The 57,172-nt window shown below is 46.2% G+C and carries 63 protein-coding genes, 1 tRNA gene, 2 pseudogenes and 2 riboswitches (2 of these 68 running past the window's edge); of the genes and pseudogenes, 32 read left to right on the plus strand and 34 right to left on the minus strand.

Annotated elements, in window-relative coordinates:
* On the plus strand, positions 1-363 hold the 3' portion of the coding sequence (locus tag KNO95_RS04155; RefSeq protein WP_214698660.1) for a hypothetical protein. 42 nt of this gene lie to the left of the window's left edge; only the last 363 of its 405 coding nucleotides appear in the window; its start codon lies off the left edge, out of view; the stop codon is at positions 361-363.
* Positions 364-406: 43 nt separating this feature from the next.
* On the opposite strand, the gene KNO95_RS04160 is transcribed toward KNO95_RS04155, so the two are convergent.
* A complete protein-coding gene (locus KNO95_RS04160) occupies positions 407-1,855 on the minus strand; it encodes a S8 family peptidase (protein ID WP_214701979.1) in 1,449 nt (482 codons plus the stop codon).
* 94 nt (positions 1,856-1,949) lie between these two features.
* A complete protein-coding gene (locus KNO95_RS04165; RefSeq protein ID WP_214701977.1) occupies positions 1,950-2,357 on the minus strand; it encodes a type III PLP-dependent enzyme domain-containing protein in 408 nt (135 codons plus the stop codon).
* Positions 2,358-2,527: 170 nt separating this feature from the next.
* On the opposite strand from KNO95_RS04165, the gene KNO95_RS04170 reads away from it, so the two are divergent.
* The 5 genes from KNO95_RS04170 (at position 2,528) to KNO95_RS04190 (ending at position 7,258) form a co-directional block, all read left to right on the plus strand.
* On the plus strand, positions 2,528-3,421 hold the full coding sequence (locus KNO95_RS04170) for a hypothetical protein (RefSeq protein ID WP_026825922.1): 894 nt from the start codon (positions 2,528-2,530) through the stop codon (positions 3,419-3,421).
* A 69-nt stretch (positions 3,422-3,490) separates the two neighbouring features.
* Positions 3,491-4,156: a response regulator transcription factor gene (locus KNO95_RS04175; RefSeq protein ID WP_026825921.1), complete on the plus strand. Its 666-nt coding sequence runs from the start codon at positions 3,491-3,493 to the stop codon at positions 4,154-4,156.
* On the plus strand, positions 4,153-5,499 hold the full coding sequence (locus KNO95_RS04180; RefSeq protein WP_214878354.1) for a sensor histidine kinase: 1,347 nt from the start codon (positions 4,153-4,155) through the stop codon (positions 5,497-5,499). The genes KNO95_RS04175 and KNO95_RS04180 overlap by 4 nt, the downstream gene beginning before the upstream one ends.
* A 68-nt stretch (positions 5,500-5,567) precedes the next feature.
* On the plus strand, positions 5,568-6,581 hold the full coding sequence (locus KNO95_RS04185; protein ID WP_214701975.1) for an ABC transporter permease: 1,014 nt from the start codon (positions 5,568-5,570) through the stop codon (positions 6,579-6,581).
* Positions 6,578-7,258, plus strand: a complete 681-nt coding sequence (locus KNO95_RS04190; protein WP_214701974.1) for an ABC transporter ATP-binding protein — start codon at positions 6,578-6,580, stop codon at positions 7,256-7,258. Before KNO95_RS04185 ends, KNO95_RS04190 begins: the two co-directional genes overlap by 4 nt.
* Here the strand turns inward: KNO95_RS04190 and KNO95_RS04195 are convergent.
* Complete coding sequence (locus KNO95_RS04195; protein WP_214698669.1) at positions 7,206-7,616, minus strand: hypothetical protein; 411 nt, start codon at positions 7,614-7,616, stop codon at positions 7,206-7,208. The genes KNO95_RS04190 and KNO95_RS04195 overlap by 53 nt on opposite strands.
* A gap of 181 nt (positions 7,617-7,797) precedes the next feature.
* On the opposite strand from KNO95_RS04195, the gene KNO95_RS04200 reads away from it, so the two are divergent.
* Positions 7,798-8,721: an alpha/beta hydrolase gene (locus KNO95_RS04200; protein WP_214701973.1), complete on the plus strand. Its 924-nt coding sequence runs from the start codon at positions 7,798-7,800 to the stop codon at positions 8,719-8,721.
* On the opposite strand, the gene KNO95_RS04205 is transcribed toward KNO95_RS04200, so the two are convergent.
* A complete protein-coding gene (locus KNO95_RS04205; protein ID WP_026825915.1) occupies positions 8,654-9,349 on the minus strand; it encodes a CPBP family intramembrane glutamic endopeptidase in 696 nt (231 codons plus the stop codon). The two genes, KNO95_RS04200 and KNO95_RS04205, sit on opposite strands and share 68 nt — an antisense overlap.
* 86 nt (positions 9,350-9,435) lie before the next feature.
* Between KNO95_RS04205 and KNO95_RS04210 the strand changes: the two genes are divergently transcribed.
* Together KNO95_RS04210 and KNO95_RS04215 are read left to right on the plus strand one after the other, a co-directional pair.
* On the plus strand, positions 9,436-10,119 hold the full coding sequence (locus KNO95_RS04210) for a lytic transglycosylase domain-containing protein (RefSeq protein ID WP_034771456.1): 684 nt from the start codon (positions 9,436-9,438) through the stop codon (positions 10,117-10,119).
* Positions 10,120-10,147: 28 nt separating this feature from the next.
* Positions 10,148-10,735: a DUF1643 domain-containing protein gene (locus KNO95_RS04215; RefSeq protein WP_026825913.1), complete on the plus strand. Its 588-nt coding sequence runs from the start codon at positions 10,148-10,150 to the stop codon at positions 10,733-10,735.
* Between the two features lie 9 nt (positions 10,736-10,744).
* Here the strand turns inward: KNO95_RS04215 and KNO95_RS04220 are convergent, their stop codons facing one another.
* From KNO95_RS04220 to KNO95_RS04250, 7 genes are all read right to left on the minus strand, one after another.
* Positions 10,745-11,479, minus strand: a complete 735-nt coding sequence (locus tag KNO95_RS04220; protein WP_214701972.1) for an energy-coupling factor transporter transmembrane component T family protein — start codon at positions 11,477-11,479, stop codon at positions 10,745-10,747.
* Entirely contained in the window at positions 11,461-12,804 is a 1,344-nt protein-coding gene (locus KNO95_RS04225) for an ABC transporter ATP-binding protein (protein ID WP_214701970.1), read from the minus strand. Before KNO95_RS04225 ends, KNO95_RS04220 begins: the two co-directional genes overlap by 19 nt.
* On the minus strand, positions 12,797-13,372 hold the full coding sequence (locus KNO95_RS04230; RefSeq protein ID WP_012726387.1) for an ECF transporter S component: 576 nt from the start codon (positions 13,370-13,372) through the stop codon (positions 12,797-12,799). Before KNO95_RS04230 ends, KNO95_RS04225 begins: the two co-directional genes overlap by 8 nt.
* The gene (locus tag KNO95_RS04235; RefSeq protein ID WP_214878356.1) at positions 13,365-13,955 is read right to left on the minus strand and encodes a Ykof family thiamine-binding protein; all 591 of its coding nucleotides are present in this window, start codon (positions 13,953-13,955) and stop codon (positions 13,365-13,367) included. Before KNO95_RS04235 ends, KNO95_RS04230 begins: the two co-directional genes overlap by 8 nt.
* Before the next feature lie 82 nt (positions 13,956-14,037).
* Positions 14,038-14,138, minus strand: a riboswitch (TPP riboswitch).
* Between the two features lie 59 nt (positions 14,139-14,197).
* Complete coding sequence (locus tag KNO95_RS04240) at positions 14,198-15,397, minus strand: GTP-binding protein (RefSeq protein WP_026825911.1); 1,200 nt, start codon at positions 15,395-15,397, stop codon at positions 14,198-14,200.
* 108 nt (positions 15,398-15,505) lie between these two features.
* Complete coding sequence (locus KNO95_RS04245) at positions 15,506-15,772, minus strand: hypothetical protein (RefSeq protein ID WP_026825910.1); 267 nt, start codon at positions 15,770-15,772, stop codon at positions 15,506-15,508.
* A 12-nt stretch (positions 15,773-15,784) separates the two neighbouring features.
* Complete coding sequence (locus tag KNO95_RS04250; RefSeq protein ID WP_214878359.1) at positions 15,785-16,666, minus strand: SMP-30/gluconolactonase/LRE family protein; 882 nt, start codon at positions 16,664-16,666, stop codon at positions 15,785-15,787.
* A gap of 137 nt (positions 16,667-16,803) precedes the next feature.
* On the opposite strand from KNO95_RS04250, the gene KNO95_RS04255 reads away from it, so the two are divergent.
* Complete coding sequence (locus KNO95_RS04255) at positions 16,804-17,412, plus strand: class I SAM-dependent methyltransferase (protein ID WP_353048115.1); 609 nt, start codon at positions 16,804-16,806, stop codon at positions 17,410-17,412.
* 36 nt (positions 17,413-17,448) lie between these two features.
* Here KNO95_RS04255 and rlmN read toward each other — a convergent pair whose 3' ends face one another.
* On the minus strand, positions 17,449-18,510 hold the full coding sequence (gene rlmN, locus KNO95_RS04260) for a dual-specificity RNA methyltransferase RlmN (RefSeq protein ID WP_214701965.1): 1,062 nt from the start codon (positions 18,508-18,510) through the stop codon (positions 17,449-17,451).
* Positions 18,511-18,575: 65 nt separating this feature from the next.
* A complete protein-coding gene (locus tag KNO95_RS04265; RefSeq protein WP_251125020.1) occupies positions 18,576-19,982 on the minus strand; it encodes an amidase family protein in 1,407 nt (468 codons plus the stop codon).
* A gap of 113 nt (positions 19,983-20,095) precedes the next feature.
* Here KNO95_RS04265 and KNO95_RS04270 point away from each other — a divergent pair, with 113 nt between their 5' ends.
* From KNO95_RS04270 to KNO95_RS04285, 4 genes are all read left to right on the plus strand, one after another.
* Entirely contained in the window at positions 20,096-20,257 is a 162-nt protein-coding gene (locus tag KNO95_RS04270; RefSeq protein WP_214701963.1) for a hypothetical protein, read from the plus strand.
* A 44-nt stretch (positions 20,258-20,301) separates the two neighbouring features.
* Positions 20,302-20,401: riboswitch (SAM riboswitch) on the plus strand.
* A gap of 67 nt (positions 20,402-20,468) precedes the next feature.
* The gene (gene msrA / locus KNO95_RS04275; RefSeq protein WP_214878363.1) at positions 20,469-20,993 is read left to right on the plus strand and encodes a peptide-methionine (S)-S-oxide reductase MsrA; all 525 of its coding nucleotides are present in this window, start codon (positions 20,469-20,471) and stop codon (positions 20,991-20,993) included.
* A 100-nt stretch (positions 20,994-21,093) separates the two neighbouring features.
* Positions 21,094-21,615, plus strand: a complete 522-nt coding sequence (locus KNO95_RS04280) for a DM13 domain-containing protein (protein WP_214701961.1) — start codon at positions 21,094-21,096, stop codon at positions 21,613-21,615.
* Between the two features lie 143 nt (positions 21,616-21,758).
* Positions 21,759-22,004, plus strand: a complete 246-nt coding sequence (locus KNO95_RS04285) for a hypothetical protein (protein WP_214701960.1) — start codon at positions 21,759-21,761, stop codon at positions 22,002-22,004.
* 223 nt (positions 22,005-22,227) lie between these two features.
* On the opposite strand, the gene KNO95_RS04290 is transcribed toward KNO95_RS04285, so the two are convergent.
* The 4 genes from KNO95_RS04290 to KNO95_RS04305 form a co-directional block, all read right to left on the minus strand.
* Positions 22,228-23,784 (minus strand): class I adenylate-forming enzyme family protein, encoded by a 1,557-nt coding sequence (locus KNO95_RS04290; RefSeq protein WP_353048116.1) that lies wholly within the window; start codon positions 23,782-23,784, stop codon positions 22,228-22,230.
* Positions 23,765-24,562 (minus strand): SDR family NAD(P)-dependent oxidoreductase, encoded by a 798-nt coding sequence (locus KNO95_RS04295; RefSeq protein WP_251129243.1) that lies wholly within the window; start codon positions 24,560-24,562, stop codon positions 23,765-23,767. Before KNO95_RS04295 ends, KNO95_RS04290 begins: the two co-directional genes overlap by 20 nt.
* Positions 24,563-24,747: 185 nt before the next feature.
* Positions 24,748-25,170, minus strand: coding sequence for an SRPBCC family protein (locus KNO95_RS04300; RefSeq protein WP_214701958.1), 423 nt, complete (start codon positions 25,168-25,170; stop codon positions 24,748-24,750).
* A 210-nt stretch (positions 25,171-25,380) separates the two neighbouring features.
* The gene (locus tag KNO95_RS04305) at positions 25,381-26,244 is read right to left on the minus strand and encodes a GRP family sugar transporter (protein ID WP_214878367.1); all 864 of its coding nucleotides are present in this window, start codon (positions 26,242-26,244) and stop codon (positions 25,381-25,383) included.
* Positions 26,245-26,367: 123 nt separating this feature from the next.
* Here KNO95_RS04305 and KNO95_RS04310 point away from each other — a divergent pair.
* The 3 genes from KNO95_RS04310 (at position 26,368) to KNO95_RS04315 (ending at position 27,511) form a co-directional block, all read left to right on the plus strand.
* Positions 26,368-26,440 (plus strand) — tRNA-Ala (locus tag KNO95_RS04310).
* Positions 26,441-26,551: 111 nt separating this feature from the next.
* A complete protein-coding gene (locus KNO95_RS14395) occupies positions 26,552-26,884 on the plus strand; it encodes a four-helix bundle copper-binding protein (protein ID WP_251129244.1) in 333 nt (110 codons plus the stop codon).
* 60 nt (positions 26,885-26,944) lie between these two features.
* Complete coding sequence (locus tag KNO95_RS04315; RefSeq protein ID WP_026825897.1) at positions 26,945-27,511, plus strand: 3'-5' exonuclease; 567 nt, start codon at positions 26,945-26,947, stop codon at positions 27,509-27,511.
* Positions 27,512-27,534: 23 nt separating this feature from the next.
* Here the strand turns inward: KNO95_RS04315 and KNO95_RS04320 are convergent, their stop codons facing one another.
* The 5 genes from KNO95_RS04320 to KNO95_RS04340 all read right to left on the minus strand — a co-directional run bounded on the left by KNO95_RS04320 (position 27,535) and on the right by KNO95_RS04340 (position 32,103).
* Positions 27,535-28,596 (minus strand): bifunctional glycosyltransferase family 2/GtrA family protein, encoded by a 1,062-nt coding sequence (locus tag KNO95_RS04320; RefSeq protein ID WP_051545972.1) that lies wholly within the window; start codon positions 28,594-28,596, stop codon positions 27,535-27,537.
* 90 nt (positions 28,597-28,686) lie between these two features.
* Positions 28,687-29,676, minus strand: coding sequence for a sodium:calcium antiporter (locus tag KNO95_RS04325; RefSeq protein WP_214701956.1), 990 nt, complete (start codon positions 29,674-29,676; stop codon positions 28,687-28,689).
* Between the two features lie 187 nt (positions 29,677-29,863).
* Entirely contained in the window at positions 29,864-30,712 is an 849-nt protein-coding gene (locus KNO95_RS04330; RefSeq protein ID WP_214878370.1) for an HD domain-containing protein, read from the minus strand.
* Between the two features lie 101 nt (positions 30,713-30,813).
* A complete protein-coding gene (locus KNO95_RS04335) occupies positions 30,814-31,518 on the minus strand; it encodes an SDR family NAD(P)-dependent oxidoreductase (RefSeq protein WP_034771036.1) in 705 nt (234 codons plus the stop codon).
* Between the two features lie 39 nt (positions 31,519-31,557).
* Positions 31,558-32,103 (minus strand): glycerol-3-phosphate responsive antiterminator, encoded by a 546-nt coding sequence (locus KNO95_RS04340; protein ID WP_026825892.1) that lies wholly within the window; start codon positions 32,101-32,103, stop codon positions 31,558-31,560.
* 116 nt (positions 32,104-32,219) lie between these two features.
* Between KNO95_RS04340 and KNO95_RS04345 the strand changes: the two genes are divergently transcribed.
* The gene (locus tag KNO95_RS04345) at positions 32,220-32,645 is read left to right on the plus strand and encodes a GNAT family N-acetyltransferase (RefSeq protein WP_026825891.1); all 426 of its coding nucleotides are present in this window, start codon (positions 32,220-32,222) and stop codon (positions 32,643-32,645) included.
* A gap of 25 nt (positions 32,646-32,670) precedes the next feature.
* Positions 32,671-33,837 (plus strand): cation:proton antiporter, encoded by a 1,167-nt coding sequence (locus tag KNO95_RS04350; protein WP_214701954.1) that lies wholly within the window; start codon positions 32,671-32,673, stop codon positions 33,835-33,837.
* Positions 33,838-33,885: 48 nt separating this feature from the next.
* On the opposite strand, the gene KNO95_RS04355 is transcribed toward KNO95_RS04350, so the two are convergent.
* Entirely contained in the window at positions 33,886-34,506 is a 621-nt protein-coding gene (locus KNO95_RS04355) for a DedA family protein (RefSeq protein ID WP_026825889.1), read from the minus strand.
* A gap of 88 nt (positions 34,507-34,594) precedes the next feature.
* On the opposite strand from KNO95_RS04355, the gene KNO95_RS04360 reads away from it, so the two are divergent.
* From KNO95_RS04360 to argH, 6 genes and pseudogenes are all read left to right on the plus strand, one after another.
* Positions 34,595-35,158 (plus strand): DNA-3-methyladenine glycosylase I, encoded by a 564-nt coding sequence (locus tag KNO95_RS04360; RefSeq protein ID WP_200868279.1) that lies wholly within the window; start codon positions 34,595-34,597, stop codon positions 35,156-35,158.
* A 120-nt stretch (positions 35,159-35,278) separates the two neighbouring features.
* Positions 35,279-35,725 (plus strand): annotated as a pseudogene (locus KNO95_RS04365) (sodium:solute symporter family transporter); the annotation flags it as partial.
* Positions 35,726-35,778: 53 nt separating this feature from the next.
* Positions 35,779-35,907, plus strand: a complete 129-nt coding sequence (locus KNO95_RS14455; protein ID WP_285800470.1) for a hypothetical protein — start codon at positions 35,779-35,781, stop codon at positions 35,905-35,907.
* A 113-nt stretch (positions 35,908-36,020) separates the two neighbouring features.
* The gene (locus KNO95_RS04370) at positions 36,021-37,163 is read left to right on the plus strand and encodes a CapA family protein (protein ID WP_214878375.1); all 1,143 of its coding nucleotides are present in this window, start codon (positions 36,021-36,023) and stop codon (positions 37,161-37,163) included.
* Positions 37,164-37,288: 125 nt separating this feature from the next.
* Entirely contained in the window at positions 37,289-38,503 is a 1,215-nt protein-coding gene (locus KNO95_RS04375; RefSeq protein WP_214702841.1) for an argininosuccinate synthase, read from the plus strand.
* On the plus strand, positions 38,496-39,884 hold the full coding sequence (gene argH / locus KNO95_RS04380) for an argininosuccinate lyase (protein WP_214701951.1): 1,389 nt from the start codon (positions 38,496-38,498) through the stop codon (positions 39,882-39,884). Before KNO95_RS04375 ends, argH begins: the two co-directional genes overlap by 8 nt.
* Before the next feature lie 37 nt (positions 39,885-39,921).
* Here argH and KNO95_RS04385 read toward each other — a convergent pair whose 3' ends face one another.
* Complete coding sequence (locus tag KNO95_RS04385) at positions 39,922-40,518, minus strand: TetR/AcrR family transcriptional regulator (protein WP_026825883.1); 597 nt, start codon at positions 40,516-40,518, stop codon at positions 39,922-39,924.
* Between the two features lie 164 nt (positions 40,519-40,682).
* Between KNO95_RS04385 and KNO95_RS04390 the strand changes: the two genes are divergently transcribed.
* The 4 genes from KNO95_RS04390 to KNO95_RS04405 all read left to right on the plus strand — a co-directional run bounded on the left by KNO95_RS04390 (position 40,683) and on the right by KNO95_RS04405 (position 43,440).
* On the plus strand, positions 40,683-41,501 hold the full coding sequence (locus KNO95_RS04390) for a hypothetical protein (RefSeq protein WP_026825882.1): 819 nt from the start codon (positions 40,683-40,685) through the stop codon (positions 41,499-41,501).
* Between the two features lie 76 nt (positions 41,502-41,577).
* Positions 41,578-42,516: a DUF5692 family protein gene (locus KNO95_RS04395; protein ID WP_026825881.1), complete on the plus strand. Its 939-nt coding sequence runs from the start codon at positions 41,578-41,580 to the stop codon at positions 42,514-42,516.
* 132 nt (positions 42,517-42,648) lie between these two features.
* Positions 42,649-43,179: a biotin transporter BioY gene (locus KNO95_RS04400; protein ID WP_026825880.1), complete on the plus strand. Its 531-nt coding sequence runs from the start codon at positions 42,649-42,651 to the stop codon at positions 43,177-43,179.
* 63 nt (positions 43,180-43,242) lie between these two features.
* Entirely contained in the window at positions 43,243-43,440 is a 198-nt protein-coding gene (locus tag KNO95_RS04405) for a hypothetical protein (RefSeq protein WP_026825879.1), read from the plus strand.
* 412 nt (positions 43,441-43,852) lie between these two features.
* Here KNO95_RS04405 and KNO95_RS04410 read toward each other — a convergent pair whose 3' ends face one another.
* The 5 genes from KNO95_RS04410 to KNO95_RS04430 all read right to left on the minus strand — a co-directional run bounded on the left by KNO95_RS04410 (position 43,853) and on the right by KNO95_RS04430 (position 50,587).
* Positions 43,853-44,701, minus strand: a complete 849-nt coding sequence (locus KNO95_RS04410) for a sulfite exporter TauE/SafE family protein (protein ID WP_026825878.1) — start codon at positions 44,699-44,701, stop codon at positions 43,853-43,855.
* A gap of 69 nt (positions 44,702-44,770) precedes the next feature.
* Positions 44,771-45,658, minus strand: a complete 888-nt coding sequence (locus KNO95_RS04415) for an alpha/beta hydrolase (protein WP_214698797.1) — start codon at positions 45,656-45,658, stop codon at positions 44,771-44,773.
* A 29-nt stretch (positions 45,659-45,687) separates the two neighbouring features.
* On the minus strand, positions 45,688-46,461 hold the full coding sequence (locus KNO95_RS04420) for an AAC(3) family N-acetyltransferase (RefSeq protein ID WP_214702834.1): 774 nt from the start codon (positions 46,459-46,461) through the stop codon (positions 45,688-45,690).
* A 14-nt stretch (positions 46,462-46,475) separates the two neighbouring features.
* Positions 46,476-49,484 carry an AAA family ATPase gene (locus KNO95_RS04425; RefSeq protein ID WP_214701948.1) on the minus strand — a complete coding sequence of 1,003 codons (3,009 nt, stop codon included), beginning with the start codon at positions 49,482-49,484 and terminating at the stop codon, positions 46,476-46,478.
* On the minus strand, positions 49,481-50,587 hold the full coding sequence (locus tag KNO95_RS04430) for an exonuclease SbcCD subunit D (protein WP_214878377.1): 1,107 nt from the start codon (positions 50,585-50,587) through the stop codon (positions 49,481-49,483). Before KNO95_RS04430 ends, KNO95_RS04425 begins: the two co-directional genes overlap by 4 nt.
* 109 nt (positions 50,588-50,696) lie before the next feature.
* Between KNO95_RS04430 and KNO95_RS04435 the strand changes: the two genes are divergently transcribed.
* From KNO95_RS04435 to KNO95_RS04445, 3 genes and pseudogenes are all read left to right on the plus strand, one after another.
* Positions 50,697-52,427: an ABC transporter ATP-binding protein gene (locus KNO95_RS04435; RefSeq protein WP_026825874.1), complete on the plus strand. Its 1,731-nt coding sequence runs from the start codon at positions 50,697-50,699 to the stop codon at positions 52,425-52,427.
* On the plus strand, positions 52,424-53,296 hold the full coding sequence (locus KNO95_RS04440; RefSeq protein WP_214701945.1) for an NAD(P)-dependent oxidoreductase: 873 nt from the start codon (positions 52,424-52,426) through the stop codon (positions 53,294-53,296). The genes KNO95_RS04435 and KNO95_RS04440 overlap by 4 nt, the downstream gene beginning before the upstream one ends.
* Positions 53,297-53,341: 45 nt before the next feature.
* Positions 53,342-53,518: pseudogene (locus KNO95_RS04445) on the plus strand (DUF2188 domain-containing protein); the annotation flags it as partial.
* Positions 53,519-53,588: 70 nt separating this feature from the next.
* Here the strand turns inward: KNO95_RS04445 and KNO95_RS04450 are convergent.
* The 5 genes from KNO95_RS04450 to KNO95_RS04470 all read right to left on the minus strand — a co-directional run.
* A complete protein-coding gene (locus KNO95_RS04450) occupies positions 53,589-54,233 on the minus strand; it encodes a DUF975 family protein (protein ID WP_214701944.1) in 645 nt (214 codons plus the stop codon).
* A 73-nt stretch (positions 54,234-54,306) separates the two neighbouring features.
* Complete coding sequence (locus KNO95_RS04455) at positions 54,307-54,960, minus strand: copper homeostasis protein CutC (protein WP_214878379.1); 654 nt, start codon at positions 54,958-54,960, stop codon at positions 54,307-54,309.
* A 13-nt stretch (positions 54,961-54,973) separates the two neighbouring features.
* The gene (locus KNO95_RS04460) at positions 54,974-55,744 is read right to left on the minus strand and encodes a DeoR/GlpR family DNA-binding transcription regulator (protein ID WP_214698809.1); all 771 of its coding nucleotides are present in this window, start codon (positions 55,742-55,744) and stop codon (positions 54,974-54,976) included.
* Positions 55,745-55,918: 174 nt separating this feature from the next.
* Positions 55,919-56,527, minus strand: a complete 609-nt coding sequence (gene plsY / locus KNO95_RS04465) for a glycerol-3-phosphate 1-O-acyltransferase PlsY (RefSeq protein ID WP_214699930.1) — start codon at positions 56,525-56,527, stop codon at positions 55,919-55,921.
* Between the two features lie 23 nt (positions 56,528-56,550).
* A protein-coding gene (locus KNO95_RS04470; RefSeq protein ID WP_214878381.1) for a M15 family metallopeptidase crosses the window boundary here: on the minus strand, positions 56,551-57,172 show its 3' portion. Its footprint extends 251 nt past the window's final position; only the last 622 of its 873 coding nucleotides appear in the window; its start codon lies off the right edge, out of view; the stop codon is at positions 56,551-56,553.

Here is a 57,172-nt window from a genome sequence, read left to right on the forward strand (position 1 = left end):
TATGTAATAGAAATCGATGACATTAAAGTGCTCCACCCGAACAACGGCGTGTTCGCCTTCTACCGGAATAATCGTCTCGTTCGAGGGTTTGAACCGTTCGACATTAAAGCACCGAACGAACTCTCGAAACGATCATATCATTTTGACCATCACAATTTAACACACTTGGAAGAGCGTTTCCCGGACGCGATCCCAGTGTTCGATGAAACGCATGAAACGCGTCGCACATGGAGTGACCGTGTTCGAGTCGGTTTATGTGAGATCATCCGAGATGGTAAACTTAGTTTTGAGCATATCGACGACCAGGGAAATGTCTTAGAAGCGAGTATCCGTTGGTGTGGAGAAGCCATCACCATTGACTAAATAAGATTAGCCGCCTCTCTTCAGGAGTAGGCGGCTTTTAATTTTACAGTGTTTCGACGACGGGCTGCTCCTCCTCAATCTCAGGAGCGTCGTAAGTGGTTGTCACGACTTTTTCTCGTACATCGGTCGGTTTCAGGATGACAGTCAAGCCTCGTGTCGTATCCCCTCGTACTGGGAACGTTCCGGCAATATGAAGGGCTTCATATAGTACATTTCCATCTACATCAAGAACCGTGACCATCCCTTTTCGTGACGTCCGTAACGTAAAGGTCTTTTCATCTGTCGCTTCGACCGAAACAGATGTTTTTAACGTGTTGACATAGTCAATTGTTCGACTCGTGTAGCGCTTATATTTCCCATCTGTCACTTGTCCGACAATCCGATATTGTCCACTCGGTAACCAGTCTCCGCTCGAATACATTGTGAACGTACGATTCGGTGAGAACGTTTTAATTTTTTTACTTCCTTGATAGAGTGTGAACGATGATTTGAGATTCGAGTGATTCATGACACTCAATTTCACGTCTTTGACGTATCGACTTTTCCAAACAGAAGGTGTAGAAATATGAATCGGACGGCTTGTCGCTTCAAGCAATTTCATCGTATTTAGTTCGGTATGTGTTGTTCCGGACACTCGAGGCATTTTTGCAATCAAAGCTTCGATCTCTCCCGGAGTTAAATAAGGATTGATTGATTTGACAAGAGCTAGGCTAGCAGTGACCATCGGTGCTGCCATGGACGTTCCATCCATATAGACAAAACGATTGTTGACCCCTAAAGACAAGACGTTGACGCCTGGCGCAACGATTTTGACGTTTGCATCCATATTACTAAAGTCGGCGATACGATGCCGGGAATCGATCGCACCGACCGCAATTACTTCTTTCATATTTGCTGGAAAGGTCGTTTTGCGTTGCCCATCATTTCCAGAAGATGCGACAATGATCACACCCTTCGCCCTTGCCCGCTTGATTGATGTGGCCAATCGGCTGTCATAATCATCCCCCCCAAGAGACAGGTTGATTAGATTTGCACCTTTCGCGACTGCCGTATCCACAGCTTTCGCGACAGTCCATGAATCAGTGTACTTTGAATTCTTTCCGTAGAACACATTGTAAAAGTGATATCGTACGTTCGGTGCGAGTCCGGCAATACCGAACTGATTATGTTTACCGGCCAAAATGCCTGCAGTATGCGTCCCGTGAATGTCAGCGCTGTAGGGTCCTTTCATTGAGTTGACGACACGAGGAACATTTTTCAAATCCATATGATTCCGGTCGGCAGATGAGTCGATCAGTGCCACGACGATGTCGGAGGCTCCTCTCGTTTTACTCCAGGCCAAATCGGTTCCGATTTGTTGAACATAATACTGACTCGATATACGAGGTTCTGAGACGACATAACCATGCTTCTCAAGGATGACAGGTTTGGCTGCACCTACCGTCGTAGGCAGTAAAAGCGCAACTGCTGTCAAAAGGGCAATCTTCTTCATTCCTTCCGCTCCATTCCAAACTGATAAAGTGATTTCATTATCTCAAACTTTGGATTAGATTTCCCTTTTTTTGAATAAAAAGTTGCCGAAAAACTTACCAATAATTCGATTCATCCGGATGTAGCATGTCGAATTCAATAATTCGTCCAATCGTCAAGTACGTATAATATCGCGCCAATTCAACCCGACTCGGGTCAGGACGAAATCCTTCTAAGTCCTCTCCAAGTGGAGAACCATCAATGGTTTCAAACTGCTGACAAAAAAAAGACTCTGTTTCAGCATCCCAGATGATGTGGTCCCCAATGTATCCGCTACCAAATCGAATATAATCGATGATGGATGGGACGATGACCTCAGCTGGTAAACGTTCACTCATCCGACTAACCAGTTCATATCTAATGCGATCCGCCTGATCGACTTCCTCAAAGGAGGAACACTTCAATACTTCTTTATTGACTTCAATCAACACAACGTAATCCCCTGGCTCGATAGAGAGCTTCATCGTCTCACCTCACTCTTTCAATCCTTCGTCTGATTCTCTACAAGTCACTATTCGAGATAAGTAAGTGGAATCCTTTCCATTCCTCATTTTTTTCCAAATCATAGTTGAATTCGCAACGGCTAATGTGTTTTTGTTATACTAATCATATGAATCTAGAGAGGAAGTGCACCATGGCCAAACGACCGTTGACCCCTCGTGAAAGTGAGTTGGTCGCGACCGCGTTATTCGTTGTTGGAACCGTCCCATATGCCGGACATATCGATCGTCTCGAATCACTCACCTTACGTGACATCGCTGATGACTATTTGACTGGAAAGCTCACTTCTGCAGATGCGATTGAAGCGCTCGACCAGTACATTTATGTACGACGACATCGGTTTAAAAATGTGACCCCTCACAACCTGTGGACGTTGGATGACCGGACTGAGCAAGAAGCGCTACGGCATATCTCAAAACGACCAGAATTGAAAAAGGGACAAACATTGAATAAACGAAATCAACCGTTTCAAGTGGGACAAGATATTGAATTCAAGGTAGACAAGCATATTGATCGGGGGCAATTCCGAATCTACATCGGGAAACAGCAGGGCTATACGTGTAAAGCACAGTCAAAAGAGCGAGAGAAGCTGAAATCTATATCCGGTTGGGTCACACATGTCGATCTTAAAGACCGATTGGTGTTCGTCAACGTGACAGACTTCGGTCGTTTAGCAATCGAACCGTCTATGAAACAGGAATTCGAATCCATGAGCGCCTCGATGCTCGGTTGGTTCGCTACAGCAACAATTCCTTCTGAAGAAGATACGCTCCTCGCAAAACGGATGATTGCCACACTTCAAAGACGTGATCAGCCGTACTGGTTCACACTTACGACCGCATTGAATCATCCCCGCCCAGAACATGTGAAACGTTGGGGAACTGTCGTCAATCTACTCGTCAAGGCGAGCAATGGTGACCAAAAAGCAATCCAAACATTAGAGACACAAGAAGACAAATACTTCAAAGATGCATTCATCCGGGCGCTTCGTTCCTTGCATCAAGAAATGACGAAACAGTTGAGCTGATCCGACTCGAGGTGACCCCAAAAAGGTCACCTCGTTTCCTGCAGTAACTTTTTGAAAGGAACGATTGACATGCGTATACTCATCGTCGAAGACGATCCCGCTATTTTACGACTTGTGAAGGAGACGTTTGAAAATGCAGGGCACGAGGTTTTAATCGCAACAAATGGCACAATAGGTGAGCATCTATTCACGACCCGTCCGATTGATGCAGCAATTCTAGACGTCATGCTTCCTGGATTGGACGGTCGAGAGCTTTGTCAGCGCTTAAAGGGGACACTCGATATTCCAGTTATCCTATTGACGGCTCTCGATGAATGGGAAGATAAACGCCAAGGTTTCGAGCATGGGGCAGATGATTATGTGACAAAACCGTTCATCCCCGAGGAATTACTATTCCGCTTACAGGCCGTTTCGCGGAGATATCAACGTTCGTCCGCGTCAAAGATTCAAACAGGACCACTGCATTTGGATATAAGAGAATATGAGGTGAAACTTGACGACCAATTGTTCTACCTTCCTAAAAAAGAATTCGAACTTTTATTTCAACTAGCCTCCTTCCCTGGGAGGGTATATCGTCGCGAGGAGTTGATTGAACTTGTTTGGGGATTCGATTTCGAGGGGGATGAGAGGACCGTTGATGTTCATATTAAACGACTTCGTCACCGGTTCAACCATCCTGAACTGTTTATTCGTACGATTCGAGGCGTTGGATATTCACTCGAGGTGAACGCATGAAGACACTCTATACACGAATCATCGTCACCATGTTTTTGATTTTACTCCTATCAGGAGCCGTTTCACTATTATTTAGTAACGTAGCCTATTACAGATGGTGGCAACCCTCCTATAGCGAGAAGACTGAAGCGGTTGCTAATGGAGCGTCAATCTATTTTGAACAACACACCGATGAGGATGCTGATGCATTTTATATGTTTTTAGCAGCGGCAGGTTATCAATTGGTCGTCATTGATACGACAGATGGACTCCGGCGCTATGGTGGTGCGTTTCGTGACGAAACTATTTCTGACAATGTAATCGAAGCAGTACGAGAAGGTACTCCTTATCAAGGAATGCGAGACTTTCCGTTTCACCTCTTCTTGTTAGGTTTATTTGATAACGAATTGACTAACACGTATGGATTTGCACTCGATAACGGAGACATTATCTTTATCCGCCCGGACTTAAGTGCCCAAATCCGGGAGTTACATCTTTTCGTCGGAATGTTCTTCGCCCTCGTCACGCTCCTAGCGTTCGGCTTGATTGCTATTTCGACACGCTCACTCGTTCGTCCGTTAAAGACACTCACAAAAGCGACCACTTCTGTCGCTATGCGTAAAGAGCCTGAAGATCTACCTATAGAACGACAAGATGAGATTGGGACGCTAGCACGACAGTTTCAAGACATGTCCAACACAATCAATCAGACCGAAGCGAGACAACGGCGTTTTGTATCGAACGTCTCTCATGAGTTCCAGTCCCCACTGACATCCCTTGTCGGCTATGCTGAAAAATTAGTTGACGGAACGGACGGTGTATCAAACGAATATGCGCGTGTCATCGAACAGGAGACGAGACGTCTATCCCAATTGACGAAACAGCTCCTTCTTTTGTCACGTCTGGATGAAAATCCACCAATCCTTGAGACAAAAGTGAATGTGCTCCAATCGGTATCTGAAGTCATTCAAATAAACGCCTTCTTGCTCGATCAAAAAGGGATTGCTGTCATCATAGATATTCCGAATAATGTCGAATTGACGAGCGACCCGGTCCTTCTCGCTCAAGTATGGAATAACGTATTGGTGAACGCCATACATGCTTCTCACGAAGGGGGTACGATTCAAATCATATGTACTTTAGAACCACATGTCACTATATCCTTCACTGATGAAGGGATTGGCATGAACGAGGAAACGAAACAACATCTCTTCGACCGTTTTTATCGTGGCGACACGGCTCGGACAAGCAGAGGAACCGGTCTCGGTCTCGCCATCACCTCAGATATCCTTGACTTACATGGCGGTCAGATCACACTTGAATCGAGTGAAGGAATTGGCACCACGATTCATCTACATTTTTGATTCTGTTCATATTCTGTTCATATTACTGAAGTACACTTCCTTCATCAGCACTTGAAGGAGGTTTTTTTATGCAGTTAGGTTGGAAAGAGATGTGGAGACAAAAAAGAAAATTCTCGATGCTATTTGTGATCACATTATTGATTGTCATGTTGACGACACTCATTACAGGGCTAGCAGACGGTCTGGCATATGATAACGGTTCTGCCTTGCACGAATTGAATGCTTCAACGTACCAGCTTGATCCGGACTCAGAAGGTCAATTGACACGATCGTTTATAGACGTCACAGCGGATACTTCAAATGAAACGATGAGTGTTCGACCGCTCACGGTCACATTTAATGGAAAAAAAGAAGAAGTGACACTATTCGCTCTTCCAAAAGATAGCAATATCGGTCCTGTTTCCGCTCTTAAAAAAGGTGAGGTCGTTTTCGATCCCAGTCTTTCAGATAATCTTGGAACTGGTGAAACCTTGACAGACTTCGTGTCTGATTATCGTTTTACGATTGCTGGGGAATCGCATGGACGCTATAGTCATGGACCAGTGATTTACACGACGAACGAGACGTGGTTCGATTATTTGGATTACTCCGAACAACGTCCATATGTATCGGCTGAGATTGGAACGGAATCCACGATGTCCAATCCGCTCGTCATGAGTCAACAAGATTTGATTGAGTCGGTTCCTGGATATAGTGCCGAGCAAAGCACATTCACGATGATGCGTGCTTTTCTGCTCGTGATCGGAACGTTTATTTTGACCGCATTCTTTTATTTGTTCACGCTTCAAAAGTTACCTGAACTCGGAATTCTGAAGGCAATCGGTCTCTCTCCTCGAATTATCGGACGGGCACTGCTCTTTCAGGTCATCGTCATCGTATCTGCCGCAGTGGCCACATCGATCGGGTTCATGTACGTCGTCGATGCGTTGATTCCATCATCGTTACCGTTTCTCGTCGACTTCGGTCATGTCGCGCTATTCGGGTCCATGTTCATTTTCTTATCTGTTCTTGGTGCGTTGTTACCGTTATGGAAACTACGTCAAGTCGACGCAATTGAAATCATAGGAGGAAAAGCATCATGAGGTTAAGCCATGTATCACATCAGTTTGACGGTCAGCTCGTATTGAATGACATCGAGTTACATGTATCGCCAGGGGAATGCGTTGCCATCGTCGGTCCGAGTGGTAGCGGGAAGAGTACATTGTTATACATCCTCGGTCTATTGCGAAAACCAGATCAAGGAACATTTTTGATGAACGAACGCGACGTGTTCGAACTAGATGAGGAACAACGTCGTCTTATACGGCTACATGAAGTAGGCTTCGTGTTTCAACAAGCTCATCTAATCCCGTATCTGACGGTGCTCGAACAACTCGAACTCATTCAAGAGACAAGTAAGATCGACGCAAAGCAACTACTGAGCGACCTCGGCTTAGGACATCGACTGCATCTTCTCCCGGCGACCTTGTCAGGAGGAGAAAAGCAACGAGTCGCCGTCGCACGGGCTTTGATCAACTCCCCGCAACTCATTTTGGCAGATGAACCGACGGCGAGTCTCGATTATGAGAATGGGCGACGTGTGATGGAACTATTGTCCCAACAGGCACATGAAAAAGGAAGAAGTGTCGTCGTCATCACACATGATGAACGTATGCTCGATGTGTGTGACCGTGTCCTTCGCGTGATCGACGGTACCTTGACCGAGGTCAACAAGGAAGAAGGGCATCACGAAGACAAATTTGATGCAGTTGATGAGTGAGCCATCCTCCAAGGCGAATAGTGACACTAATTAACCCATCCCCGGAGATGGTCGCCTCTTCAATGGTCATCAGTCGTTCGGTGATATGATTCGATTCGAGTCGAATCCCCGAGAGACAGGAGAATGCGTGGACGATTTCTTCTGGTCGACACCCGACCAGATGCGCAACCTCTTGTACTTCGGTGAGGAGGCTCGTTTTGTTGAGTAGAAAAGAGCGGTCGAGTAACAGATCAAATACGAGTCCGACGATTCGTTCATCACCATCGGTCGTCCACGAGAAAGTTATTCCTCGTTCGAGTGTCCCCTCCCGATTGCTCAACACCCTTTGAATCATTCGATAGATATCTGCCCTCTCCATCAAGATCTCCCCCACTTCCCTGCTTTTGTCATTCCATCATATCGCTCGGACCCATATTTTTCGATGCACCATGATTCCTTCAATTAACCCGCTTATGCTATGTATAGCCCATCCTTATGTAAGAAAACAGGACCGTATCGATTCGTTTCGGGTACAATAGCGATGAAAGGAGTCGGTATATATGCAACAAAAATGGAAAATTGGATTAGCCTCACTATTCACAGGATACTATGCGGTCAGCTACTATGCCTTCAAACGGATGACGAGAGGCAAGCGCAAGACACCAGAGATGTTACTCGCTCCATATACGGAAGAGGACCGCGCATTTTATCACGACGTTCCATTTGAACACGTCTCGATTCAGTCCAAAGACGATTATCGACTCTATGGACGAATCTATCGGAACGATTCCTCGACGAAATGGATTGTCTTTGTGCATGGATATACCGCTTCACATAGTTTCATGGCTCCTCACCTCGCCATGTTCCATCGTCTCGGTTACAACCTGCTCGCCGTTGACTTACGATCACATGGTGAATCCGAAGGGATATATGCCTCATACGGCTATCATGAAAAATACGATATGATTGACTGGGTCGACTGGTTGAAAACAAATGAACAAGTCGAGCAAGTCGGTCTACATGGTGTCTCGATGGGAGCAGCGACCGTCTTACAGACGACACCGCTCACTGACGTCGATTTCGTCATCGCAGAATGTCCGTTTGATGACATGAGGCAGTTGATGCGGTATCAGTTAAAGGAATTGCATCGTATCCCGGCAGAGTTCATTCTTCCTGGAATCGATTATTTTCTGTGGTCCCGTGCCGGCTTCACAATGAAACAAGTTCAACCTAAAAAGGCCGTCACCGAAACGACGACCCCAATTTTATTTGTGCACGGTTCAAAAGATGATTTTGTCCCGACCTGGATGTCAGTCGAGATGAATGCCCTCAATCGTCACAATGACCTGACATTGATCGACGGGGCAGAACATACGAATTGTATAATCAAGGATGCCCCCGCCTATGAAGAGGCAGTCAATCGCTTTTTGCATCGACATGAATTGGACCAGCAATCAAATCAAGCAGTATATGCAAAACCATGACGGGCCACAGGACGCCCATCCCTAAGTATAAGATGCCAAGTCCGAAGCCGACGGTTCCTGTCGTAAGGACACCTTTTACCCCCTGATAAGCATGAGCGATGCCGAATAAGGCACCACCAATTAAGGCGAGTGTCATATTCGGTACCTCTATATAGAGGGAAATCGTGTACAGGAGGACTCCTCTGAAGATGAACTCCTCTGTCACTCCCGCAGTGATCGAAACGGCGCTCCATGCCTGTTCTTCAGTCTTCGTACGTGGTAGAAGTAATTTCTCTAAATCCAGTTCATAGTAAGGACGTAAAGCATTCCTGAGTCGAGATGAAATTTTTACCAACAAATAGAAGACGAATATCAAAGTAACAAGGACACATGATATTAAAAAGATTTGCCACGCTTCTTCATCTCCCGGTTCTGGTATAAATCTTAAACCAATTTCAGATAGCGGTACTTGAAATAAAAATACGAGAGCGACAATCAACAAGGTCAATCCCCATGCCGATTTCACGGTCTGTTCGTACACCCATGCCCGTCCTCTCGTTTCAATCAACGGACGAATCAATTTGGCATTGAAGATTTGAACAATCAGCATGTAGCCGATGATTGCTGTAAAAATCAAACGTTCGAGCATTCATATCCACTCCTGTCCTTCCTGTTAGCTATATGCTACACTATTCGGGTATTGTCTAAAAGCTAGGAGGCGGTATCTTGAAACGTATGATGCTGCGACTGACCGGTTTCATCATTGTGCTCGTGCTTTTGCTCGGGGCAGTCGGCTGGCTCGGTCAACATGATAAAGTGAACAATGGATTGTATCGAACCTATTATGGAGAGAACGGCGTCCCGAACACGCATCTCGCTGTGTATCAAGACGCAGCCGAAACGTATGACGTGGACTGGCGTCTACTTGCCGCCGTTCACCGTGTAGAGACAATCTTCTCCCACAGTTCTTCGATGCGCTCGTCTGTCGGCGCGATTGGACCGTTTCAATTCATGCCTCGCACATGGCTCGGTTGGGAATATGACACCGATGACCAAAAAGGCGATGTTCCGGAAGACGAAGTGGACTTGACGAACCTTGCCTTGATTGAACAGTATGGGGGTCTCGGTCGTGACGGGAACGGTGATGGAAAAGCAGACCCACACAGTCTAGTTGATTCTGCGCACACGGCGGCGTATTATTTAAGTGAACACGGTGGAAAAAAGACAGATTCGGTGGCATCCGTCCGAAACGCCATCTTCGAATATAATCGAAGTGAGCAGTATGTCAACGATGTCATGACGTATTTTGAAAACTATGAGTCAAGCGTGACGTTCATGCCTGATGAGCGTGATACGTTCAGTCAACAAGTCGCTTATTACACGATTCGATATGTCGAGTGGTTCAAAGCGCTCGGCTGATGCTTACATGAAAAAGTGAGGAATGGAAATGAACACGCATGTAGAAGAAGTTACCATCCGCGTAAAATCAATCTTCAACGAAGATAAAACGAAACGCTATATGCGAACGTATGAGTTCACCGATGTGGAGGATGGCGTCATCTGTGCCGTCATCATTTACTCGCCGCGGATGAGCGATGCCTTTTTGTCCGGCACGACGACACAGCGTGCTTATATGTTGATGCAAAATCATTTGTCACAACCGATTCGAGAAATGCGTGTCATCAGTCTCGTCCCGACACTCGCCATCAATGACAACCTCCCTTACGTGGAATCTCAACTTGATGAGACGAACTACCATTACGTCGAAGAGACGTTACAAGAGGTAGATGCGAGCAGCGGGATGATCATCGTCGGCTGGGGATCGCCAGGTCGATTGATGCACCACGCGACATCTTATAAATCACTGTTTGCCGATTATGAGGCGAATATGTATTGCATCGGTACGACAGCAAAAGGCGAACCACAACAGATCCGAATGGCGAATGAGAATACGGTCCTCGAGGCGTTCAACAATGAATCAGTAAAACCGAAGTTCCGTATCGTGAAAGAAACGAAGAAAGACGACTCCGAGTGAGTCGTCTTTTTATATCCCTACCCAAATTGAAAGACCGAACAGTGTGAAGAACACACCTGACCACATGTAATCGGACGGTTTGACGTCAATCCGCTCATAGACGGTCCGTTTCCCACTCGTGAATCCTCTCGCCTCCATCGAGAAGGCGACACGTTCCGCCCGTCGGATCGAGCCTGCTAATAGCGGGAGAAGTAGTTTCGGCACATGCCGAACGCGTTCCCATTTTGTATCAAGAGGAACGCCACGAAGACGATGTGCGTATTGAAGCTGATACATTTCCTGTTGCATTAACGGTAGGAAACGGAATCCAACGAGTGCACTATAGGCAATCGTCGGCGACAGCTTCGCCTGTTGCATCAGACTCATGACGAATCGTTTCGAATCGGTCGTCAACATGAAAAGAAGCGACAACACGGTGAACGCCAAAACACGTAGACTAAGAGAGATAGCGACGCGCGCCTCTTCTTTCGAAATGTCCTGACCGAGAAGGGTCACCCACGTTTCTCCCTCGAGCTCTTTCCCAAATACGAGCGTCGTCCAAAATGTTCCGAGCGCCGTGATGAGAAACGGGATCAAGAACAGGCTCCACCTTTTCCATGACACGTCCGTCGCCAAGGTCTGGATCACTAACGTACCGGCGATGATGACGAGTGGGGTCCACGGGTTATAAAACAAGGCCAGTCCGAACATCATAATCGTGAACGTCATAAACTTGACCGTCGGATTCATATCATGGAGTGACATCGTTGCCTCCCTCCCACTAACCGATAATGATGAAGTTTCTCCGTGTCCTGCCAAAGTTCATCCCCGAACGGTCCTGAGAGTACCCCATCCTTCATCAGATAGAACGTATTGGCGATGTTGGCGAACGACAAGTCATGGGTCACGAACAGGATCGTCTGTCCCTTTTTCGCATGTCGCTTCATTAACATCTCGAGTGCATGGAGTGACGGCTCGTCCTGCCCTGCCGTCGGTTCATCAAAGGCAAGCAACTGTTTGTTTGAGAGTAACTGGATCCCGACAGCGAGTCGTCGCTTCTGCCCATGACTGAGCGAAAGTGGATGGAGAGATCGTTTATTCTCGAGTGATAGATCCTCCAACACGATATCAATCGATTCCTCATGGCCAAACTGCAGTTCTTGCTCGACCGAATTCATGAAAAATAAGTGTTCCGGAGATTGAGGGACGAGTCCGACACGGCGATCACATTCCGTCAAACTTCGTAAAAACGTCGACTTTCCGCTCCCATTCGGACCCAAAATGGCGATCACTTCCCCAATGCGAACTTGAAGTGTCACACTTTTTAATTGGAATGTGTCACGCACCACCTCGTCGACCACATAGTGCTCGACTTCTTGTTGTGGTGTTGACGACGGTGTGAATGTAAAATCATCGACCGATCGAAACGGTTCGTTACGTACAATCCGTCCTTCTTCAAGTTCGATCTGCCAATCAAAAAAGTCTCCCCACATATGCGCGCGATGTTCGACAACGATGACGTTCACGTCATCCATTTGATCGAGCCATTCGACGAATCGATACGCGGTCACCGGGTCAAGGTGCGTCAACGGCTCATCGAGAAGCAACCATTCCGGTTGTCCAACCATGGCGCAGGCGACGGCAATCCGCTGTTTCTCCCCGCCTGACAAGGAATCGATGAGTCGATTTCGATAATCGGTCAGTTGGAGTGACTCGAGAATCTCTGTCACGCGCTGATCGATTACCTCGACTTGTGTCTCCAAATTTTCGAGTGTGAAGATGAGTTCCTCTTCCACCCGTTCCATCACGAACTGTGTGTCCGGGTCTTGGAACACGGTCCCGACCCGCTGATTGATCTCGCCCGGTGCATAGTCGTCGTGTGAACGTCCGAACAGTTCGAGTCTGCCTTCAAGGATCCCATCACAATTCTCTGGATAGAGACGGTTGAATAGCGCAAGAAGCGTCGATTTCCCACTTCCGCTCGCTCCGCTCAATACGGTACGTCCAGGTCGTATGGAAAGTGTCACCTCTTTTAAAATGGTGTCCTGACTTTCTGGAAACCGGAATGAAAGCGATTCTGTCTCAACCATGGACGTTCCCACTCCGAGCGATTGCATAGCCGCGAAGTGACCCTGTCTTGAGCAACAGGTCACTGAGCAACTTCCCACCGATTCCTGCGATGACCATGCCACTAACCGCACGGAGCCCGAACATCGTCGCTACATATCCCGGTTCAAGCATCGCAAATCCGCTCATGAAGTAGGTGTACACGAAACTCGTGACGGCCGAGCCAAATCCAGCAAGCATGAGAACCCATAGCTCATATCGACGATAACCCGTCATTGCAAAGACGGCTTCAGCACCAAGACCTTGAACGATGCCGACCAGGATGATGCGCGGTCCGATCGCATTCCCAATCAACATTTCAATCGTCGCAGCCATCACTTCCGAAATGAAGGCAGCACCCGGTTTTCGAATGATATACGCCGAGATGATTGACACGATGAACCAGATACCGAAGATCCACTCATAGGCGATTGGTCCAATCAACCCTGCCCATAAATTCCCGATATGGACGAACAATAAATAGACAACGGCAAAAACGACAGACAATACGGAGACGAGAACGACCTCTTTCAATTTCCACGACTTAAGCATGTTGACCTCCATGTGACGGACTGTTCACACTGAACGTCACCGTCATGACGACGTGTCGATTCTTCTCGCGCGTCCGGTTGAACGCCGCCTCGTAATACGAGAACACATCATCCAAATTCCCATGAATTCCTGACGCGTAGTGCATTGAGTCATTATACACACCAGCCTGTTTCGCTTGTTCGATTTCATCATAGATGAGATCCATATAGTTACCTGCACCCATCGGATAAAGCGCGAACTGTGAAGAGACATACTGCTCTCTTGACATTCCATTCAATGTTTGTGGTGGTGCATCGAGCGCCTCATCCCCAGCCGAATCTCCCGGACATCCGACGGAGAAGGTTCCGCTCATCGAGACATGGCGTCCTTCTTCCGAAGCCAGACTCAAGACTGTCCGTGCGACGTCGAACACGTGCTCGACGCGCCCTCGGATCACGGTCGATACGTCATCCGTATGTCGCCACACACCTGTCATATTTGTTCCTTTCAATGCTCCTTTAATCGTCCCGACAAAGTCATCTGTCATCGGGCTAAGCGTGAAGCGAAATCCGACAATCGGACTCGTGCCACATGATTCATTCATCTTGTTTCCCCCTCTATATGTGTTTGCATAGAAAAAGCCGCATTCATGAGAATGCAGCAACAAAATCTATACAAACTTGCATAGAGAAAGTGCCGCACTTCCTCACGCCAGTATTACCTGGATCGAGTTATAAGGGATCGGAGCCATGCTCTCATCTCAGCCGAAGCACCCCTAGTGCAGTCATTGATATGCGGTTACTTATGCAGTCACAGTATAGCGATGTTTCGTCACTTTGTAAACGGTCAATCTGAATAAGTGACGAGTTGGCCATTACCAGGAAGTGGGTCATGGAAGGCATTCCACGGCTCCACCATCTCCTCATCCGTCAACAAGCAAGCATCAAGTGACCGCTCGACCGTCTCCCGGTCCATCCGTTGACCGATGAGGACCAATTCGTTCTGTCGATCTCCGTACGGCTCGATGTAGTCCTCGCGTAGTTCAGGTTCTGAGGCAAACATCGCCTCTCGTTCATTCTCCGGAAGTGTCGCTAGCCAACGGCCCGCGTGTTCGAGCGTCGACGCGTATCCGGCTTGAGAGAAGAGACAGGCAAGGTCGTTCCGTGACGCGATCCATAAGAACCCTTTGGCGCGAACGATTTCTTCTGGATAATGCTCCATCCAATTCATCAAACGCTCAGGATGGAACGGTCGACGACGACGGTAAACGAACGAACTGATCCCATACTCTTCCGTTTCCGGCGTATGTTCTTCTGCCTCGAGCTCTTGAATCCATCCCGCCGCATGCATCGCCTGATCGAAATCGAACAAACGGACGTCTAGTAGATTGTCTAACGCCACGTCCGAGTAGGTCGAAGTCAACAATCGTGCGCTCGGGTTGAGCGTCTTGAGCAGACCCTTCATCTCCTGCAGCTCCGCTTCAGTCACCCGGTCCGCCTTATTCAATACGATGATATCCGCAAATTCGACTTGGTCGACGAGTAGGTCGACGACTTCGCGAACGTCACCTGTGTCGACGGCTTGTTGACGTTCCATGAGCGATTCACCGGAATTGAAATCCTTGAAGAAGCGGTACGCGTCGACGACGGTGACCATCGCATCGATATAGACACGGCTCGTCAAATCGATCCCAAGGGCGTCGTCGGCATACGTGAACGTCTGTGCGACGGGAATTGGCTCGGAAATCCCTGATGACTCGATGATAATCCCATCGAGGTCACGATTCTTTGTCAGCTCATCGACAGCCGTGAGCAAATCTTCACGTAACGTACAGCAAATGCACCCGTTCGAGAGCTCGACTAACTTTTCATCGGTACGGGAGAATCCGCCCTGTTCAATCAACTTCTCATCGATGTTCAACTCACTCATATCGTTTACGATGACCGCATATTTTTTGTGATCACGGTTATGTAAAATGTGGTTGAGCAGTGTCGTCTTCCCGCTACCAAGATAACCTGAGAGTACCGTAATTGGAATTCGTTTCATGATGGACCTCCGTTAAATAGTAATCATTACTCTTTGTATAATGTAACGGTTCCACCCTTTTGTCAATAAAAAAACACGCCTCATCGACGTGTTTTCATGAACATTCAATTATTCTTCCAACGCTTTCCGTTCTGCTTCTGAACGCGGATAGGCGTTCGCTTGCCACTCGGCTCGATAAATGGAGTCGAGCTGCGTCAATCCGACTTCATCCTCGTCCTTGTCCGAATCGACACTCGGGACCTCGTCCCACTTCGGATCGAGATAAGAATGATCCTCTTCCCGCGCTCGACTTTCTTGTAATTTTTGAATTCCCACCTTGACCGCTGCCGCAACTGCCAATCCAATACCTGCTCGCACTAACAGTCGTTTCACCATCGTATGTCCTCCTCAACGCCCAAAGCGATAAAGCGGCATCCCTTTCACATCTGTCTCGATAATAAATACCGATCCAGCGTCCGGATGTTCGGTTAACGCCTCCTCGTCCATCCCTTCACGTGCTGTTGTGATGGCTAATCGATTGAGACCATCCCCGATGAAGGCGCATGATGTGACATTCGGGGCAGGGACGTGAACTTCTAACACTTTTTCACCGGTCGATGGATCCCAGCGAGATACTTTACTTCCTGCATAATGTGCGATCCATAAAAAACCTTCCGTATCCGATGTCATGCCATCCGGGAAGCCGTCCTCTTCCGAAAAGTCGATGACGACCTTTCCGTTCGACAATGTGCCGGTCTTCATGTCAAAATCATATTGTCGAATTTTTTCGGTCGGTGTATCAATATGATAAAAAACGGAATGGTCAGGAGACCACGTCAACCCGTTTGAAAGTGTCAACTCATCCATAAGTGTTGTCGTCGTTCCATCGCGGTCCACCCGATAGAGAGATGCCTGATTCTCTTTATCGTCCAAGTGGAGCGTCCCGGCAAAAATACGACCGTACGGATCGGCTTTCCCATCATTAAAACGTAATCGACCTTCAGGGGCATCCAATTCGACAATTTTAATTAACTCCCGGTTGATTTCATCCCATTCATAAATCCCGTCTTTAAGACCAAGGACGACACCATCCGTCACTTTTGGAATGACGAAACCGACCTGTTTTCCGACCTCGAAAGAAGAAATCTCGTCTTCTCGCTCGTCATACCACCATAACGTATGCCCTTCGATATCCACCCAATAGAAACGCTTCAACTCAGCATCCCAACAAGGACCTTCACCAAGCGTATTTCGTACCCGAATCCACAACGACGCATCTATTCTTTCCATTACTTAGCCTCCACTCTATCCATTAGTTCAGAAATCTATTCCCTTCTCCCATCTGGACTATGCATGAATTCGAAAAATCGTAGAGGATTTCCACCCTAGTCTCATCATTTTGATATATTTATTGAAAGGTGAGAGGAGTGGATCATTTGTCTAAATGGAACGAACGTTACAATACCGATGAATATGTGTACGGAACGGAGCCAAATCAATTTTTACTCGACTTCATCACAACACATCGGCTTGAAGGAAAACATGTGTTAGCCATCGCGGAAGGAGAAGGTCGAAACGCAGTATGGCTCGCCACACTCGGACTCGACGTCGAAATGTGGGACGCTTCGAAAGTAGGGCTCGAGAAAGCGAATCGTTTGGCGACGTCACGAAACGTCTCCCTTCAGACGAAACAGATTGATTTGAATGAAGCGGACTGGCCAAACGAGGCGTATGACATGGTCATCTGTATCTTCGGCCACTTTCCTCCACATGTCAGAGAAAAGGTGTTCGCCGGTATTCGACAAACGCTTCGACCTGGTGGTTTGTTCCTGAGTGAAGTCTACTCTACACATCAACTCGCTTACGGGACAGGCGGACCAAAAGACGCCTCCTTACTGTACACCGAAGAAATGTTTCACCAACTCGAAGACGATTTCGTCCCTCTCGTCTTAAACGAGACGGTCGTCTGGCGAGAAGAAGGCACACTCCATCACGGCGAATCCGCTGTGATTCAATATGTCGGGCAAAAACAGTAAACGAATGGCCTCCCCGAGATTCGGAGAGGCCATTTTTCACTTCGCGCCTTCGACGTTCATATGCTTACTGCGGAGTTGACCGCATGCCGCATCGATGTCTGTCCCGTGCTCGAGACGGACACCAATGTTGACGCCACGTTTTTTCAAGATGTCGTAGAACGCCATGATGTCTTCAGGCGTGCTTCGCTCATATTGGATGTGCTCGTTGACCGGGTTGTATGGAATCAAATTGATGTACGACTTGTCTTTAATGTCTTCAATCAAGTCGGCGAGTTCTTCCGCATGTTCCGGTAAATCGTTCACTTTCGAGAGTAGGATATACTCGAAAGTGATTCGTTTGTTCGTCTTCTCGACGTAGTAACGAATCGATGGCATGAGTTGATCAAGCGGGAACGCCCGGTTGATTTTCATGATGCGTGTCCGAAGCTCATCATTCGGCGCATGAAGCGAGAGCGCCAAGTTGATGCGTAAGTCAAGGTCTGCGAACTTGTAGATCTTGTCCGCGAGCCCACTCGTCGACACGTTGATCTTACGCGGAGCGATCGCAAGACCACGCTCATCTTTGACGACACGCAAGAAGTCGACCAAGTTGTCGAAGTTGTCGAACGGTTCGCCGATTCCCATGACGACGATATGGCTGACGCGATCACCATCTCCTTCTTCATCGAGGAAATGTTGGACGGTCATGATCTGCTCGACGACCTCACCAGCCGTCAAGTCACGTGTCTTCTTCAACAACCCGCTAGCACAGAAGCTACAGCCGATGTTACATCCGACCTGTGTCGTCACACAGACCGAACGACCGTATTTATGACGCATGAGCACCGTCTCGATGTAGTGCCCATCATGTAATTTAAGTAAGAATTTGACCGTTCCGTCGCCCGCTTCCTGTTTGACGAACAGGTCTTGAGTCGAGATGACGTATTTCTCTGTTAAGTACTCGCGCACCTCGTCTCGTACGTTGAGGTCGTCCATCGATTTGACCCGATTGATGTAGAGCGAGTCCCAAACTTGACGTGCGTGGAAGGCACCGTATCCCGCTTCCGTACACTCATTTGTGAGCTGATCAAACGTCAACCCGTATATAGATGATTTCATTGTAATCTGTCCTTTCTCTAATCCGCATACGTACCATTGTAGCGGACGTGAGAGACGGGTGCAACTTACGAATAATCTGGAGGCGTCGGTCGTGTGATGAACTGTTCGAACGCATAAGCGACCCGAATCAAATCACGCTCCGCGTAGCTCGTCCCCGTGAACGAGAGGCCGAATGGGGCACCGCTCTCTTTCAGTTGATAAGGGATTGTAATCGTCGGATGCCCTGCTTTCGCACCCATGTCGTAGTTCATGTCATGTGGGAGGACGATTGCATCCAGTTTATGAGTTTGAAGCAATGCGTCAATCCCTTCTGTTTTTGCGAGACGGACGTCCGCGATGCGACGGTCGAGATAGCTCGCTTCGATCAGTTTTCCAGATCGGGCGTTCGCCTCTTCAAAGATGGTCTGGCCGTGCGGGATCGATTCAGGATGTTCCGCGTTCCACTCGATCAAATCGGAAAGCGTCTTAAATGGCACTGTCGTGTTCGCGAGATACGCCGCGACCCCGAGCTTGAATTCGTCGAACAGGATGTCCGCCTGCTCTAGCGCCGCATGCTTCGGCAGCGTGACCTCGACGAGTTCGATTTCGGCTTGTCGTAGCAACTGGATTGCCTGTTCATACAATCCGACTTCTTCGTCTGAAATGTCCGGTTTGACGAACCCGACGCGCATCCCGACCGCCTGCCTCACGTCGAGACATGTCACGTAAGGGGGGCCGACCGGTGTCTCAAGAGTCGCCGGATCCGATTCATCCTCACCACACATCGATTGTAAGGAGATGACCGCATCACGAAGCGTACGCGCCATCGGTCCTGCCGTATCTTGAGAACGTGAGATCGGAATGATTCCGGAGCGGCTGATCAATCCGACGGTCGGCTTGATCCCGACGATGCTGTTATGGACACTCGGATGGACGATTGAACCGCTCGTCTCGGACCCTACCGCAAGAAGAGCGAGGTTCGCCGCGACCGCAGAAGCCGACCCCGAACTTGATCCCCCGACATTTAACGCGTCGCCATATGGGTTCATCGTCTGTCCACCGACGGCACTCCATCCGTTCGGCATACCTTCCGTTAAAAAGTTCGCCCACTCGGACAGGTTCGCCTTCCCAAGGATAATAGCCCCGTCAGCCCGTAACCGTTTGACGAGCTCGGCATCTCGACCGGCGAAATGATGTCGCATCGCGGCGGCACCCGCTGTCGTGCGCATCAGACCGTTCGTCTCGATGTTGTCCTTGATCAAGACGGGAATACCGAGTAGCGGTTTGCGTACTCCTTTTCGGTAGGCTCGGTCTGCCGCCTCTGCTTCGAACAGGGCGTCTGGATTGACTTGAATGACGGCGTGAAGCCGTTCATTATATGTCGCAATCCGTCCTAAATAATAGGCGGTCACGTCTCTCGCCGTGAATTGTCCTTCTTTATACCCACGATGCGCACGTTCAATCGTCAGTTCATGTAATTGGATTTGTTCCATCATACATTCCTCCTTTATCTCTCCCCTTTTATTCGTGCTCTATGTCTGATTTCCTTTTCGTATCGCCAAGTCGATGTGTTCTTGTTACACTTAAGAAAAAACAGGAGGTTCCTATGACACGATCCTACATATTCGTGTTGCTAGCTGTGTTCGGTCTATTTTTCATACAGCTATACGGTGAAAATGTGCCTTATGGTACACCCATTTCCATCGCTTTGATTGGATTCATCATCGTCTTGACTGTTTTTCAGTTGAAACGAAAACCGAATCATTGACGAATGTATTTTGAGGGTGATATGATGCTCTCACCAACTACATATCGATATCAAGAGTGAACGAGAGATCTGGCTCCGCGACTTCACAGCAACCTGCCTTAGGCAAGGTGCTACGACCAGCAAGGGAAACCTTGGACGATATGACGAAAGCGCTCATGTCATCCGACGTGAGCGCTTTTTTGTTGAATGACGATTTGGAGGGAACGACAGAATGGAAAAAGCAACATTCGCAGGTGGCTGTTTTTGGTGTATGGTGACACCATTTGAGGAATTACCAGGGATTGAAGGCATCATATCCGGCTATATGGGTGGACAAGTCGCCAATCCGACATATGAACAAGTAAAAACCGGGACGACGGGGCACCTTGAGGTCGTTCAAATCACATATGATCCAGCATTATTCTCGTATGAACGTCTCCTTGAACTGTATTGGATTCAGACCGACCCGACCGATGACGGTGGTCAATTCCAAGACCGGGGACCTCAGTATGCCCCAGCTATCTTCTATCACACGGAAGAACAACAAGTCGCTGCTGAGACGAGTCGCGATGTGTTGGCAGCGAGTAGGCGCTTCACGGCCCCGATCGTCACGAAAATCATTCCAGCAACGACGTTCTTTGCTGCAGAAGACTACCATCAGGACTATCATAAAAAAAATCCGAAGCATTATAAGGAGGACCGGGCCATCTCGGGACGCGACGAGTTCATCGAGGAGAAGTGGACCGAGACAGCATGATGTTCAACTGACGCGAATTGAATGATTCGCGTCTTTTTATAAGCCCATGAATCGGGAAAAGGAATGTAACGATTCAAACACCTGAAAAGGAGGATTATATATGAAGACTCGTACAAAAATCATCATCGGAATCATCGGTATCGCCATCATAGCCATCGCCTGGTGGCTGATCTCCCCACTATTTTTAACAGAGACGGTCGACGAAGGGTTGCCACCGACAGCTGTCGAATCACCAGCCCCTGAAGAAGAAGCGGGAGAAGAGACGTCTGAGACACCGGAAGCACAACCGAGTCCAACCGAAGTAGCGGGTGTGTTCATGGACGGGGAGAAAAATTATGAGACGACCGGGACGATCCGCTCGGTCGAGGCAGAAGACGGGACATATCTCCGATTTGAAGAGTTCGAGACGACGAACGGTCCAGACTTATTTGTCTATTTGACAAAACCAGGTCAAGAGACGACCGAAGGCGTCAGTCTAGGGGCTCTAAAAGGGAATATCGGGAATCAAAACTACTTGGTCCCTAAGGATGTGAATCTAGAAGAGTACAACACCGTCGTCATCTGGTGCCGTGCGTTCAGCGCGACGTTCGGGACGGGAGAACTGACTGGAACAAGTGAATGAATTGACTGCAGGGCGGCTGAATGAATCGGCCACCCTCTTTTCATTTGAAATCGGCTAAAAAATAAAGACCAATCATCCAACATCAATTGTGTATATGCTATCATATATGTAAATAAGTGTAATTTCATTGAGGAGGGTCGATCATGGAGCAGACATTGCCACAACTATACAAACACTACTTTTGGAAGCGATTTTTTCTATTTTTCATTCCATTGATGGTGGTCGGCATACTATCCGAACCGATGATTATTCAGAATCCATTCGAAGAGCTCGAAGACTATGGAGCATTTGTGTTTTTCTTGGCAATTTATATCCTTGTACTCGGTGGATGGGCAGCTTTTATGACGTCGATGATGTGGCGGATCAAACAATTCAAATTGAAAAAGTAATCTTATTATCTATCTGTGGTTCCTACGTTTCGATTCATAACGATTTAACTATCCTTCTTTATTAACGATGCAACATGTTTAATAAACGATAATGTAATGATTGTCAAAAGAATGATCATCACATCTACCTTGAGATTCAAAAATATGGCATAAAACAATGGCTAAAAACGAAAAAACAAAAAGTAAACCATCCACTTTTATTATTTGATTCGCTCCTAAATATCTATTCATCTGCACGAGTGATCGTTTTAAGTCGTTTTCTGTCTAACTTTCCAACCTCTGTATAAGGCAACGCCTCCAAGAATACGATTTCTCGTGGAAACTGATATGTTGTCACTCGTTCGCGCAACCAGCTCACTAGTGCTTCTTCTGTTAATTTTTCGTCGTATACCTGTACATACGCCTTCAAGATGTGACCGGCGTACACATCCTCTACCCCGATGACAGCGGCGTCTTCGACATTCGGATGGTCGCGCATAACCGTCTCGACTTCCCCGGAGTAAATATTGTTTCCAGCAGAGATGATCAAGTCGTCTGTTCGTCCACACAAAAAATAATAGTCGTTCTCATCACGGTATCCGACATCACCCGTTTGAATCCAGCGGTTCTTCCTGTTTTGCATGGACCACTTATTTCGTATGCAAAATTCCCCGATGGCGCCTGGATCGACTTCCACCCCATCCTTCACTATCTGCAAGTCTCCTCCCGGAATCCTTCTTCCGAGCGTATTCGCATCATACTGTAAATCTTCTGGCGTGGCGATGAGATTTAAGCCCGCTTCCGATGTCCCATAGAGATTGTATAAGACGCTCCCTAACTCGTTATGTACTTCACGGACTAAAACGGGATGAAGCTTCGCACCACCGGATGCGATACATGCGAGGGAATGAAGTGATGTTGGATCGTGTCGTAACATTTTGTGGATCATGAGCGGGACGACCGTGACCACTTCTATCTTGTGTTGCCGAATGAGGTCACAGGCTCTCTGCACATCAAAGTTCTCCTGAATGACAACCTTTTTCCCTAGCGCTAGAAAAGATAAAAGAATGGCGATGCCGTAGCCATGGTAAATCGGCGTGGCAATATAGGCAGTGTTGAATAACGACAAAAGCAACCGGTTCAATAAAGCCGTGAATGGAGCTAGAAAGTGAAAGAGGGAGGGTTTGTGAATCACCTGTTTCGGACTACCCGTAGTGCCACCGGTCAACATCACGATTTTCCCGCTCGATGCGACCGGAAGCTTTCCTTGATGAGGTCGTTTCGAATCCGATAAACGATTGATTGATACCTTTTCCTTATGATAGCTGACGAGTGTCGAATGTTCGTAAGACGAGTTTTCAATAAAGTCTTCAAACTCCTCATCGTAAATCAAAAGATCGAATGATTGTTCTTCTACGAGCCGGTTGAACTGCAGTTGACTCATCGAACAATGAAGCATATAGATGTCAGCACCGAGTCGTGAGGCCGCAAACATCCCTTGTACGAAAGACGCGTGGTTTTTACATAGAAACGCCACTTTATGTCCTTTTTTAACCCCATACTGATCAGCCAAATGATGAGCAAGGTGTTCGCAACGTGTCTTTAGCTCCTGATATGTCACTGTTTCTCGACTGTCCACTAGAGCCGTTTTTTGACTCCCAGCTCTTTCAGTCAATGTAAAAAGCAGCATCAAGTTGATTCCGTTTTGACGGATTGCGACAAACAGACGGCTTAGGTTTGATGGTGATAGAAAATGGAGCTGCGACAAGACTTTCAATAACTTAACCATTCTTACTGTCACGCTCCTTTCTCTTAAGTAATGTAGGGACCATCCAGTCTATCGGTCTTCTGAAAACAAGAGACGCTACTTGACCGAGGAACAACCACCACGGCTTATATACTGTTCGTTTCGTATACAGGGCATGTCCAATCAGTTCCGCCACATGTACCGGTGACATGGCAGGCGAATGCTGATAAGCCAGCGTCGGTTTAATCATCGGTGTTTTTACTAGCGGTAGATATAGAGCCGTCGTGGAAATATTTTTGATTGTGAGTTCCGGACCCGCGGAGCGAAACCACGTATCGAATGCGGCTTTTGATGCCTGATAGGCCGCCCAGTGAGGAAAAGGATGAAGTAATACATTGATGGTCGACACATTGACGATCTGCCCGTTCTTCTTTTCGAGCAACGGAATGAGCGATAGTATCAATTGTACCGGAGCAAAATAATTGATTGCCATCGTCCGTGTGAAGTCATGGTACCGATCGAGCGACTCGGTGATGGGGCGATTGATGGAGATTCCTGCATTGCTGACGACAATATCCAATCCGTCCGGTAGTTGATGGAGATACGCCAGCAATCCTTTCCGTTCCTCTTCATTTCGAAGATCTGCCGGGAACACAGTCACCTTGGCTGACCCCTTTTCGATTTCAGACTTTATGACGTTCATGTCTGCTTCTCTTCGGGCAACGAGAATCAGATGCGCGGTTGTATCCGCTAGTAGATAAGCGAACGCCTGCCCGATTCCTGAGCTCGCTCCAGTAATCAATATCGTTTTCCGATCTAACTCTAATTTCATTTTCTGATGATCGAAGGAAGGAAATCGAAATAGAAATCTCTCTAGTAACGTGTAGTCATACATATAGCCAGCACCTTTTACTCATTTTCGTCTCGCACTAAGACAATCATTTAATCTAACATGACAAACAGCAGCGTCCACTTTAATTGAAAAGCGACCTGCTGTTCAAAGCCTCCGTTTATCTTTTATACACTCTTCCCATTCGCATATCGAGTGAAATTGTCGAGAATCGCCTGCCAGCCTTGTCGTTGCATTTCAACCGGATTCATCGATTCCGCATCAAACACCTCGACCATCTTCGTCTGATCCCCTTCTGAAGCAAATGAAATTCTGACTCTCCGTTCATCCTCAAGGCGATACTGAATGAGCTCATTTACTTCAACTTCTTCATATACTCCTTCAAAATCAAAGCCCATGCTCTGATCTTTTGCTTCCATCCGACTACGAAACTTCCCGCCGACCCGTAAGTCGTTCTCAGCCTCAATAGTATGCCAATCGTCAGACGCATGATTCCACTGTTTGATATGGTCAGGGTCTGTCCAGAGTTTCCATACTGTGTCGATTGGTGCATCGACGAGAGCTGATATCGTCACTACATTTGATTCCATGATTCGTTTCCCCTTTATTCTACAAATTTCTGATCAATCACGAATGCGTTGCACGTCCAATATAACGAACGCAACATGGGATTACTTCCCTATCGATTACATTATCTCCTGCTCTCCTTTCAACGATTAAAATTTACTCAAAACAAAAACCCTGAATGGCACTCTAGCACGAGTGCGCATTCAAGGTTCTTTTCAGTCCATAATTGAAAATTAACTCTTGGCAATCCCAAGCATAAATCCGGCAACAACAATCAAACCAATTCCCATAAAGACGAAGACACGTTCTTTTGTCGTCTTCTCTTCTTTCAAGAGGTAGATTCCACCGAGTGTCGCCACAACGACGTTTAATTGGGATAAGGCGAATGAGGTCGCAATCCCGACTTCTCCGCTCGAGACGAAAAGTCCAAAGTTCCCGATCCCCCAGGCAAGACCCGCCAAGATGTTTTTGAACGTACGCGGATCCAGTTTCTTGACGTCTTTCTCACGAAGACTGAAGAGAAGTGCTGTGATGAACATCCCGACGGATTGTGGAAGGATTGCCGTGATTCCCTCTACTTCAAAATAGTTCGTCAAAACGGCATACGTGACGTAACCGATACTTGAAACGAAGAGGACGAGTAGTCCCTTTTTCAAGGCGCCGGCACTATCTTTGTCTTTTTTCTGTTGATACGAAGTCATCGTCGCCCCGATGATGATCAAGACGAGCGCCGAGAACCCTAACCATAGCTCCGTCGTCGTCTGCCAGTCTCCGAGAACGATAACTCCAAAGAGAGACGTCCCGACGAGCTGCATGCCCGTACTGATTGGCATCGCCTTCGAGACACTTAAGATTTGGAATGATTGAAACTGTAAGTATTGACCGAGCGCCCAAAACGCCCCTGAGATAAACCCGGTCACGATGGCGAGTGTCGTGAACTCCGGTCGGAAGACGAGGGCAATCACTGCCGCCATGATCATCGCCCCGATGGTCGTTCCGATCAATTGCTGAATCGGTTTGCCTCCCACTTTCGACACGATGAGCGGAATACTTCCCCACATGAGTGCCGGTAAGAGTGCCAAAAGAATCATTTCCATAGAGCACACCTGCTTTCTTAATATAACGTCTAACATGAAATTCCCAGGCTTTTAATTTTATAAACCTAAAATGAAAAAGAGAATTGCCATAGCGAATACTAGGATGATATAATGATTTCGAACGGGGCATTAGCTCAGCTGGGAGAGCGCTACGCTGGCAGCGTAGAGGTCAGGGGTTCGAGCCCCCTATGCTCCATTAATTTGTCACATCTCGAATGAGGTGTGACTTTTTTATTGGCATGATGCGATTCAACCACTGAGTGAACGGGTAATGTTAGATAGACTTTTCATACAAGGGGGACTTCCGATGGAACGCACATCTGTAGAAGAAACATTGACGAGCGTGGTCGAATGCTTGCGCGCTTGCAACCACTGTTTCTCAAAAAGTTTACAAGAAGAGGATTTACACATGTTCACCGAATGCATCCGACTAACTAGGGAATGTTCTGACATTTGTACGCTAGCTTTAAACGCCTTAGAATCAGACTCCGCATTTTCTAAACCAATTCTCTCTCTATGTGCCCAAATATGCGACACATGTGCCGTCGAATGTGGCCGCCATCTTCATGACCATTGTCAGGCTTGTGCGAAAGCGTCTGAGCGTTGTTCGGAAGCTTGCCGTACACTCGTCGCTGCCTAAACACGACATTCGTCTAACTTTCTGTTAGACTTTTTTTATTGCTTAGAAAGAAGGTGGACCATGCAATATTCAATTTTCGCTCTTGATGTCGAAACCGCGAACCGCGACAGTCGCAGCATCTGTTCTGTCGGATGGAGCATTCTTGAGAATGGAGAAGTCGTCGAAACCGATCAACGACTCGTCAACCCGGAAGAAGAATTCGATATGCGCAACGTCCGCGTTCATGGTATTCGTCCGAGTGACGTTTGGGATGCGCCGGCATTACCAGAAGTACTTTCCTCTCTTTACCCGATTTTACGGGAAGTGGACCTCGTCATCGCACATAACGCCTCATTTGATATGGGTGCCTTGAGAAAGGCGATTGTGAAATATGATTTATTCGATTTCCCTACAATCGAGTACGGCTGCACCGTCAAACTGTCACGCAAACTATATCCCGGGTTACCAAACCATAAGTTGAACACGATGGCCGAGTATTTGAATGTACCATTTCTTCACCATGATGCCGCGGAAGATGCTCGCGTATGCGCCCTACTCATGCGTGATATGATGCACAAGACAAGTATTACGAATCCGAAAGAGTTACATCGCTATACGTCCGTCAAAACGGGAACGCTCGCATATTAAACCGGTCATGAAATCATGACCGGTTATTTTTTAAAAATCCATCGTTTTTGAACATAATAACTGATGAAAAAGAGAAAGCTATCCACGATAATTTTCAAGACGACTTCTCCTTGTCTAAATAGGAGAAACAGAAGATAAACCAATAGTGCCGAGATCGCCATTTGGAGAACGACGAGTCCAAAATACTTGGAAAGTGATCGACGTGCCTTCGAATGGAAGACTACTTTTCGATTGACAAAATAATTGAATAGAGAGGAAATGACTCGTGCGAGTACCGTTGCAACGATGACATGGGCTGTATCGAAGTACGGGGATAATAAATAGATGAAGACTGCATATACTCCAACATCGACAAGGAACGAAGCGACTGACGATATCGAATACATCAAGAACATCCGGTAAATCAAAATCGAGTCGAGTACCGGTCTGAAATGAGATGAATCATTTTCGTTCTCGTAAACCGTCTGAATGGTCGTTTGTTGAATGGGCACCTGTAGCCGTTTTGTGAACGTGAGCATATTCATCTCAAACTCGTATCGACTTCCCGGAATGTCCAATAATTGTCTTGCGTATCGCATCGGGATGGCACGTAACCCGGTCTGTGTATCTTTCAGTTTTAATCCGCTCCCAATCAACATAACGAGCCGTGTCGCCTGATTCCCAAATCGACTTCGAAACGGAATCTCCTCCCCACTAAAATCACGACATCCCATGATGAGATGGTGTGGCTTATTCACACCTTCCTCATATACGTTGACAACATCTTCAGGCAGGTGCTGTCCATCGGCATCGACTGTGATGACCCCTAAATGGTCAGGATACTTATTTACAATATATTGTAATCCTGTCTTCAAAGCAGCCCCTTTCCCTTGATTCTGATCATGGGTCAATACTTGATCAACTAAAGGTGTCACTGCATCAAAGGTCGATTGTGCTGAAGCACCGCTACCGTCATCGACGACGATAATCGATAAAAATCCATTTGCTCTCAACTTCTCAACGAGTGTGACGAGTGCACCATCAGGGTTATAGGCAGGAATTAAAATCGTATACGCTTGACGTGCTTCTACTTTATGCATTTGCATCGCCACCCCTCCTCTCCCTTCCCTTATACCCGAAGGAACGGATTCGCATGCCAACAGAAAAAGCATCAGCACGAGGCTGATGCTACAAAATCATCCGATGAAAATCAAATAGGAAGAAACAAAATAAACGACTAAGACGAGTAGTGAAGGTATCGCATACCGAACTTTCGACGTGACATTTTGACGGAGCACACTATACATAACAAGGATGGACAGAATCGTGATTCCGACCGCAGAGACGAGATGAGACGTCGAGACATCTGCCAAAATCGAACCGTTGCGATAGAATACATCTGACATAGCGATGATGAGCATGTTAAAAATATTGCTACCGAGAATCGAACCGAACGCTAAGTTTACGTTTCGAAGTTTAAGTGCCATGAAGACAGCGACTGCTTCTGGTAACGATGTTGATGCGGCGATTAAAAAGCTTCCGACAAAACTTGAACCGAGTCCCGTGACGACGGCAATCTGATCTCCTGTAATCGATAGGGCTGTACCTGCTGCCATAATCATGATAGCAGCAATCAGAAAACCAACGACTGCCCGTTTTAACGTGATGTCTTCATATTTACTGACGACAACTTCTTCCTCCACTTCTTGTTCAGCGACCGGATCTTTCGGCTGCTTACCGATATAGTAAATTCCAATCGCATAGAGAATGGCAATCAAGAGCGCGTCGATTCCGATTCCGATGAACGTCATATCAACACGGACGATCAAAGCAACCAATGTCGTGAAGGTCAATAATAAGCCGAGCCCCGCCGTATATAAATGGTCCCGGCTCGCATAGTTAAACAGTTGTTTTTGACGGAAATATAAGTCGAACATCGCCAAGATGAAAATATTGAATAAGTTGGACCCGAGCATATTCCCAATCGCGATATCGGGGTTATTAATCATGACGGCCGAAATACTCGTCGTCACTTCAGGTAACGACGTCGCCCCTGCCAATAGGACGGTTCCGATGAGCATCCCACCCATTTTCGACTTCTCTGTCATGACATCGGCGTAAGTGGATAATTTAATCGCGGCAAAGACCGTAATAGCCGCAGCTAATAAAAAATAAACAAATACCATTTTTTCTCCTCCTTGGATAAACAAAAAAGACCTTTTTATGGACGACAAAAACGCCCATAAAAAGGTCTTGCGTACTTGTAAAAGCTCGATGGACCGAGTGCAGACGCACTGTAATGACGACCCATCGACCACATATGTGGTCGCTACTCCCCTTTTTATCTTCCATTTGACTATAGCATGAACAAATCTAGTTGACAATCGAGTGACGCATGAGAATGACTAAATCCTTCACATCAAATGCAGTGCGATAACTGAGTTCCTTCAAGCCAGCAAGCGTTGATGGTGACGAAAGTTCCGGCCAACCGGATTGGTACAGTTGCTGTCTGAAACGTGCAACTTCTTCTTCATCACATGTCTCACGTCCAACGATTTCTCTTAATTCATACGCGGTCTGGCAAAGCGGTGCCGCTTCCTGGATCCAGATGTCCTCATCGAAATTAATGACAATCGATTCGAGTAATTGTCTTACTTTTCGATCCTTCGCATTCTTCTCACCATAAAATAACAAATGAAGTTCTTGTTCATATAAATCAATCAAATCCGTCGAGCTCCGAAATGGTTCAAGCGCTAACAACAACTCATGATAATACCAAGATTGGTCTCTCATCGGACGTTCGAAGCGTTGCCACACCTTCATCCCTTCCATTTCTAAATCATAGCGAATGGAACGGAGATTATGTAGCTTGACCGCCACGAACAGAGCAACTTCATCGAATTGAAGCGTTGACAGGCGTTGAAGGGTCATTTGCTTTCGTTGTTCCCAGGTCAAGTCTCGAATTCCCTCTGAGACCGCAAGAACGAGGCGAAGTACATCAGGACCAAACTTTGATAAAATTTCGTGCGGTTCCGTGTTGGTCTTCTCTATCACATCATGGAGTAGACCTGCTACAACGACAGCCGGTGGTTGTTGATCTGTTTCGAGTAGCAAAGCAACCGAAAAGGGATGAGACAAATATGGAATGGATGAACCATTACAATCCTGTCCTCCGTGACGTATAGACGAAAAGCGAATGGCCTCTTCTATGAGCGGGTTCATATCATGTACCCCCTTCTTTCGGATAAAAGCTCCAATATCTATTACCCGAAATTAGGCATAATTAACCTAAAAAACAAATTGGTATTAGGTGAAAAGTCTCATCACTCTTCATATATCATCTTCTTCGTCATACCACCATCAACAATGAGGTTTTGTCCATTCACAAAATCATTTTGTCGGTCAATCAAATAGCGCACCGCACGGACGATATCTTCCGGTTCACCGACCCGACCCGATGGATGTTGTTCATGATCGATCTCACGTAACGACTCATCAGACGTGTGAATCCACCCCGGGCTGATCGCATTTACTGTAATCGGTCGGTCGCTCAATGAGATGGCTAGCGAGTACGTTAGACTGACGATTCCACCTTTTGAAGCCCCATATGCATCCCAGTGAGGTTCGTTTTGCGATGCTCTTGTTGAAGCCATATTGACGATTCTTCCGTACGACTCATCTTTATTCAATTCTAAAAAGTATTTTGAACAACTAAATGTCCCGACTAAATTGACATCGATGACTCGTTTAAACGTGTCAACCTCGAGTTCATCAATCGGCTTGATCAGTGAAGCGATGCCTCCATTATTAATCAAGACATGGGCTCGACCAAATTGGTTATAGATCTCTTCGAAGACACGCTTGAGTTCAGACTTGTCACCGAGGTCAACCTGATAAAAATGTATACCTTCAACGTTTGGGTCTTCTCCAATGTCTAGCCCAATCACTTCATACTGATTTACGAAAGTTTGAGCAATCGCATAACCAATGCCTTGACTAACACCTGTCACAATCATCACGTCTTTCATCATTCATCCCTCCTAAAGGACTGTATACCCAAATCCTGATTAGTCGGACCATAGTTTTCGATTTGAGGTCGTAACAACACTCGCTCCCGCATCAAGAGCTGCTTGAACTTCTTCCGCTGTCTCGATTAGGCCGCCTGCGAATACCGGAATGCCTGTCCTTTCATGAACACGCTGTATATATTTCGGCACAATTCCAGGTAATACTTCGATATAGTCCGGTTTTGAACGTTCAATATGACGAATACTCTTTTCAAGTGAGAGTGAATCAATTAAAAACAAGCGTTGTACGGTCACGACACCTTTTTGCTTCGCCTTCACGATTACGTTTCCTTTCGTCGAGATAATGCCAAACGGTTTATATGTTTGACATATATATTCAGTCGCGAATTCATCCGCTTTCATTCCTTGTATCAGATCCATATGAATGAATACCTTTTTGTGATGGCTCCCCAGTAATTTAAAGATGGATTCCAATCGACTCATATGAATTTCCAATAACACGCCTAATTCGAGATCACTTGATAAAAAGCGTTCTAAATCACGCATGTCCCGTATCGCCGGCAAGAGTGATTGACCGTTTAACATCTGCTATTCCCCCTATCTCCTCTCTCATTATGCAGACAGCCGTTTTTAGAAATCAAGGTTTACTCATTCAATATATCGGGAAAGTAAAATTAACTTGTGTTGAGGGGGATTTTAGTATGGTCAATGAAGTCACAGTAAAGGTCGAAACGCCAACACCGGAACAGCATCAAGCGTTGCGCGTCAAGGCAGGAATGCCTCGTCGGTCTGATGAAAGTACGGTCAAAGGACTTAAGAATACGCTTTTTGGGATCTGTTTATACTTAGATGACGAGATTGTGGGGATGGGGCGTGTCGTAGGTGACGGCGGAATGGTCTTTCATTTAGTTGATATTGTCGTAGACCCTGAATGCCAAGGACTCGGTCTTGGAAAGTTGATTATGGAGCATATGATGGATTGGATTTTAACTGAAGCAGACGAAACAGCCATCATCAGTCTGATTGCGGATATCCCTGCAGATGGATTATATCGACAGTTCGGCTTTGATTACTCAAGACCTGAATCCGTAGGGATGGAGTATCAGTGGAATCAAGCAAACAGTTGAACCCCATCGTTAAAGGAGATGACTTATGGATGGATTAAACATCATCGTGTTGCTCGGATTGTCGCTCACTCTGATTTCCGTATTCAGCCTTCTGATTGAACGCCTATACTTCCCTAGCATTTTGGCGTTTATCGCCATCGGGGTAGGCGTTGGATTTTTCTGGGATGGAAACGAGGTATTCAAAGTCGCGGGTGAAATCGGAATCGTCCTCTTGTTTTTCTTGCTTGGTCTTAAGTTTCCCCTACGTCAGCTATGGAAACGGATGCGTAAAGTATGGAAAGCAGGAGTCCTTGACATCATCCTCTCGTTCGGTGTCTCATTTGGGATTGCCTTACTGTTTGGTTTGGATTTCCCTCGTGCTTTTTTAATCGGCGCCGTATTGTATGCGACAAGTTCTTCCATCTCGGCGAAGCTACTTGAGCGCCATTCCGAAAAACATGAAGATATTAAAGACTTTGTTCTCGCTTTACTCATATTCGAGGATATTTTTGCACCGCTATTACTAACGATTGCACCTTTCATTATTCAAGAGGAACCAGTGGCCCTGAGTGACATCGGAAGAGTATTCACAGGATTTCTCATATTCGGGGTACTGCTGTTCATTGGATCAAACTTCGTATCTAGACAGCAAAAGTTTTCTAAACATTTACTTAGGCAGGATGATGCTAGTATCGGTTTAATCGGACTTATTCTCTTTTTCGCCGGAATCGGGATGATGTTTGGCTTGTCCGAAATTTTAGGTGCGTTCATTGCTGGAATCATGTTAGCGGACATCCACGACGTCAGACCGCTCAAGCGATTGACTGTACCGGTTCGCGACTTATTTTTACCCATCTTCTTTATCTCATTTGGCATCTCAATCAATCTAGAGGAAGGTGTCATCGTAAACGCCCTATTCTTCGTCCTGATTGTGTGGGGCGTCTTATCGAAGTGGATTGTTGGTCGTGTCGGTGGAAGAATATACGGTCTGACACGAATCCAGGCCAATGAGGCCGGATTTTCGCTCGCTCCACGTGGCGAATTCTCTATATTATTTACCGCGCTTTCGAACGGAGCCATCAACTTGTTTGTCGGTCTCTATATTTTTGTATCCGCTATTGTCGGGATCATCTTATTCCGTTTCTCAGAATATTTGGCAGAAAAGACGGAACGGACACTCACGAAAGTATTGCCGGACAAGAAAAAAGAATAAGAGTGAACAGGCGAACCGTGACTCGGTCCGCCTGTTTTATCGTCTCCGTTAATCTTTTACCGTCTTTTTATGTTGACGTTTTTTTCGCCAGATCAGGTATCCTACCATACCGATCAGCAACAGACCGTAAATCGTGTAGGAATAAGCATCAAGATACGTGAGAATTTCTTTCCAGTTCTCCCCTACCTTCATTCCTATCAATATGAGAATCGTGTTCCAAATGGCTGTCCCCACAGTACTGAGGAGTAAAAATTTCAAAAACGGCATATTCGACATCCCCGCAGGTATTGAAATGAGACTTCGGACGACAGGCATCAATCGCCCAAAGAACACCATCCATCCCCCGTATCGGTCAAACCAGGCATCTGCTTTTTTGACATCCTCTATATCAAGACGCAACCACTTTCCGTATCGCTTCGTCCATTTCTCAATCTGTTCAACATCGAATAATAGACCCATTCCATATAACAGAATTGCTCCAAGTATAGCTCCGGTCGTTGAGGCTACGACGACTAGTATAATTGAAAGGTTCGTCTTCACAGCAAAAAAACCGCCAAACAATAAAACAACTTCAGAAGGGATTGGCGGAAATACGTTCTCAATAAAAATCATGAACGCGATTCCTATGTATCCATATTGTTCGATTACTGAAATCATCCAGTCGCTCATTTTAAATGTCCCCCATTCCCACTCTTTATACCCGTCGATTCGCAAGCATAACCGCCAAGACATGCTACACTTTACATAAAAGGAGCTGATGAATTTGGAAAGAATCTTTCGCTGTCCGTGGTGCGGTACCGACCCGTTATACGTCAGCTACCACGACAAGGAATGGGGAAAGCCCATACACGATGATACGAAACATTTTGAATGTTTGACCCTTGAGAGTGCGCAGGCTGGACTGAGTTGGATCACGATTTTACGAAAACGAGAAAATTATCGATTGGCCTATGCTAACTTTGAGGTACAACGAGTTGCCAGCTTTACCGATGAGGATGTGAAAAGACTTCTATCCGATAGCGGAATCGTGAGGAATCGTCGAAAAATCGAGGCGTCGATCAATAATGCAAAACAGTTTATCAAAATACAGGAAGAGTTTGGCTCGTTTGATTCATACATCTGGTCATTCGTCGATCATGAACCTATCATCAATGCATGGGATCGACTTGAAGATGTTCCCGCAACGACGGAACTATCTGAACAATTGAGTAAAGACCTCAAACGACGCGGGTTTAAGTTTTTAGGACCGACAACGGTTTATGCCCACCTACAAGCGACCGGTCTCGTCAATGATCACCTCACCTCTTGCACGTTCCGTTAATTTAAGACCAGCTATCAAAAACATTTTTACATTTCCCCACTTGTTGTGACAATATTTTGACAAAGTGATACTCAATCACTGAAATTATTTTCATATTTTTTATCTCTCGGGGGGATGTTGATGAACGGAATTTTAGTGTCTATCGTCGTGTACATGGCACTGATGGTCCTACTTGGGATCATCGCGTATCGGAGAACAAGCAGCATCGGAGATTACATGTTGGGTGGACGGGCGTTAGGTCCCGGGGTCGCCGCCTTATCTGCCGGTGCCTCGGACATGAGTGGATGGCTTTTAATGGGCTTGCCGGGAGCCATGTATGCAACAGGTGTATCAAGCGGTTGGATTGTCATTGGATTGACCATCGGCGCGTATTTAAACTGGTTATTGGTCGCTCCGAGATTGCGCATTTATTCATATATATCAGACGATACAATCACAATCCCAGACTTCTTTGAGAAACGATTCAAAGACACAAAAGGCGTGTTACGTTCTTTTTCAGCAGCTGTCACGCTCATCTTTTTCACACTGTATGCGACAAGCGGATTCGTCGCCGGCGGTCGTCTTTTCAATGGAAGAACTATGCCGCTTCTCTCTTCGGTACGTTTGGGACATTGTATGAAATGATTCCAGCATTCTTCTTGTCGGCGCTCGCCATCTACATCGTGAGCTTGATGACGCCGCCATCAAATGAGGTCGTTCAACGTGAGTTTGACCACATGCAAGACATGGTCAAGGAACATATCAAATAATTCTCATGACAGGTCAAAAACGACCTGTCTTTATTTATATAAGCAGGATTTTTCTTAATTATCGACGAATTTTATGGTTATCGAACGAATCTGTCGTGAAAAGGAGAATCGGGATGAAACCAATCAAAATCGTCTCTCGCCTTACCTTCCTGCCTAGCTTAGTTGTATTATTTGCTTGTAGTACGACTCCAGCAACAAATCAAGAAGTACCAGCAGAAGTAGAAGAACCCATTGTCGAGGTTCCTGAAGAAGCACCGCCCGTCGAACCTGAGCCGCTTGTTACGACGGCCTCTCTCTATGCGATCGGCGATGTACTTCTTCATGACTCGGTATACAACGCGGCTCGTGTCGATGACGGGTATGACTTTGATTCTGCGTTCGAACAGATTTCTCCGATATTGAGTCGCGCCGATATTTCAATTGCCAACCAAGAGAGTATGATTGGTGGAAGTGAAATCGGACTGTCGAGCTACCCGGCATTTAACAGCCCGTATGAGATTGGAGATGCTTTGAAACGGGCGGGAATCGATTTGGTCACGACCGCGAATAATCATACGCTCGACCGCGGGGTTCGTGCCATCGAGAACTCAATCGGGTATTGGAATGAAATCGGGATGCCTTATACCGGATCCTTTTTATCCGCTGAAGACAAAGCAAACATTCGTACGTTGACAGCCAATGACATTTCTTTTTCCTTCCTCGCATACACGTACGGGACGAATGGAGTCGTTCCGAAGCAGCCATATCACGTGAACTATATCGACCTCGCGCAGATGCAACCAGAGATTGAGAAGGCGGAACAGTCGACTGACATGACCGTCGTCTCCCTCCATTTTGGAACGGAGTACGAACCGTTACCGAATGAGGGTCAAACCGAACTCGCACAAGCGTTAGCAGACCTTGGGGTCGACATCATCATCGGTCACCATCCTCATGTGCTGCAACCTCCAGCGATGCTAGAAGGAGTCAACGGCAATCAGACATTTGTTGTCTACTCACTCGGTAATTTCCTTTCAGGTCAACAAGGGGATGATCGAAATACAGGTGGGATCATCGGGATTGATGTCGTCAAAACAATCGAAGATATCAGTGTGACTTTTGAATTGAAGAATCCCATGTTCTATCCGACGTTTGCTCGAAAATCTATCGGTGGACCGTATGAAGTCGTCCCATTAGAAGTTGCTCGCCCTAAACTCATCTCCCCTATCAGTAATCACATGTCTCAGTGGTTACCACAACTCAAGATTGAACAATGACAACCACGAAAAAAGTTCGTGGTTTTTCTTTTTTCAAAAAAAGGTTGCTACTTAAATTATTATCCCTTACACTAAATCGTATATTTATAAATAAAAACTAATAATTATTCATAAGGGGTGTTCACATTTTGAAACAGAAACTCGTATTGGCTTATTCAGGTGGACTTGATACATCGGTTGCAATTAAATGGTTGGATGAACAAGGGTATGATGTCATTGCGGTATGTTTAAACGTTGGGGAAGGAAAAGATTTAGAAAAGATTCAGCAGAAAGCAATGAAAGTTGGAGCGAAAAAATCCATCGTCATTGATGCGGTCGATGAATTCGTCAACGAGTTCGCTCGTTATTCGATGCAGGCCCATACATTATATGAAGGCGTATATCCACTCGTTTCGGCACTATCTCGTCCTCTCATCTCGAAGAAATTGGTCGAGGTCGCACAAGCAGAAGGAGCCGTCGCTGTGGCTCATGGATGTACAGGGAAAGGAAATGACCAAGTGCGTTTCGAAGTGTCCATTCACGCACTCGACCCTTCACTGGAAATCGTCGCACCCGTTCGTGAATGGAAGTGGTCACGTGAGGAAGAAATTGCGTACGCGGCTCAACATCATATCCCTATTCCAATCGTTCAAGAAGAGCCTTTCTCGATCGATCAGAACATCTGGGGACGCGCCATCGAATGCGGCATTTTAGAAGATCCTTGGGCGGCACCACCTGAGAGCGCTTATGAGTTAACTGCAGCAATCGAGGATACACCACACGAACCGACTTTCCTTGAAATTGAATTCAAGAACGGGGTGCCGGTCGCCATTGATGGGAAGAGCCAACCGTTCACTGATATCTTGAAAGAGCTCAATATCGTCGCTGGTGCGCATGGCGTCGGTAAGATTGACCACATCGAGAACCGTGTCGTCGGTATCAAATCACGTGAGGTGTATGAGGCACCTGGTGCCATGACATTGATTACGGCCCATAAAGCTCTTGAAGCCTTGACACTCGTGCGTGAAGTCGCGCACTTTAAGCCGATTGTCGAGCAAAAGTTAACGGAGACGATCTACAACGGACTTTGGTATTCTCCGCTCACGAAGGCACTCCTTGCCTTTATCGATGAGACACAGGCAACCGTCACAGGCACGGTTCGGATGAAGCTGTTTAAAGGGCACGCCATCGTCGACGGCCGCAAGTCCCCAATCTCACTCTACGATGAGGAACTTGCGACATATACATCGGCGGACACGTTCGATCAGCAAGCATCTGTCGGATTCATCAAGTTATGGGGTTTGCCAACAAAAGTTCAATCAGAGGTGTTGATGGAAAAAGGAGCGTTCGTCAATGAGTAAACTATGGGGAGGCCGTTTCGAGAAAACGGCGAGTGATTGGGTCGATGCGTTCGGTGCATCGATTGAATTTGACGCTCAACTCGTCCTTGAAGATTTAGAAGGTAGCATGGCTCACGTGACGATGCTAGGTGACCAGGGCATCCTCTTAAAAGAGGAGGTCACTCAAATCCTTGATGGATTACAACAACTTAAGCAAAAAGCACATGCAGGTGAATTAAAATTCGAAGTATATCACGAAGATATTCATATGAACTTAGAAGCTCTGCTTCATGAAGCGATCGGACCGGTTGCCGGGAAAATGCATACGGCACGTAGCCGAAACGATCAAGTCGCGACGGATATGCACCTCTATTTAAAGGGACGGGTGCATGAAGTGATTCAATTGATTGAATCCCTTCAGCAGGAACTCCATGCACACGCTTCAGACCATGTCGAGACGATCATGCCTGGCTATACGCACCTTCAGCGCGCGCAACCAATCTCACTGGCTCATCACTTGCTCGCCTATTTTTGGATGCTCGAGCGGGATAAAGAACGCTTCACCGACAGTTTGAAACGAATCGATTGGTCACCGCTTGGAGCAGGCGCGCTTGCCGGAACAACTTTCTCAATTGACCGGACCCGATCAGCTGAACTTCTCGGATTCAATCGGGTCTACCCGAACAGTCTCGATGCCGTGAGCGATCGTGACTTCATTCTCGAGTTCCTTTCAAATTCGTCGATGCTCATGATGCACCTCTCCCGATTCTGCGAGGAATTGATTCTTTGGGCGAGTGAAGAATATCGCTTCATCACGGTGTCAGACACCTTCTCTACCGGTTCAAGTATGATGCCACAAAAGAAAAATCCGGATATGGCCGAACTTGTCCGTGGAAAATCGGGTCGTGTGATTGGAAACTTGATGGGATTGTTGACGCTCATGAAAGGACTTCCACTCGCTTATAATAAAGATTTACAGGAAGATAAAGAAGGAATGTTCGATACGGTCAAGACCGTTCAAGGCTCTCTTAGTATCATGGCTGGGATGATGAATGAATTGACATTCCATTCGGACGTTATGAAACAAGCGACCGAACGTGATTTTTCTAATGCGACCGAGCTCGCCGATTATTTGACAGCAAAAGGGTTGCCGTTCCGCGAGGCGCACGAGGTGACAGGAAAACTAGTCAAGCATTGCGTGAATGAACGATTATATTTATGTGAGCTTCCGATTGAAGTGTTTCAAAGCCACTCCACTTTGATTGAAAAAGATGTGTATGTCGCCCTCACCCCTGAACAGGCCGTTAAACGTCGGAACAGTTATGGTGGCACAGGATTTGATGCCGTCCGCGAACAGTTGAAGGAAGCTTCAGAATGTATGAAAATGATGACTTCTTCCTAACAGATTTGATCCGTCACTCTATCGAGTGGCGGATCTTTTACTTTCCTTTTTCGTTCAATCGCTCAACAAATGATTCGAGACCCTCATCTAGTAAAATTTCGAACACTTCCATCATCTCATCAATCGAGTTCTCGTTGACGTCTAGTAAATATTGGAGAACTACTCCATCAATTGCGCCAATCAACCATGAACTAAAGGCCTGATTCAAACGGGTATTTTCTAACCCATACAAATGAATCAATAATTGCTCGATTTGTTTCGTCCATTCAGAGTATTTGACTTTCAATTTTGCTTGCGCATCCATATTTCCTAGTAATACGTCGTGAGCGAAATGATATTGAAGCCGATTCTCTGCATCTTTATAAAATCGATTGGCCGTGTTTTGTACAATCTCTTCCTTCACTAGTTCTTTCGAAAATGATTCGTTAGTTACTTCTTTAGCGATTTGAGAGGAAACTGACAAACTTTCATCTAAAAGATCATATAATAAATCCTCTTTATTTTTATAATGATGATAGATGGCTCCAGTCGTCATGTTCGCTTCTTCGGCAATCGCTCTAACCGTCGCCCCATTGGCACCATGTCGTATGATCACATTTTTTGCAGCAGCAAGAATTTTTGTTTTTCCATCCACTTTCAATTTATCCCCTTTCGATTCCACTTTAGAATAACATAGCCCGAACTAGGTTTCGCTTCAATATTGTGAATAAATTCACATTGACTATTGATAAATATCAGCCTATACTAAAAACATAACAAACGTTATGTTTGTTAAATTCAAATGAGAAGGTGAAATTAATGAACGTATGGCCTCATGTAATCTCAATGCCACTCTATTTAGGTCTACTGTTAGGAATCGTTGTTTTCTTTCGTAAACACTACAAATTGTCCGCCTATTTTTGGCTCGCTTCGCTGTTGACGATCCCGTTATGGATGATGGGAAATGTAGATGGATGGTTTAGATGGGCAAAAATTGTAAGCGTTATCATTCCGACGATCATCGTTGGTTTTTCTCGAATCGCAATATATGAAAATAAACAAGGTCGCATCTGGGATTTCTTGAAGCGAGATGAATTTTTATGGTTCTTTTATGGAATTCTGTTTTTGAATATTGCCGAAGCAACCATCAAGGATGCAACACTTGGAAACTATTTTAATGCCGCTTGTGGGTTTTTACTTTGTGTCACGATTCCGTTTGCTCCGACTTTTTGGAGGTTTGCAAAAGAAGGTTATGCTGATCTCGTCGCATATACGACCGGATCTTGGAATTTTATCTATACGACATGGAATGCTTGTTTTGTATATGCCGAATCACCAACTTATTTTGCAAGTTCTCTCTGTATTTTGATTGCTGCCGAACTTTATCCAGTGCTAAAAGGTAGACCAGAATTATATATCACTGCCCGAATCTATACGTTAGCAGCTCATCTGCTAATTCGAGCATGCTATGATGTCTTCCCGACTGTTATGAATTCCTCGACTTGGTTCAATCCAGAAGTATTGAGAACGTGGGGAATGATTAATTTTGTCATTATTGTTCCTTATGTATTTTGGCATATGTGGCAACTTCATAATAATAAAGCGACCTTGAGTTTTAAGAGAGTTAAAGCGAGTTAACGTTCGTATTGCGTATCAATTTTTGCCTTCAATTGCTCAATGTTGAACAATATTTTTTATAAAGGAGTCACTTATCATGGGAATACTATACGAGCAAACAGATCTTGTAGGCTGGGGAATATGGTTATTTGTTCTATTTGCGCTCATGGCTTTCAATGAATTCAGTCGGACGACAAAATGGGGTGGATTGACTCTATTTTTGATTGTTCCAGTCGTTTTAACTATATTTGTTTGGCCAACGACAGCGTCACCGGGAAATGAATATGGAACAGGTACGTGGTTCAACTGGGTGAAGACTTATTCTGCACTCGCGGGGTGCCTTGGCTTTATGCTAATTCGTTATCGCCCTACTTTATTAAACAATAAATGGATTCTTTTATTCCCTCCTGGTATATTGGCGCTAAACATATTAGAAGCATGCATTCGTGACTTTCAAGTTTATTTTTATAACGTCCCGAACGGAGCATATATTGATAACTTGTGGGTCATGTCTGGTCCGTGGAACTTAATGAACGGGGTCGCTGGACTACTAAATATCATTGCGATTTGTGGATGGGTTGGAATCAAGATTTCAAAAGACCAATCAAAAGATATGATATGGCCTGACATGATTTGGCCATGGATTATCGCCTATGATCTTTGGAACTTTGCATACGTCTACAACTGTATATCTGACCATTCATTTTATGCGGGATTTGCACTTTTACTCGCTTGTACGATTCCTTCATTTTTTATCAAAAAAGGAGCATGGTTACAGCACCGTGCACATACACTCGCTTTATGGATCATGTTTGTCATGACTGTCCCATCTTTTGTCGACCGGTTGGCACCTGTTCCATCCACTCATAATCCGAGAGCATTTTTCATCGTTAGTCTTATCTCTCTTATTTCGAATATAGCACTTGTGTCTTACCAATTTTATCGAATCCGCCAACGTAATCTTCATCCACTCAAGGATGAAATCTATGCTGATACAAAAGCATATCAGACAGTTCTAAGTCAAAATGGACTTTAACAAAAAATACACCAGAGACAAATATCTCTGGTGTATTTTTACTAATTTATTCTTGTCAAAAAAATTCTTGCTAACCTCTTCCTAAGATGTTAACTTTTATTATGTTAACGTTAACTTGAAAGGGGTTTACATATGAAGATTCAAGACATGACACAAATCGCTTTTGGAGCTGCACTCATCGCGAGTGTCGGATTTATTGAAATACCGATCGGACCGGTTCCCATCACGCTTCAAACACTTGCCATCATGACAATCGCCGGTGTGTTCGGGGCACGTAAAGGCTCACTGGCAGTGATAGTTTATCTATTACTAGGATTAATCGGACTTCCGGTACTGAGCGGTCAAGGTGGTCTCGCACCATTCGTAGGTCCGACAGTCGGTTATTTGATTGCCTTCCCTATTGCGGCTTTTCTGATTGGCTGGTTCAGCGAACGCCATCGCTCGATTCCTGGATTAATTGGTTACAACTTCTTATTCGGTTTAGGACTCGTCTATTTACTCGGCAGCATCGGTCTTGAATTCATGCTTGGCATGTCATTCATTGATGCGCTCAAAGTGAATATCCCATTTGTTTTCGGAGATTCAATCAAGGCTGTGCTCGCAGGAATTATGGCAATCAAGATTTCTGAAAATGTCCAAGTGCGACGTTCGCTCGTTTCTTAAAGGTTTGAACGTTTCGCTGGTTTCCTTATGTGGAATATTGTTTATATGGAAGGGGGTGTCCTTATGAGCGATTCGACGTTTAAAAAACGATTACAGAAAGCGACCCACTTTTATAAACGCTCTGATAAAGGACAACATCGAGGAGTCGACAAATCGTCTCATGAGAAACGTGACACAGAAGCTTTTGAGCGCAGACTCCGCGAGGCAAAAGGCAAAGTCGGTGAAATCCAAGAAAACATTGATCATATTTCTAGACGGTGAACTACTCACCACTTATGTGCTTCGTACATTGAAGGGGGAGCTTCTTGGGAAGACCGTGCTCTTACCAGCCACGGTTGTTGACCAAGCTCGCCGGGCAGTCGCTGCCCTGAAGGGGTTTCAGTTTGCCAGCCTCAATAGGTTGAGGCTGGTGGAGCCGGTATGTATAGCCTTTCGGCATGTCTGTCCCTCCTCCCTCCAGAAGATCGTGATGTGTCTTCCTCATCCGATACCCGCCGAATGGGAATAGGAATCTGACGGAATCACGAACTTTTGTTCGTTATATCCATCACAGGGAGAATAGAATTTTGGACCAGGCGATCCATCTTCCACCTACGCTCGGCTGTGCCCCGAGACGCTTAGAGGTGGGAGAACTCTCGCTAAATTCAGTTAAAATCCCGTCCGTAGACGGGGTTTATTTTTTTCGGGGTCGAATGATGAGCGTAATGATGAAGAGGAGCGCCAATGACACAAGAAGTGAGAGTGATGCGGTATTCCATCCTATCAGGTTGAGCGCCACACTGAATGCGACCGTAACATAAAATCCACCGAGCGCTTTTTTGACATGTTGTGAACTGAACCGCTGTAACTGTTTTGCTCCGAACGGTGATCCAATCATGGCACCAGCAATCAGGGCGATTCCATGCCAATAGTTCGTTTCTGCGCCAGCTACGGCGTAACTAATCACGCCGGAAATGACGATAAGAAGTGCCGCTGAAATACTCGTTCCTACCGCACGTTTCATTTCAGTATTGAGTAATTTGACTTGTAGCGGAGTCAATACGAACCCCCCGCTCACACCCATCAATGAGGAAATAAAACCGGCAAAGACGCCGATGATGCCTAGACGTGGCACGGAACCCGTACCAACACTTCCTTCCACGTGCTGTTTCGAGCGGAAGAAAGAAATCGCGAAGTACGTAAGTAACGCAATGTAAACGAGAGAAATGATCAGCGTCGCTCCGTCTACCCCTTCTAAATAAAAGACGAGTGGCGTCGCAACCCATGTACCGAGTATCCCAAATACACCAATCCATAAAGCATGAGGCACGTTCACGTTACGCAAACGAATGTGCGAGATCGTTCCTGCCGTCGTTGATCCGAGTGTCAACATGAGACTGAGGGCGATTGCCGCACTCGCCTCATACCCGAAAACGAGGAGTAGTGGTGTCAGTAAAATTCCGCCTCCGATTCCGAAGAAGCCGCTCAAGATTCCAATCAACGTCCCGAGCAAAAGAAACTGTATTAACTGCAAAAAGTCCATGTTATACCCTTCTTTCATTGGTCTCGTCTGCAATCATATCAAAAAGGGGCGTCAAATGCGCCCCTTTACTCATAATGAACGTTCTAAAAAATCGAAAATCTGTTGACGATATTCTGTTTGGAATGACCGATAAGATCCAACGTGTCCGTCGTTATCGGTCACCCAGAGCTCGACTTGCTCTTGAGCTGCAGCCAGTTCTTCACTTTCTGAGACAGGGATTGCATCGTCACCTGCGCTATGAATTAAAAGAATCGGCGCATCAATTGATTTGATGTCATGGATGGGAGAGACAATATCGGCATCGAGACCGGTAAACCAAGGTGTCACAGTCATGATGACGGGCGTGAACGGAACATTTGGTAAATCGCTCCACACGGGTAGATTCGTCTCGAGATAGTTCCTTAAATCACTAAATGGACTATCTGCGATAACCGCCGCAACTTCGACATCATCAGCTGTAGAAAGTGCTGTCGCCGCTCCCATTGAGATTCCATACAGGACAATTGGTCCCTCTGAGCGGCCTTGTGCATACTTAATAGCTGCCTGTAAATCCGATTGTTCTTTGGCACCAACCGTCACACGGTCCCCTTCAGAAATGCCCGATGCACGAAAATCGAATGTTAAGAATTGATATCCTTGTTCATGAAATTCAGGAATCAATTCTTTAAGCGGCAAATCTTCCTGTTCTCGATTCTTACCATACCCATGCGCGAAAACAATTGTCGCACGCGGCGTAGGATGTGGAATCCACCATCCATATAAATCATACTCTTCTTCCGATTGAATCGTAACATTCTCGTACTTTAACCCTAATGACTTCGGCGTGTATGTCAAAGTTTCACGCTCAGGCGAAGTCAATTGATCGCCGATGTGTGCTGAGATCCCGCCAATCACTAGTCCGGCAACGAGTAAGATGACAAGTACAGAAATACTCAATATTTTCATCCAACGACTCATCTGTTTCTTCCCCTCGATTCTGCGTTCATTTATCTCAACCAACTTCGAAGCGCGACGAGAGCATGTTGCACCGGTTCCCATGTGTTAGATGGAATCAGATAGCATGTCGCTTCGTTGATCGTAAACGTTCGAACACCTTTTTGTTTGACAATATTTTCGCCTATCGCACCAAATGGATCACTGTTTACATCGATGTGGTCAAACGTAATCCATTCACGTTCATCGCGATCAAGGACGGCGCAACCAAACGATTTTGTCGGTCCATCGATTCCGTACTCGGCATAGTGCCAAAGTGTCGTCGCATCGAGCGGTGAGCCGAGATGAAGGACACGTGCATCTCGCTCAATCATTCGTTCGATTGGAGAGCCGGGACCAAAACCGACGTCGACCGTGTGACCAGAAACGATTTCTTCTGCATCTTTTCCCCATGCGGCGACTGACCACATCGGGTGGGAGCTGCGATAAACGTCCGGGTGTGTTCGGAAGAGCTCCGGAACACGTCCCATTCCACGAGTCGCTGTCTTCCCCTTTTCATATGGTGGCATTTCGGCACGAATCGTCTGCCACCATTCAACCGGGACGGGGGGAGCTTCCCATTCAGCCGGATCTGAATTGTCTCCGGTTTGGGTCGCCATCATAATCAGTCCAGCTGGCCCTACCACTTCTTGCAACGCCTCAATCACAGTCTGGGCACCACCACATACCCACCCGAGTTTAGAAAGCGACGTGTGGACAAACAAAGCCTCTCCCGGCTTAATACCGGCTATTTTTAGACTATCTATGATACTTGATTTCGTGACCATCTGTTTCACAACTTTCACTCCACAATCAGCTGGATCGATGACCCGCTTCTAGATTTTTTCACTTCGATTCGGGCATCGACGCGATCTTTCAATTCTTGCACGTGACTGATGACCCCGACGAGGCGACCCGTCGCCTGCAGAGACATTAATAATTCAATCGCCTGGTCAAGGGATTCGGCATCAAGTGTCCCAAATCCTTCATCGATGAGCATCGTTTCGAGACTGACACCCCCACTCAAATGTTGCACTACTTCCGCAAGTCCGAGGGCGAGAGAGAGCGACGCCTTGAACCCTTCCCCTCCCGAAAGGTTTTGGACGCGTCTTGATTGACCGGTGTACGCATCAAAAACGAGTAACTCGAGTCCGGATTTGGCATTTCCTTTCGCAGTCTCTACCTTACGTTCAAGTCGGAACTGCCCGCTTGTCATTTGATCCAAGTGAATGTTTGCAGCATATAGAATCTGATCAAAGAAAGCTGTTTGTACATATGTCTCAAACGTCATTTTCTGCGGATTAATTCCTTTTCCGGTATCCGCAATTAACTTGATTGTTTCTAACTTCTTCTCTTCAAGCGCCGTATCCTCAAGAAGGGCATTCCATTCTGAAACGATTTGACGATGTCGAGACAAGGTGTCCTGAGCGGTGATCAAATGTTCCGATGCTTGCTCATACAATTCAGCGGCTTCCTTCACTTTTGTTTCGATCCACTGTAAGTCTGGCCGCTCCACACTTCCGAGTTTCTCTTCAATCATTTGTTTATAGTGTCGAAGTCGAACCCCTTCTTCCTCTTCACGTTGCAGTTCTTCACGAATTATCGTACGTTGATCGATTTGATTGGCGAGCTCTTCGTAGCGTTCACGAGTCAGATGTGTCGCATCTAATTGTTTGAACCAAAGCGCTTGTTGCACACCATACTGTTTATTCGCCTCGTTCAGTTGTTCACGCGTCACAGAAAGTCGTTCTTCCTCTTTCCACATTGCTTTTTTCCCAGTTTCGAACTCATGCTCATACGTTTCTACTTTTTTCATGAGTCCCGTTAAACGATTTTGTCGATCAATGCGTTCTGATTGTAACGCTTCAAGCGTTGTTTCTTCTGCTTGACCTAAAGCGTGAAGCTTTTGTTGGGTCATTTCAAGTTCGGAGAGGACACGTTGACGCTCCTCAAATTGATTACGCCGCTCTTGCTCAAGCTGTCTGATTTCGACTGTTAATTGACGTAACGTCCGTTCATGCTCTTGACGCATTCGTTCATCACGTTGCAACGTCTCAGCATGAACACTCCATTTCTTGACTTCTTCCGTTAACGATTTATCCAATCTTACGCCTTTAGACACTTCGTCAAATTCTCTTTGAACTGTTTCGAGTTGTTGATGGAGCGAACGATAGTCCGCTCTCGCCTCAATCAAACGTGTAGACAGTTCTTCGAGACGCGTTAAAGCTTCATTCTGCTCAGCAACGTTTACAGATGTCTCCTCGTGCTGTGGGGTTTCATGATGACGGGAACCACATACCGGGCACGGTTCTCCGTCTACGAGCGATTCGCTAAGTTGTCTTGCTAACATCAGTCGTTCCTGATGTTTATAAGTGGACACCACGTCCTGCTGGGTCGCATGCTGTCGCTGAATGTCTTTACCCGTTCGTTCACACTCGGCGAGTTGCTTCGATAACCCTTCCACCTTCGTTTCAAGTGATACCAATTGCATCAATCGGTCCACATGCCGTTCAACATCAACCGCGCGTTCGGTAGGCTCGGTCTTCAGTCCCTCAACTAATTGTTGTTCTTGCTCTTGAAGCTCTTGCAGTCGAGCTTCTTTTGAAAAGTCAGCCAAACCATGCGCCCGTTGCGCCAATCGATCTCGAAGCGTCATATGAGACGTACGTTCTTTGATTCGGGGCATCATCTCATCAATTACCCGAAGTCGCTCTTGATGGGTGATGACTTCTTGTTTGTCCGCTTCAATAGCTGATTGCTGTTCGATTAAAGTCGATTGAGTGGCTTTCAACTTTTCAAGTTTCGTCGAGGAATTTTGCTCTTCCATGGTCAGCCGGTGAACTTGCTGCTCCATTTCCAATAAACGTTCAAAGACTGGCCGAATGCTCGCTGCAGCTTCTAAGTTCTGTAGCAGTTCCCGTCGCTCGTTTCGAAGCGATTCTCCACTTAAAAAAGCTTCAAGTGCCTGCTTTGTCTGTTCTTGCTCCACGAACAGATTGATGAGTGTTTTTGCCTCTTCGAACTCGTTCCGAACTTGATTGAGCGTTTTTGCATGAATCTGTTTTGTGCTACTAGCAGCATCACATGTTTCAATCAATCTTTCTTCCCGTTCGTTTTGCCATCGCTCAATCTCATCAATCGATTTCGTCGAAACTTCTTCAATCGAATCGTCTTCGAGTTCCAATAACTTTAGTCGTGTCCGTTCGACCGACCATTCGACTTGTTTTCGGTAAACGCTATATCGCTCTGCCCATTTCTCTTGAAAGGCACGAAACGCCTCTGTTTTGAAGATCGATTGTAAAATTTGTTGCTTCTCGTTTGAGTTCGAATCAAGTAATTGTCTAAATTGATTTTGAGGAAGCAATAAGATTTGACTGAATTGTTCATACGATAGTTGTAAAATCGATTCGATTTGTTCTTGAACTTCATTTACTTTTGTCGCCAACGGTTTCCATCCATTTTCCCACTCGTACAGCACCGCTTCATGTGGGATTGGTGTCTTGTTTTTCGGATGGGGTTGCTGAGGTTGTCGTACGATTCGATAGCGGTCACCACGAATCGTGAATGAAAAGTCCACCTCTGTCCTCATTTCAGGTTGTGCATATTGGCTTCTAAAGTCACTCGCGTTTCGAAGTGCTCCGCTCGCCCGACCATAGAGCGCAAATGTCATCGCATCAAAAATTGTTGTCTTCCCAGCACCCGTCCGACCGCTCACTACAAACATCGAGCGACCAACTAACTGTGTAAAGTCAATTTCTTCGCGTTCCGCATACGGACCGAATGCTTGAATCTTCAACTCAACCGGTCTCATGTGACATCACCTTCTTCAATCATTTGTTTCACGGCATCGGAAGCACCCTGGTCATGTACAGCTTCAAAGAACTGCAAATAGACTTCTTCAACCGATTGCCGTTCAAGTGCTTCTCGTTTAAACGTGGACGTCTGTTCCTGACGTCGTAACAGCTCCAATTCGAGATGTAAAATATTTGGATATACAGTGCGCAGTTTTGCCATTGGGTCAAATAGCGCTTTATCGTCAGTTAAAACAATTTTAAGGTAGTCATCCGTTTGTTGCTTTTGATAAAAAGATGGCGAAAGGAGTTCATTCAGTGTTCCAGTGAGTTGTCGCATATCTCGCTCTGGTGTCAACGTCCGGCGTCGCCGCTTCCATTGCCCGTCCCATTCCAAGACATCGACTGATTTTTCATGGTTGACCTCAGAGAATGAATATTTCATTAAGGAACCACTGTAAGCGATTCCTTCCGCCTGAATCGCATCACGATTATGTAGATGACCTAGAGCTGTATATGAAAAAGGTTCATACAAGCTTTTCGCGACTTGACCGGCGGTACCGACCGATAATTGTCGTTCCGAATCCGTCTCAAGTCCACCTGCCACAAAGCTGTGCCCGACCGACACCGCCCTTTTGTCGATTACTCCGTACGCTTCAATGACTGCCTGTAATGCGTCATGATGCGTACGAATCGTATCGATGCCAAGAATGTGACGCACTCGAGCCGGTTCGAGGAACGGGATTGGATAAAACGGAACCCCGGCGACTTCAAGAGGACCTTCATCTGGATTTAGTTTACCGACGATATGAAGTCCCACCTGTCTCAACAGCTTAGAACTATACTCAAGACGTTCTGCCGAATCGTGGTTTCCCGCGATAGCGACAACCGGAATTTCCCGCTTCAATACGAGCTCCCGCCACATTTCATCAAGTAGATCGACAGCTTCGACCGGTGGGACGGCACGGTCATATAAATCACCTGCGATGATGATTGCATTTGGTTGTTCCTCGTCAACGATGTTCAAAAACGAATGGAATAATATATTCCGTTGATCTTGTGTCATATGACGGCCGTGGACAATCTTTCCTAGATGCCAATCGGCCGTGTGAATCCATTTCATCACCTATCACCTCTTCTTCTTATTCTAGCATGACTCAATCGTTCGATTCGACGTCTTGACACCCGTTTTTGAAACAGCGAAAGTAAGAGGAGAGGAGGATGTTCCAAAAATGAAATCATCTACATGGCAAACTTTTTTTCAACTCTTTAAAATTGCGAATCCTCCGAAAGGATTGTTTGTCGGCGCCATTCTTATTTCGCTCCTTCAAGCAGCTGCATCACTGGCCATTCCGCTTATTCTGCAACGTGTGGTCGACCGTTGGAGTAGCGACCTGTTGACGCCCGAGTGGATTGCGTACTTCATCATCGCTTTTCTCATTCAAGTCATCACGAGCGCTGTTTCGATTTACTGGCTACATATTGTCGGTCAACGTGTTGTCGCCAATTTGCGGACGACATTGTGGACCCATCTTGTTAAATTGCCCGTTCCTTTCTACGATGGAATCAAGTCTGGTGAACTCGTTTCCCGATTAAACAATGATACGACAACGCTTCAGCAGCTATTATCCGAGCAAAGCGTGCGCCTATTGACCTCTCTCGTCTCGGTCGTCGGTGCTGTCGCCATACTGTTCACACTTGATTGGCAAATGACACTCGTCATCTTGTTCTCAGTGCCAACTACACTAATCATCGTCATTCCGCTCGGTCGTAAACTTCGAATCATTGCGAAAGAGACACAACAAGAACTTGGAAATCTTTCCGGATTCTTTGCCGAATTGCTCGGTGAAATCCGACTCGTGAAATCACAGGCAACGGAACAGACGGAAGTGCAAACTGGTAGAGCCAAAATCGAGACACTGTTCGACTATGGAGTAAAGGAAGGGCGCATTCAAGCGATTCTTATCCCGCTCCTTAATGTCACATTGACCGGAATGTTGATTACCATTCTTGGTTTCGGCGCTTATCGTGTATCGACCGGAGCATTATCGACAGGCGAACTGCTCGCGTTTATGTTGTACTTGTTCCAAATCATCACGCCACTTATCACAATGAGTGAATTTCTGACGAGACTCCAAAAGGCGCGTGGTGCTACTGAACGAATCGCTGAATTGCTTGATGTCAGTCCTGAACCGTATAGCGCGCGTGAAGAACTGATCGAGCAAGCCGAACTTTCATTTGAAAATGTAGCATTCCACTATGGTACGGAACCGGTGATTCAAGGATTGACCCTTCACGTTTCGCCTGGAGCGACGACCGCCATCGTGGGACGCAGCGGTGCCGGAAAAACGACTCTCTTTTCCCTCGTTGAACAATTCTATTTACCTACAGGAGGTACGATACGATATGGAAAACGCGAGATTCAGTCATACGGACGTGATATGTGGCGTCAAATCATTGGTTATGTCGCACAAGACTCTCCTGTCCTTTCCGGTTCCGTAAGAACAAACATTATTTATGGACTTAAACAGGATGTAAGCGATGAAGAAATCAGAGAGGCGTGCGAGATGGCGAATGCGTGGTCATTTATTGAGGCGATGCCTAAACAGCTCGATACAGAAATTGGAGAGCGAGGTATTCGATTGTCTGGTGGGCAACGACAACGTCTCGCGATTGCGCGGGCGTTGTTACGTAATCCGCAAATTCTATTGCTCGATGAAGCAACATCAAGTCTTGATTCAGAATCTGAGCGTGTCGTTCAAGAAGCCCTCGACCGTCTCATGGTCGGACGAACTACACTTGTAATTGCCCATCGTCTATCAACAGTCAGACACGCTGACCAAATCGTCGTCTTAGAAGACGGTCGTATTAGCGGAATCGGGCAACATGAACAACTCTTAAATGAGAACGAACTTTATAAGCGACTCGTTTCACAACAATTACTAGGGGGACAATCAACGTGAAGACAATTGGTTTTATCGGACTAGGGGTCATGGGACAATCGATGGTACGAAATTTGATGAAACATGGATTTGACGTGCAGGCCTTTACACGTACGAAAGAAAGAGCGGTAGATCTCCTCGACGAGGGTGTGACATGGTGCGAATCGATACAAGACGTCTGCGAAGGCGCCGATGCCGTCATCACAATCGTCGGTTATCCGTCAGATGTCGAGTCCATCTATTTTGGAGATGGGAATATTCTCGACTCAGCCGAACCGGGTACAATATTGATTGACATGACAACTTCGTCGCCAAAGCTCGCTGAACGAATCGCAGAAACTGCCATCGACCGGGGTCTTCTCCCTCTCGATGCGCCGGTCACAGGCGGGGACGTCGGGGCCAAAAATGGAACACTTTCCATTCTAGTCGGCGGTGGTGAGTTTGCCTTCAACAAAGCAAAGCCATTATTTGAAGCGATGGGGCAAGCAATCGAACGGATGGGATATGCCGGAAGCGGTCAATACGCTAAACTCGCCAACCAAATTGCCATCGCTGGAATCATGATGGGGAACGCAGAAATGCTGGCGTTCAGTAAGCAGGCAGGTCTTGACCCAGAAGCACTCATCCGTACGATCCGTGGAGGAGCAGCCGGAAGCTGGACGCTCGAGAATCTTGTTCCCCGCATGATTGTTGAAGATTACGCTCCTGGTTTCTTTATTAAACACTTTATCAAAGATATGACCCTCGCCATCGAGAGTGCAAATGATCTTCACTTGAAATTGCCGGGACTCGAGCTTGCCCACCGACTCTATAATATCCTCGAGGAGAATGGTTACGGAGAGAACGGTACCCAAGCGCTCATCGATTACTACATCCATCAAGAAGTTTGAAACCAAGCATTTGTGGAATTAGTAGGAGTGAAGGAGGCGATTTTCGTGCCATGGAACATGAAAGATTATCCAGAATCACTGAAAAACTTCGACCCACTCGTAAAAAAGAAAGCCATTGATATCGCGAATGCATTGCTCGCGCAAGGCTATTCCGAAACTAAAGCAATACCAATTGCCACTGAACAAGCGAAGAAGTGGCATGCGGATGCTTCGGAAGAGGAAAAACATGATTTTGAAGATGCCCCCAATCCTAAAAAGACAGATCAGCATTGAACGTAAACAACCGGTCGGATTACCCGACCGGTTGTTTTGCTTGATAGGATGCTTTCATCTCTAAATAAAGGCCAGAAATAGCCGTCTGTAGATACGGAGTGACGAAGATATATGCTAGTCCTCCTGTGAGAAGAACGAGCGCATACCACCCGATGAAGCTTGCGAACAACTTCAGCATCGTCCGTTTATGTCCTTTCATGATCTGACGACTCTTTCGCATCGCCTGAAATGCAGATAGCTTCGGTTCGTCCCGTAGGATGAATGGGACGATACGATACGTCAAATAAAACCAGACTCCCGGCACGATGAGGAACAACATCAGCACATTGAGTCCCAGATAGAATACGGCATAGTACGACACGGCTCGCCCGTACTCTTTGACCGAACCGAACGATTCAATCAATAGACCAAAACTTGGCTTTTCATCTTTGGCTACCTGAAGAAAGACCCAGTTCTTTCCGAGCTCTATCGGCGCAAGCAAGACCGTCGCCCCGTACAGGAGTGCAACCGAGCTCATGAGGACTTCGGGATTGTTCGTCGAGAGGTCGAGACGTGTCGTAATCATCGCCTGAATGACCATGACGGTCAACACAACGAGTAAAGACACACCCCATTTCCCAGAGAGCATTCGAAGAGCGTATTGTTTGTAAACAGAAGATTGCATGACTTCACCTACACTTATCATTTTCTTTCATTATAGCAAAAAAACAGTCTTTCGACTGTTTTCTGCCATCGTGTTACCCTCGTAGTTGTTTGAATTTCGATTCATCGAACTGTCCATCTGTTCGCACGCCGTTCCCGATATGTACCATATCTACAACGAGTCGTTCTTTTAGAGAAGGCATTGTCTTCAACGTAATGCCGGAACCAGGCAATATCGTCATTCCTGCCTGTTCTTTAAGCCGATTCAACACTTCAATTCCTTCAATCGCAGTATTTGCACCACCGGATGTCAACAAAATGTCCACTTCAGGATATTCATTCAGTACCTCGATTGATTCAAACACATCTCGAGATGCATCGAAAGCACGATGGAAGGTGAGCGTCATCTCCCCTTTATGTTTGATAACCTCACCTAAGATTCGCTCATCAATCTCTCCGTCCTTTGTCAATGCACCGAACACAATCCCATCCACTCCGAGTTCGCGGCATAGACCGATATCTGCAAGCATCGTTTCAACATCGTCTTCGTTATAATGAAACGAACGTGTATGAGGTCGAATCATGACATGTACGGGAATCGATACGTGTTCGACAACATTTCGAATCGTTCCAAAGCTAGGGGTGATCCCCCCATTTCCCATATCAGCAATGAGTTCGAGTCGGTCTGCCCCAAGATGCTCTGCCTGAATGGCTTCTGATAGTGTCGTGACAATCACTTCTATTTTCATGTAATCTCTCCTTTTAAGGCGCGAACTTCCAGTCCACACCATGTTCGGCTAAGACGCCTTTAAATTCTTGTGGCTCCGGAAAATCAGAGATGATGGCCGTCACCTTTGAAAAATCACAAACCCGATACCGTTTTTGTTGGTTTAATTGAGTATGATCTGTCAATAAGTACGTCTCGCGACTCTGAGACATCACTGCTTGGGTGATACTAGTGAGTCCGAAGGCATCACAAGTCAAACCGAGCGATGCATCAACCCCTTCGACAGACATAACCGCAAGGTCAAACATATACGTTTGGAGTTGTGCGAGAACTTGTTCACCGGTCGTCACGAGATGTTTCGGGTCGATTGTACCACCTAATAACTGAATCTCGCCACCGAGCACACCTTTTGCTCGCTGTTCAAATAGCGCTTTCGCCACCGTCAAAGATGGGGTAACGACTGTCACATTGCGTCCACGCAACCGGGATGCCACTTGTTCGGCCGCGACTCCGTGCCCGATATATAATAATGTATCATCTGGAATTAACTGAAATGCTGTATAGGCGATGCGGCGAATTCCATCCATGTTTGCAATGACAATGGGCTGAAAGGACATACTTTGATGAAGGACCGCGCCCCCATATACGCGTTTAATCCGATGCTCTTTCTCTAGCTCTTCTAAATAACGTCGAATCGATTCCCCAGAAACGTTCAAACGTTCAATCAACTCACTCGTTTTCACTTTGCCTTCCCGTTCAACCCATTCGACAATTTTTTGTTTACGCTCTTCACCGATTAAAGACACATCCCTGCCTCCTCCACTAAAATCATTCCTTTTCTAGTGTAACGAACGGATGTAAATTTAACGTAAAGTGAAAGTAAAGAACGAGCAAATCCAACATGATTTTGTTTCTTTTTTATGTAAATCAACAACAATACACAATAAAAGGCACGTCCTCAATAGACGCGCCTGTATGAATCAAGACTTAGGCTTTTTTTGAAAGAGTGGAACTTTCGGTTCTTTCCCCGCTCGTATACGTTGCCAATTGGTACGATGTTTGATGATGATAAATAATGCCAGTGGCACGATAACGATTAACGGTAACCAATCTTTCGTCAATAAGCTATACGTCGTTGCCGTCACGAGTCCGACCGCCGCCGCAGCCATGGAAGAGAGGGACACCATTCGAGAGATGAGAAGTGTCACAATAAACGTACCGACAACGACAAAGAAGAACCACGGGAATGCCGCTAGGAGAACTCCACCACTCGTTGCGACTGATTTACCACCTTTGAATTTCGCAAAAATCGGATAAGAGTGCCCAATGACCGCAGGAATCCCCGCTAGGAGCAAACTCATCTCACTACCAAATAAAAGTGGTAACAGCGCCGCTGCGAACCCTTTCCCCATGTCTCCGAGCAAAACAAGGATACCGGCTTTCTTTCCAAGGACTCGAAACGTATTTGTCGTCCCTAAGTTGCCACTTCCGTGTTCACGTACATCTACTCGGTAGCCAATCTTGCCGATGATGAGTGCGAACGGGATCGCCCCGAGTAAATAGCTTAAAAGTATAATCATGATTTCTATCATATATGGCATCGCAATTCCCCTTACTTCATAAATTCCTGAATATAACGATCGTATGGTTTATTTAAAGTATGCACTTGTTTGGCATGTTCCATACCGATAAAGCGTAAGTGCCACGGCTCGTACATATACCCTGTTTCTTCCTCAAACGCTCGTTGATAGCGGATGATAAAGCCATATTCATGGGCGTGGTCCGCTAACCATTTCCCTTCAACCGTTTCGCCAAGGTTTTGAGTGAGTTGATAGTTCACAGATGCACTCGATACATCGATTGCAAGGCCAGTCTGATGCTCAGAATGACCTGGAGGAGCGGAATACTTCATGGCTTGTTCTTTTCCATCGCGTTCGACGTAAGCATTGAATAGATTCACTTGATAGGCGTAAGAACGAAATGCGCTTGTCCCCTTTAAGTCAATCCCTTCCGTTTTCGCATCTTTCATCAAACGTTCAATCGCCACTGCTGCCTCTTTACGCAACATCCGGCGCTCACCGACCGTCGAATCAACAAAATCAATATTCGCTTCAACTAAATCGGCGGGCTGATAATTTGCCGGTAGTGCAATCTGTTTATTCACAAGAATTAATTCATCTAATTCCAAGTTTGCCACACCATCTATCTCAATCGGTTGGGCAGGTATCGTTGGT

Origin of the sequence: Exiguobacterium sp. ERU653 (genome assembly GCF_018617775.1) — a bacterium.
Classification (GTDB): Bacteria; Bacillota; Bacilli; order Exiguobacteriales; family Exiguobacteriaceae; genus Exiguobacterium; species Exiguobacterium marinum.

Coding starts and splice junctions, on each gene's coding strand:
- KNO95_RS04330 (WP_214878370.1), bottom strand. CDS start 30,712: ATGAACCCGCTCATAGAAGAGGCCATTCGCTTTTCGTCTATACGTCAC.
- KNO95_RS04270 (WP_214701963.1), top strand. CDS start 20,096: ATGACACGATCCTACATATTCGTGTTGCTAGCTGTGTTCGGTCTATTT.
- KNO95_RS04350 (WP_214701954.1), top strand. CDS start 32,671: ATGGATGGATTAAACATCATCGTGTTGCTCGGATTGTCGCTCACTCTG.
- KNO95_RS04215 (WP_026825913.1), top strand. CDS start 10,148: ATGAACACGCATGTAGAAGAAGTTACCATCCGCGTAAAATCAATCTTC.
- KNO95_RS04195 (WP_214698669.1), bottom strand. CDS start 7,616: ATGGAGAGGGCAGATATCTATCGAATGATTCAAAGGGTGTTGAGCAAT.
- KNO95_RS14455 (WP_285800470.1), top strand. CDS start 35,779: ATGATTCCAGCATTCTTCTTGTCGGCGCTCGCCATCTACATCGTGAGC.
- KNO95_RS04250 (WP_214878359.1), bottom strand. CDS start 16,666: ATGGAAAGAATAGATGCGTCGTTGTGGATTCGGGTACGAAATACGCTT.
- KNO95_RS04315 (WP_026825897.1), top strand. CDS start 26,945: ATGCAATATTCAATTTTCGCTCTTGATGTCGAAACCGCGAACCGCGAC.
- KNO95_RS04265 (WP_251125020.1), bottom strand. CDS start 19,982: ATGGAACAAATCCAATTACATGAACTGACGATTGAACGTGCGCATCGT.
- KNO95_RS04405 (WP_026825879.1), top strand. CDS start 43,243: ATGAGCGATTCGACGTTTAAAAAACGATTACAGAAAGCGACCCACTTT.
- KNO95_RS04230 (WP_012726387.1), bottom strand. CDS start 13,372: ATGCTTAAGTCGTGGAAATTGAAAGAGGTCGTTCTCGTCTCCGTATTG.
- KNO95_RS04305 (WP_214878367.1), bottom strand. CDS start 26,244: ATGGAAATGATTCTTTTGGCACTCTTACCGGCACTCATGTGGGGAAGT.
- KNO95_RS04390 (WP_026825882.1), top strand. CDS start 40,683: ATGAACGTATGGCCTCATGTAATCTCAATGCCACTCTATTTAGGTCTA.
- msrA (WP_214878363.1), top strand. CDS start 20,469: ATGGAAAAAGCAACATTCGCAGGTGGCTGTTTTTGGTGTATGGTGACA.
- KNO95_RS04435 (WP_026825874.1), top strand. CDS start 50,697: ATGAAATCATCTACATGGCAAACTTTTTTTCAACTCTTTAAAATTGCG.
- KNO95_RS04200 (WP_214701973.1), top strand. CDS start 7,798: ATGCAACAAAAATGGAAAATTGGATTAGCCTCACTATTCACAGGATAC.
- KNO95_RS04245 (WP_026825910.1), bottom strand. CDS start 15,772: ATGGTGAAACGACTGTTAGTGCGAGCAGGTATTGGATTGGCAGTTGCG.
- KNO95_RS04320 (WP_051545972.1), bottom strand. CDS start 28,596: ATGCAAATGCATAAAGTAGAAGCACGTCAAGCGTATACGATTTTAATT.
- KNO95_RS04235 (WP_214878356.1), bottom strand. CDS start 13,955: ATGAATGAATCATGTGGCACGAGTCCGATTGTCGGATTTCGCTTCACG.
- KNO95_RS04280 (WP_214701961.1), top strand. CDS start 21,094: ATGAAGACTCGTACAAAAATCATCATCGGAATCATCGGTATCGCCATC.
- KNO95_RS04325 (WP_214701956.1), bottom strand. CDS start 29,676: ATGGTATTTGTTTATTTTTTATTAGCTGCGGCTATTACGGTCTTTGCC.
- KNO95_RS04185 (WP_214701975.1), top strand. CDS start 5,568: ATGCAGTTAGGTTGGAAAGAGATGTGGAGACAAAAAAGAAAATTCTCG.
- KNO95_RS04420 (WP_214702834.1), bottom strand. CDS start 46,461: ATGGTCACGAAATCAAGTATCATAGATAGTCTAAAAATAGCCGGTATT.
- KNO95_RS04425 (WP_214701948.1), bottom strand. CDS start 49,484: ATGAGACCGGTTGAGTTGAAGATTCAAGCATTCGGTCCGTATGCGGAA.
- KNO95_RS04345 (WP_026825891.1), top strand. CDS start 32,220: ATGGTCAATGAAGTCACAGTAAAGGTCGAAACGCCAACACCGGAACAG.
- KNO95_RS04395 (WP_026825881.1), top strand. CDS start 41,578: ATGGGAATACTATACGAGCAAACAGATCTTGTAGGCTGGGGAATATGG.
- KNO95_RS04430 (WP_214878377.1), bottom strand. CDS start 50,587: ATGAAATGGATTCACACGGCCGATTGGCATCTAGGAAAGATTGTCCAC.
- KNO95_RS04210 (WP_034771456.1), top strand. CDS start 9,436: ATGATGCTGCGACTGACCGGTTTCATCATTGTGCTCGTGCTTTTGCTC.
- KNO95_RS04190 (WP_214701974.1), top strand. CDS start 6,578: ATGAGGTTAAGCCATGTATCACATCAGTTTGACGGTCAGCTCGTATTG.
- KNO95_RS04415 (WP_214698797.1), bottom strand. CDS start 45,658: ATGAGTCGTTGGATGAAAATATTGAGTATTTCTGTACTTGTCATCTTA.
- KNO95_RS04295 (WP_251129243.1), bottom strand. CDS start 24,562: ATGAAATTAGAGTTAGATCGGAAAACGATATTGATTACTGGAGCGAGC.
- KNO95_RS04160 (WP_214701979.1), bottom strand. CDS start 1,855: ATGAAGAAGATTGCCCTTTTGACAGCAGTTGCGCTTTTACTGCCTACG.
- KNO95_RS04240 (WP_026825911.1), bottom strand. CDS start 15,397: ATGAAACGAATTCCAATTACGGTACTCTCAGGTTATCTTGGTAGCGGG.
- KNO95_RS04175 (WP_026825921.1), top strand. CDS start 3,491: ATGCGTATACTCATCGTCGAAGACGATCCCGCTATTTTACGACTTGTG.
- KNO95_RS04455 (WP_214878379.1), bottom strand. CDS start 54,960: ATGAAAATAGAAGTGATTGTCACGACACTATCAGAAGCCATTCAGGCA.
- KNO95_RS04300 (WP_214701958.1), bottom strand. CDS start 25,170: ATGGAATCAAATGTAGTGACGATATCAGCTCTCGTCGATGCACCAATC.
- rlmN (WP_214701965.1), bottom strand. CDS start 18,510: ATGAAATCATCTATATACGGGTTGACGTTTGATCAGCTCACAAATGAG.
- KNO95_RS04450 (WP_214701944.1), bottom strand. CDS start 54,233: ATGCAATCTTCTGTTTACAAACAATACGCTCTTCGAATGCTCTCTGGG.
- KNO95_RS14395 (WP_251129244.1), top strand. CDS start 26,552: ATGGAACGCACATCTGTAGAAGAAACATTGACGAGCGTGGTCGAATGC.
- KNO95_RS04285 (WP_214701960.1), top strand. CDS start 21,759: ATGGAGCAGACATTGCCACAACTATACAAACACTACTTTTGGAAGCGA.
- KNO95_RS04400 (WP_026825880.1), top strand. CDS start 42,649: ATGAAGATTCAAGACATGACACAAATCGCTTTTGGAGCTGCACTCATC.
- KNO95_RS04170 (WP_026825922.1), top strand. CDS start 2,528: ATGGCCAAACGACCGTTGACCCCTCGTGAAAGTGAGTTGGTCGCGACC.
- argH (WP_214701951.1), top strand. CDS start 38,496: ATGAGTAAACTATGGGGAGGCCGTTTCGAGAAAACGGCGAGTGATTGG.
- KNO95_RS04410 (WP_026825878.1), bottom strand. CDS start 44,701: ATGGACTTTTTGCAGTTAATACAGTTTCTTTTGCTCGGGACGTTGATT.
- KNO95_RS04370 (WP_214878375.1), top strand. CDS start 36,021: ATGAAACCAATCAAAATCGTCTCTCGCCTTACCTTCCTGCCTAGCTTA.
- KNO95_RS04180 (WP_214878354.1), top strand. CDS start 4,153: ATGAAGACACTCTATACACGAATCATCGTCACCATGTTTTTGATTTTA.
- KNO95_RS04335 (WP_034771036.1), bottom strand. CDS start 31,518: ATGAAAGACGTGATGATTGTGACAGGTGTTAGTCAAGGCATTGGTTAT.
- KNO95_RS04225 (WP_214701970.1), bottom strand. CDS start 12,804: ATGGTTGAGACAGAATCGCTTTCATTCCGGTTTCCAGAAAGTCAGGAC.
- KNO95_RS04340 (WP_026825892.1), bottom strand. CDS start 32,103: ATGTTAAACGGTCAATCACTCTTGCCGGCGATACGGGACATGCGTGAT.
- KNO95_RS04165 (WP_214701977.1), bottom strand. CDS start 2,357: ATGAAGCTCTCTATCGAGCCAGGGGATTACGTTGTGTTGATTGAAGTC.
- KNO95_RS04220 (WP_214701972.1), bottom strand. CDS start 11,479: ATGTCACTCCATGATATGAATCCGACGGTCAAGTTTATGACGTTCACG.
- KNO95_RS04205 (WP_026825915.1), bottom strand. CDS start 9,349: ATGCTCGAACGTTTGATTTTTACAGCAATCATCGGCTACATGCTGATT.
- KNO95_RS04355 (WP_026825889.1), bottom strand. CDS start 34,506: ATGAGCGACTGGATGATTTCAGTAATCGAACAATATGGATACATAGGA.
- KNO95_RS04360 (WP_200868279.1), top strand. CDS start 34,595: ATGAATTTGGAAAGAATCTTTCGCTGTCCGTGGTGCGGTACCGACCCG.